The following is a 57,671-nucleotide window of genomic DNA, read 5'->3' as shown; positions in this document are numbered from 1 at the left end:
TGGGCCAGCAACTGGTGCTGCCGATCAACGGCGTGCGGATCCCGGTGATCGCCGACGACTACACCGACAAGGACTTCGGCAGCGGTGCGGTGAAGATCACGCCGGCGCACGACCCGAACGACTTCGAGGTGGGCAAGCGCCACCACCTGGACGCGCCGGTGATCATGGATGCCGAGTCGCGGATGCTGGGACTGGGCGATGCAGCGGATCGCGTGCCTCCGGACCTGCGCGGCGTGGATCGCTTCGAGGCACGCGAGCGCATCGTGAACATGCTGCGCGACAGCGGCGCCCTGGTGAAGGTGGAGCCGCATGCACACGCCGTGCGCCACTGCTACCGCTGTGACACGGTGGTGGAGCCGCGCCTCAGCGACCAGTGGTTCGTGAAGATGGCGCCGCTGGCGAAGCCGGCCCTCGAGGCGGTGCGCACGGGACGCATCCGCATCCTGCCCGACCGCTGGGAGGCCGTGTACATCAACTGGCTCGAGGGCATCCGCGACTGGAACATCTCGCGGCAGCTCTGGTGGGGCCATCGCGTGCCGGTGTACTACTGCGATCACTGCGGCGCCGAGCCGCGGGCCTCGCGCACGCCGATCACGACCTGTGCGGGGTGTGGTGGTGCCGTGCGTCAGGACGAGGACGTGCTCGACACCTGGTTCTCGAGCTGGCTCTGGCCGATCTCCACGCTCGGCTGGCCCGACGCGGCGTCGGAGGACCTGAAGGCCTTCTACCCCGGCGACGTGCTGGTGACGGCCCCGGAGATCCTGTTCTTCTGGGTGTCACGAATGATCATGTCGGGCCTCCACTTCATGGGGGATGCGCCGTACCACACGGTGTACCTGCACGGCACCGTGCGCGACATGCAGCATCGCAAGATGTCGAAGTCGCTGGGCAACGGCATCGACCCGATGGACGTGGTGCGCCTCTACGGTGCCGATTCGCTGCGCTGGACGATGGTGGCCGGCATGGGACTGGGTGTGGACGTCCTGCTGGACCCGACGGACCTCGAGAAGAGCTTCGCGCCGGGCCGCAACTTCCTCACCAAGCTCTGGAACATCGGCCGCTTCCTGCTCACGAAGGTGGGCACCGCGCCGGTGCAGCCGGTGGAGGACATCGACCCGGCGGCGCTGACCATCGCCGACCGCTGGATCCTCGACCGCCTCGACATCGCGATCCGCGAGTGCGACGCGGCGCTTGGCCCGCCGCGCCCGGGGCCGACGGGGCGCTGGACGGAGGCCGAACGCACCACCGGCATGCGCCTCGATGCGTACGCCGACACGGCGCGCCGCTTCGTGTGGAACGAGCTGGCGGATTGGTACCTCGAGACCGTGAAGCCCCGCCTCGGTGCCGGTGGCGCCGATGCGGAGGTGGCGCGCGCGGTGCTGGTGCACGCGTTCGACCATGCGTTGCGCCTGCTGCAACCGATCATCCCGTTCATCACCGAGACACTGTGGGCGAAGCTGCCGCCGATCGCGGGTGGCGCGCAGCGTGGTGGCGACTTCCTGGCCACCACCGCCTGGCCGGTGGCCGGCGGCGCTCCGCGTGGCGGCGAGGCGTTCGACCTGGTGCTGAACGCCGTGGTGGCGATCCGGCAGCTGCGGAACGAGTACAAGGTGAAGCCGGCCAGCCGCATCGAGGTGACGCTGGTGCCGGCGGGCGCCGATGCCACCACGGCGGGCGCGCTGGTGGAGACGATCGGGGCGCTCACGCGCAGCACGGTGACGACCGGCACCAGCGCTGGTGCGAACGCCGCGCATGCGGTGCTGGCTGGCGGCACCGAGGTCGTGATCGCGATGGCGCAGCTGGCCGGCAGCGAGTCGGCCGAGGACACGGCGAAGGAGTGCGCACGCCTCTCGGCGGAACTGGAGCAGGTGCGGAAACTGCTGGCCGGCGTCACCGCGAAGCTGGCGAACGAGTCGTTCACGTCGCGCGCGAAGCCCGAGGTGGTGGAAGGTGCGCGGGCGCAGGAGCGTGACCTGTCGCAGAAGGTCGAGGCACTCACGCGGAAGGTCGAGGCGCTGTGCGGCACGCGCTGACTGCGCTTGCCGTGGCGGCCATCGTGGCGGCATGTGCGTCACCCGGCATGCCGCCGGGCGGGCCGACAGTGTCCGCCTTCCCGCGCGTGATCGCCACCCTGCCGGACACCAACGCGCGCAACGTCACCCCGGGCAAGGTGATGCTCCGCTACGACGACGTGATCGGCGAGCAGTTCGGCGGGGGGCCGCTCTCGCGCGGCGTGCTGATCTCGCCGTGGGACGGCGAGCCGCGCGTGGAGTGGAAGCGGACCGGCATGACCATCCGTCCCCGCGGGGGCTGGCGGCCGAACACGGCATACACCATCACCGTGCTGCCCGGCGTGAGTGACCTGAAGGGCCAGCCGTCGAAGAACGGCTACGTGTACCGCTTCAGCACGGGCCCCGACTTCCCGCGCACCGCGATCCGCGGCGCGGTGTTCGACCTCGTGCTGGCGAAGCCGCTGCCGAACGCCACGGTGCAGGCCATCGACCCGGGCGACACCACCCGCGTGTGGCTCACCGTCACCGACTCGACCGGCCGCTTCGAGCTGACCGGCGTGCCGCCCGGCACCTACGTCATGCGCGCCATCGAGGAGAAGACGGCCAACCGCCTGCTCGAACCCCGCGAGCCCTGGGACGTGGCGCGTGTGTCGCTCGCCGATTCGGCGCGGGTGGAGCTGTACACCTTCGTGCACGACACCATGCCGGTGCGGATCAGCGAGATCAAGGTCGCCGACAGCGTGACGATCGCGATGGTGATGGACAAGCCGATGCTGGCCGGCGCAGCCATCACGGTGACCGACGTCCACGTGGTGGCCCCCGACTCCTCGGAGCTGGCCGTGACGCTGGTGGCGACCGCGCTCGAGCAGCGCCGGCTGCGCGAGCGCGCCGACAGCATCGCCCGCGCGACCGACACCACCGAGCGCGGTGGCGTGGCGCCACCACGCCGCACCATCGATCCCACCGCCCGTCGCGACACGACGGCGAAGGTCGCTCCCCTCGTGTCGTCGCGGCCGCAGCCGTCCACCGAGCTGTTCGTCACGGTGGGCACCCGCCTCGTGCCGGGCGCGACCTATCGCGTCACGATCGCGGGGCTGCGCAACCTGCTCGGCGTCACCGGCACGGCCACACGCACGCTGGTGGTGCCGCGACCACCGGCCGCGGACAGCACCCGCGCGCCCGCCCGTCGCGACAGCACCCGCCCTGCCCGTCCGCCCACACCGGCACCGGCACCGGCAGTGCGACCGCCGGGCCGGCCCCCCCGCCGATGATCTCCACCGCCGTCCGGAGCCCTGCGTGAGCCCACGCGCCGCCGTCTTCCTCGATCGTGACGGCACCATCGTCCACGACGTGCACTACCTCGCGCGGCCGGAGCAGCTGGCGCTGATCAGCGGCGTGCCCGATGCGCTGCGGCGGCTGCAGGAGGCCGGCCTGCCACTGATCGTGGTGACGAACCAGTCCGGGATCGGGCGCGGGCTGCTCACCGAGGCGGACTTCACCGTGATCACCGCGCGACTGGACGAGATGCTCGCGGCGCACGGTATCACACTCACGGCCACCTACCACTGCCCCGACGCGCCGACGGTCCCCGACGAGCTCTCCTGTCGCAAGCCCGGCGACCGCATGCACCGCCGCGCCGCGGAAGCGCATGACATCGACCTCACGCTGAGCTTCTACATCGGCGACAAGTGGCGCGACGTGGCGCCGGCGGTGCAGCACGACGCTGTCGGCATCCTGGTCCCCACCCCCGACACGCCGTACGGCGACCTCTCGCGCGCGAAGGAGGATGCCGCGGTGGCGACCACGCTCGGTGCGGCCGTGGACCGCGTGCTGCGGCGCCACGCGCAGCGGGGCTGAATGTCCGCTCCTGCCCTCTCGCAGCCACGCACGCGGATCGCCGCGTTCGTCTCCGGTGGCGGCTCGAACATGCTCGCCGTGCACGATTTCCAGCAGGCGCGCGGGGCCCAGGCCGCGGGCGAGATCGTGCTGGTGGTGTCCAACCGGCCGACCTGCGCGGCACTGGGGCGGGCGACGGCGCGCGGCCTCACGACCGCAGTGCTCGCCGACCCGCGCGACGGCGCCGCGGTGCTGGCGCTGCTCGCGGCGCACCGGATCGAGGTCCTGGTGCTGGCCGGCTACCTGGCGTTCGTGCCGGATGCCGTGACGCGCGCGTTCCGCGGCCGGATCGTGAACGTGCACCCCTCGCTGCTGCCCGCGTTCGGCGGGCACGGGATGTACGGCCGCCACGTGCACGCGGCGGTGCTCGCCGCCGGCGCGCGGATCAGCGGCGCCACGGTGCACTTCGTGGACGAGATCTACGATCGCGGCGCGATCATCGCGCAGTGGCCGGTGCCGGTGTTCGAGGAGGACAGCCCCGAGTCGCTGGCAGAGCGCGTGCTGCGCGTGGAACACGCCCTGCTGCCGCGCGTGGTGGAACTGCTCTGCGCCGAGTCGCTGGCGCTGGACGACGATGGCACCGTGCACGGCGTGTTCCTCACCGGCACGCAGGCCGACGTCTTCTCGCTGCAGGCGGCCGCACCGCTGGACGCGGACCTCGACCGTGCCCTGAACAAATGATGCCCCACCCTACACCCAACTGACCGCCCCATGCCGCGCGCATTGCTGAGCGTTTCCGACAAGTCCGGCCTCGTGGATCTCGCGAAGGAACTCATCGCCCGCCACTGGGAGCTCGTCTCCACCGGCGGCACCGCGAAGGCGCTGCGCGACGCCGGCCTCGCGGTGCGTGACATCAGCGAGATCACCGACTTCCCCGAGATGCTCGACGGGCGCGTGAAGACGCTGCACCCGATGGTGCACGGCGGCCTGCTGTACCGCCGCGACCTGCCGGAGCACGTGGAGGCGGTGCGCGAGTTCGGGATCGGTGCCATCGACCTGGTGGTGGTGAACCTCTACCCGTTCCGCGCCACGGCCGCGAAGCCGGGCGTGCTCCCGCACGACGTGATCGAGCAGATCGACATCGGCGGCCCCAGCATGCTGCGCTCGGCCGCGAAGAACTTCAGCGCGGTGACGGTGGTCTGTGACCCGGCCGACTACCCGCGCGTGATCGCGTCGCTGGACGCACGCGATGATGAAGGTGCGATGATCATGCGCCGCGACCTGGCGGCGAAGGTGTTCGCGCACACCGCCAGCTACGACAGCGCGATTGCCGGCTGGCTGCAGCACCAGGTGGCGCCGGACGACCCGTTCCCGGCCACGCTGCCGCTGGCGTTCGAGAAGGCGCAGGGGCTCCGCTACGGCGAGAACCCCGAGCAGCGCGCCGCCTTCTACGTGGAGCGCGCCGGTGCCGGCCTCGCCTCGCTGAAGCAGCTCGGCGGCAAGGAGCTGAGCTTCAACAACCTGCTGGACGTGGATGGCGCGCTGATGGCGATCGAGCCGTTCGCGGAACAGGTGGCGTGTGCGATCATCAAGCACACCACGCCCTGCGGCCTGGCGATCGGCGCGACACCGCTGGAGGCGTGGCAGAAGGCGCTGGCCTGCGACCCGACGAGTGCGTTCGGTGGTGTGGTCGCCTTCAGCGTCGCCATCGACGATGCGACGGCCGAGGCGATGGGCACCATGTTCCTGGAGTGCATCGTGGCGCCGGCGATTGCCGAGAGTGCGGCGGAGCTGCTGGGGAAGAAGAAGAACCTTCGGGTGCTGATCGGCACGCTGCCGGCGCAGGATGCGGGGGGCATGGACATCAAGCGGGTGCGCGGCGGGGTGCTGCTGCAGGACCGGATGCGGGTGCCGACCGGCTCGATCCCGTGGACGGTGGTGAGCACCCGCCAGCCGACGGCGGCGGAGCTGGTGGACCTGGCGTTCGCCTGGCGGGCGTCGGCGGCGGTGAAGTCGAACGCGATCGTGCTGGCCCGCGACGGCGCGACGATCGGCATCGGTGCCGGCCAGATGAGCCGGGTGGACGCGAGTTTCCTGGCGGGCCACAAGGCGAAGGCGGCGGGCCACGACACCGCGGGCTCGGCGCTGGCCTCCGACGCCTTCTTCCCCTTCCGCGACGGCATCGACGCCGCGGCAACGGCCGGGGTGCGGGCGATTGTCCAGCCCGGCGGGTCGGTCCGGGACGCCGAGGTGATCGCCGCTGCGGATGAGCACGGTATTGCAATGGTGTTCACGGGCGCCCGCCTGTTCCGGCATTGATCCCGGGCCACAGCCGGGACCGTAAGGGCAACGGCATGACGCAAGGCGCAACGAGCGCGAAGTACGCAAAGAGGTCGCTGGGTCTGGCCACCATCAGTGCCGTTCGAGGATCACACACTGAGGGGAACTGCAACTGCCACAAGCAGTTACCAGGAAGGCTTCCATTCGAATGTGAGCGGAGGCCGCAGCGTTCGTCGATCCCCTTTGCGTCCTTCGCGCCCTCTGCGCCTTTGCGTCATGCAGTTGCTGTTCGGCTGAGCGCGCACGGGCAAGAGCGAGAGGCACTAGCCCCGACGGTGGGGGTAGAGCGATTTTTACGGGTTAATCCCCGCACCATCCGTCCTTGACCAGCTCCTGATGGCCACCTCAGTGCCCCCGATGCCGCCGGCTGCGCGTCCGACGCCCGGCCCGACGTCCGTCGTGCATACCGACCTCGACTACCGGCCGTCGTATCTCGCGGCGGGACTCGCGACGCTCGCCGTGTTCGTGCTCTACCTCATCACGCTGGCGCCGAGTACGGCGATGTGGGATGCGAGCGAGTACATCGCGGCGGCGTATGTGCTGGGGCTGCCGCACCCGCCGGGCAACCCGTTTTTCATCCTGATCGGCAACGTCTTCGCCCACCTGCCGCTGCCCGGGGTGAGTGTGGCGGTGAAGCTGAACATGCTGGCGGCGCTCTCGAGCGCGGTGGCGGCGGGGTCGTGGTTCCTGATCACGGAGCGGGTGCTGGTGAGCTGGCTGCCGGCGAAGTGGATGCGGATGGCCGGGGCGAGCGTGGCCACGCTGATCGGCGCCACCGCCTTCACGGTGTGGAACCAGAGCGTGGTGAACGAGAAGGTGTACACCGTGTCGCTGGCGATCTTCGCGATCGTGGCCTGGCTCACGGTGCTCTGGTGCGACGAGCCGGAAGGGCGGCGTGCCGACAAGCTGCTGATCCTGATCGCCTTCCTGCTCGGCCTGGGCTACGCGAACCACCCGGCCGGCATGCTGCCCGGGCCGGCGGTGGGGCTCGCGGTGCTGTTCCGCGCCCCGAAGACATTGCTCAACTGGAAGCTGCTGCTGGCCTGCATCGCGGCGGTGATCCTTGGCCTGTCGCCGTTCGCCACGCAGCCCATCCGCGCGGCGCACTTCCCCGCCATCAACGAAGGCGAGCCGACGGCGTGCAGCACCGAGATCGGCATGAGCTGCACCTTCAGCGCCGTCACCTGGGACCGATTCAAGTACAACTTCGACCGCGGCCAGTACGGCAAGCCCAAGCTCACCGAGCGCCAGGCCCCGTTCACCGCGCAGGTCGGCATGTGGTGGCTGTACTTCAAGTGGCAGTGGCTGCGTGATGCCCACAACGAGAACACCGGCCTGCAGAACGCGCTGGCGGTGGTGTTCCTGGGGCTGGGCCTGATCGGCGGCTACGTGCACTACAAACGGGACCAACGGAGTTTCCTGTTCTTCGGGCCGCTGATCGGCACGCTCACCGTCGGGCTGATCATCTACCTGAACTTCAAGTACGGCTATTCGCAGGACCCCGACCTCGGGGACAGCGTCGCGCGCGAGGTGCGCGACCGCGATTACTTCTACCTGTGGAGCTTCAGCGCCTGGAGCGTGTGGGCGGGGCTCGGGCTGATCTTCCTCTGGGAAACGGTGGCCGGCTTCATGGGCACGGAGACGATCGAGCTCGGGAAGCAGCGGTTCTCGTCGCCGAAGCCGCGGGCGTGGATGATGAGCGCCCCGGTGCTCGGGCTGGCGCTGATCCCGATGGTGACCAACTGGACGCAGGCCAGCCGTGCCGGCCAGCGCGACACGCGTGACTTCGCCTACGACCTGCTGAACAGCGTGGAGCCGTACGGCGTGCTGATCACCGTCGGCGACAACGACACCTTCCCGCTCTGGTATGCGCAGGAGGTGGAGGGGATCCGCAAGGACGTGCTGGTGGCGAACACGAGCCTGATGAACACGGACTGGTACACGCGGCAGATGATCCGTCGGCCGATCTACGAGTACGACGCAGCGGCGGGCCCGGCGATCTACCGTGGTGGCACCTGGAAGAAGCCCACCACCAAGCCGCTCAGCCTGACGCTCGCGCAGGCCGACAGCGTGCCGCTGTACGTGCCGCTCGACTCAGCGATGGTGTTCACGCACCAGAGCATCCAGGCCGTGATCGACCCCAAGAACCTTGCGCAGGGCGTGCTGGAGCGGGCCGACATCCTGACGCTCTACATGATCCGCGACAACTGGAACTCGCGCCCGATCTACTTCTCGCGCACCAGCGGCAACTACGGCAACTCGCTGGGGCTGGGCCAGTACCTGCTGACGCAGGGGCTGGCGCGCCGGCTGCTGCCGACGCCGCCGGGAGTGAGTGCGGACACGATCGCGATCCCGGGTGAGGGTTTCGTGGACGTGAAGCGCAGCCTGGCGCTGTGGAACACGGTGTTCGTGGGCCAGAAGAGCATCATCAGCCGCGGCGACTGGGTGGACAAGCCGTCGGCCGGCATCCCGGCGCTGTACGTGAGCGCGGGGGTGGTGCTGGCGGATGCACTGCGGGCCACGGGGCGCGAGGCCGACGCGAAGAGCATCGTCGAGACGGCGAAAAACATCGCGGTGGCGAGCCGCACGATCAACTGGTTCGGTGGCGAGGCGGCGATCCTCGGGGTGCCGCCGGCGGAGAGTGCGCCCGGGCCGACGGCGTTGCCGCTGGGGACGCCGGCGAAGCCGTAGGATTCGCGGTGCCACGTGGTGTGCGACCGCCCGCCGGCAGAGTGATGCCGGCGGGCGGTTCGTGCGCTCGGGGCACTCGGCCCGCACTACGCGCGCGCTCGCCCGGTCCGCACCTGATCGAAGAACGACGCGAGGGGGATGTGCAGCGGTGACGCCGCGAATGCCGGCGACCAGGTGAGCACCTCGCGCACGATGCGCGGCACCGCTGACGCAGCGGTCCAGACCTCGACGAGTTCGGCGTCGATGTCGACGATCCAGTACTTGCCGACACCTTCGGCGAGGTAAAGATCGCGCTTCACAGCGCGGTCACGAGACGCGGTGCCTTCCGAGAGCACCTCGACCGCGAGCGACACGCTGCGCATCCGCACCCAGCGTGCCCCGCCTTCGTGATCGAGTTCACGCGGCGCGACGACGACGTCCGGCTCGACCTGGGTGTTGAACGCGGCACGGACGGCGAGCGGTGATGCCAGCGCTTCGTGTCCCGACGGCGCGACGTACGGCAGCAGGCGCTCGAGCAGCGCCACGACGGCGCGCTGGTGGAAGCGCGACGGGGCCGGCATCACGAACACGTCGCCCCGGATGATCTCGTACCGCCTGCCGTCGTCGGGCATGTGAAAGAGATCGTCCGCCGTTCGCGGCGACGTGGGCAGCGGCATGGCCATAGGCTACGCTCGTGACGAAGGGGGCGGCAAGACACCATGCCGCGACGATGGAGTGGCCAGCCCCACGATAGCGACCCAGACGCGTGCACGCGTCACTGAAATCGTGCACCGCTCAGGACCGCCCTGCGGAGGCCGCCGATCCCGTTACGTTACGACCATGCCCGCCGCCGACCAGCTCACCGCCGACGCGGACGTTCCCGCGCCGTCCGCCGCCGACGCCGCCGCCCGAAAGCGCATCCTCACGGTGCTCTTCACGGGCGTCTTCATGGCCGCCATGGACGCCGCCATCATCGCCCCCGCCATCCCCGCCCTCCGCGCCGCGTTCGGCGTGGACAACCGGCAGATCGGCCTCGTCACCATCGTCTTCAGCCTCTGCTCCCTGACGGCCACGGCCCTCATGGCGAACCTCAGCGACAGGTTCGGACGGCGCGCGATTTACCTGCTCGACATCGCCCTCTTCGCCGCCGGCTCCCTGCTCATCGCACGCTCCACCGCGTTCGGCACCGTCCTCCTCGGACGCGCCATCCAGGGCCTGGGCGCCGGCGGCATCACCCCGACCGCCAGCGCCGTCGTGGGCGACATGTTCCCCCCCGCCCAGCGTGGCAGGATCCTCGGCCTCATCGGCGCCACCTTCGGCATGGCGTTCCTCATCGGCCCGGTGCTGGCCTCGGTGCTCCTCGTCGCCGCCACCTGGCAGTGGATCTTCCTGATCAACCTGCCCATCGCCGCCATCGTCTTCGCGATGAGCGCCCGCGCCCTCCCCTCCCGCACCGACGCACGCCCACTGCCGGCCTTCGACTACGCCGGCATGACCACGCTGGCCGTGCTGCTCACGAGCCTGGTCCTGGGCATCAACCGCGCAGCCGACCAGGCCACGGGCCTCACCCTCTGGCCAGCCCTGCTCGCCATCGCGGCACTCGGCATTCCCCTCCTGGTCTACCTCGAGAAGCGCGCCGAACAACCGATCGTGCCGATGGCACTTTTCATGAAGTCCCAGCTCCGCACCACCTGGATCCTCTGCATCGGCGCCGGGTTCGGCATGGGCAGCGTGATCTTCATCACCTCCGTCGCCGTCGCCGCCTTCGACACGGAACCGAAGAAGGCCGGCCTCATGCTCCTCCCCCTCGTCCTCTGCTCGGCGGTGGCCTCGGCAGGATTCGGACGGGTGCTCAACCGGCTCGGCGCACGCACGGTCATGCTCTCAGGATTCGGCGCGCTCGCACTCGGCTCGGGCCTGATCGGACTCGGCGCCGCACACTTCTGGCTCTTCATGCTCGCCAGCATCTTCATCGGCACCGGCGTGGGCATCGTCGTGGGCGGCACACTCCGCACCGTCGTGCTGGACGAGGTCGGGGCCGAACAGCGCAGCGCCGCGCAGGCGCTCGTGAACATCATGATCGCCATCGGGAACCTGCTGGTCGTCGCCACCCTCAGCGCACTGGCCGACCACGCCGGCGGCGGATTGGCCGGACTGAGCGTGGCCTACCTCGCCGCCACCGGCGTGCTGCTCGCCATGATGGCCCTCAGCACGCAACTCCACCCGAAACCCGGCACCGCCCCCGCAGCCTGAGCGGCCGAACCACAGGACACCAGGTCAGTCCTCGTCGTGCACCTTCCGGAAGAGGGCGACGAGGTCGATGACGAGAGGATCACGCGCCGGAACGGCATGCCAGGTGACGCACTCCCGCTCGACCCGGGCCTGAACCGCCCCCGGCGTCCAGACCTCGATCACGCGTGACTCCGTGTCCACGATCCAGTACTCCGGAACCTCCTGCGCCTGATAGAGCTGCCGCTTCCTCACCCGGTCGAGCAAGGCCGTCGAGGGCGACAGCACCTCCACGCACAACAGCACCTTCGCCATCGGCTCCCATCGCTCGGCATCGCGACCCTCGAACCGATGGGGGAGCACGAACAGGTCCGGCTCGACCTGCGTGTCGAACGCGGCACGCACGTCGGCCGGCGCGTACATGAGCTCCAGCCCGAGCGCCTCCGAATACAGATCCAGGGCGCGTGTGAGCAGTCGCGACGCGCGCTGATGGCGGCGCGACGGCGGCGGGCTCACGTACAGCACGCCCTCGATGATCTCGTACCGCTGCCCATCGTCGGGCATGTCGTCGAGATCGTCGGCCGTGCGAGGGACCTTCGGAAGTGCCACGCCCATCGGTGCGCCTCCAGGAGCACGTCGCGGAAGGAGTTCATGCGACGACAGTGCGCTACGCCGGCACAACATAGCCAGCCGGAATCCGGCGAGCGTCATCATTCCTCTGCACACGGGACTGCACCCGCCAGCGTGGAGCGGCCATCTGGAGAAAGGCGGCGCGGAACGAGTGTTCCGCGCCGCCACCAGTGCATCGTGCCTGCCCGCCGTCCGATCAGTGCCCGACGAGCTGCACCGCGTCCACGACCTTGTAGCCCCGCTGCACGTTGTTGGCGATCGTGAGCTTCACCGCCTTCACCTGGTAGGGCGTCTTCTCGAACGTCCGGACGAACCAGGTGCGCTGGCCGCGCCGGTCGGCCTTGTCCTCGCTCACGCCGGACCACACGGCGTGCCAGGCCCCATCGATGGCCTGCAGCTCCACCTTGCTCACCGCCTCGACACCCTCGCCATTCTCGAACACCACCCGCACGGCGGTGGCGTTCACCGGCCGCGCGAACGTGGCTTCCAGCCAGTCCATGCCAAGGTCCTGGTGGTTGTTGGTCCAGGACTTCTCGTCCACCGGACCGGCCGCGTTGGCGGGCAGGTTGCTCGATGCCGGCTCCTTGCCGTCGTCATCACCGAACGTGGAGCTGGCGGTGGCGGCAGCGGCCCACTGCGCACCGGCATCGTTCATGTAGCGGTCTTCCATGGCGGCGTAGTCCAGCAACGCCTGCTTCTTCGCCGTCTCCCGCTGCTCGTCGGTGGAGTCTGCCGGGCTGGCCGGTGCGGCGCTGGCGGCCGACGCGGCTGGCGGCGCGGCATCGGCGGCGGCGGCGGCGGGTGCGGCATCCTGGGCCTTCTTCCCGCAGGCGGTGAGCAGTGCGATGGTGACGGCCGTGATGGCGAGGCTGGGCTTCATGTACGCGATGATCCTGGGTGACGGAGGAGGAGGGTGAGGCGCCACGAGTCGTGGCGCCACGGGACGGACTCCCTCGGGACAGACGGGCGCCGGATCCGCATGTTAATGGGGGCAGGGACCGTGCCCGTGCGGCCTCCAACCCGTCCGGCCGGCGGCGCGTAAGTTGGCAGCTGGACGTCGTCGCCCGAATCCGTCACCCTGCCCCACCCTCCCGATGCCCCGAAGCGCTTCGATACTCCCGCGGCCCCGTCACCGGGCCGTCCGGCTGACCCTTGGCCCCATGCTCGCGCTGGCGGCACTGGTCGTGTCACCGATGCCCCTGACGGCACAACACGGCTTCACCGAGGCCGGCGGCACACCCGCACGCACCTACGATCCGCGCGTGCCCACGCCGCGCGCGATCCTCGGCTACGACAACGGTGACCGCTTCACGCCGCAGCGCGCGATGCTGCGCTACATCGAGCGGATCGCCGCCACGTCGCGGCGGGTGAAGGTGGACACCGTCTCGCGCACGTTCGAGGGCCGGGAGATGCTCGTCATCACGGTGACGAGCGAGGCGAACATGGGGCGGCTGGCCGAGATCCAGCGGGATGCGCGGCGGATCGCCGATCCGCGCGGTGCCGCTCCCGGCGACGTCGAGGCCGCGATCAAGCGCACGCCCGCGATCGTCTGGCTGGCGCATTCGGTGCACGGCGGCGAGGCGTCGGGGGCCGAGGCCGGGCTGGCACTGCTGTACCAGCTGGCCGCCGGCTCTGATGCCGAGACGCTGATGGCGCTGGACAGCACCGTGGTGCTGATCGATCCCAACGAGAACCCCGACGGGCGCGAGCGCTTCACGCACGACCTGGAGCGGATGACGAGCAGTGCCGGCATCGCCAGCGATCCGCAGGCGCTGAACAACGCCGGCACCTGGCCGGGCCCGCGCACCTCGCACTACTACTTCGACCTGAACCGCGACTGGTTCACGCAGTCCCACCCCGAGTCGAAGGGCCGGGTGCGGACCTTCCTGCAGTGGATGCCGCAGGTGGCCATCGACCTGCACGAGCAGGGCTCGAGCGCCACGTTCTACTTCGCACCGCCGCGCGAGCCGGACAACGCGAACAACCCGAAGCACCTGCCGAAGTGGTTCGACATCTTCGCGGCAGCCCACGGGGCGGCGTTCGACACGCACGGCTGGTCGTACTTCCGCCGTGAGGGCTACGACTCGTTCTACCCCGGCTACGGCGAAGGGTGGCCGATGCTGACGGGGAGCATCGGCATGCTCTTCGAAAGTGCCTCGAGCGCGGGTGGCGCCGTGATGCGCAACGACGGCACGCTGCGCACGTTGCGGCAGGCAGCGTGGGAGCACTACACGGCCGAGTGGACCACCGTGCGGACGTCCGCGCGCCGGCGCACGGAACTGCTGCGCGACTACGCGCAGTCGCGCCAGGAGGCCATCACGAGCCACGCCCGCGAGGCGGGCCGCGGGGTGGTGTTCGTGCGCGACGACCAGGGCCGCGCCGACTCGCTGGCGATGTCGCTGCGCGCGAACGGCATCGACGTGGGGCGGCTGGGTGCCGATGCTGACCTGGCCGGTGCGACGCCGTACGGCAGCACCACCGCCGCCGTCACCACGCGCGTGCGGGCCGGCGCCTACGTGGTGGACTACGCGCAGCCGCAGGGCCACCTGGCGAAGGCGCTGCTCGAGCCCGATGCCGCACTGGACTCCGCGTTCCTGAAGTTCGAGCTCGAGCTGCGCCGCACCGGCAGCCGCAACCGCTTCTACGACGTCACCGCCTGGTCGCTGCCGATGGCGTGGCGCGTGCAGGCGTACACGGTCCGCACCATCCCCGCCGGTCTCACGCCCGTCACGGACCTGCCGCGCGCTGCAGCGGTGGCCCTGCCGGCAGCACAGTATGCGTACGCCTTCGAGCCCGGCAGCGAGTCGTCGATCCGCCTGCTCGCGTCGCTGCTGCGCGAGTCGATCCGCGTGTGGCACGCACCGATGCCGTTCACGTCCGGTGGCGCGAAGTTCCCGCACGGTGCATTCGTGGTGCGGGTGGCGCAGAACGACGCCACCGTGCACGCCCGTGTGTCGGCGCTGGCGCTGGCCGCGGGTGCGCAGGTGCACGCCATCGGCTCGGCCGGTGTGAGTGACGGCACGGACCTGGGCAGCAACTCCGTCGTGCCGGTGCGTGCGCCACGCGTGGCCGTGCTGGGCGGCGCACCGGTGAGTGGCACGCCATTCGGCTTCATCTGGTACGCGCTCGACCAGCGCCTGGGCTATCCGTCCACGTTCATCGACGCGTCGTACCTGGCCGGTGGTGACCTGAGCCGCTACTCGGTGCTGATCGTGCCATCCGTCCAGGGCGGCGCGCTGGACCGCGTGCTGGGAGACGGCGGCAAGGCGCGCCTGGCCGAGTGGGTGCGCAGCGGTGGTGTGCTGATCACGACCGAGGCGGCCACCGTGTGGGCGGCGCAGCCCAACTTCCTGCTGCGCCTGCGCGTGCGGCGCGACTCCGCACGCGCCGATTCCGCTGGCGGCGCCCCGCTGCCCGGTGGCCTGCCGGGCGTGCTCGCGCGGGCCACCATCGACACCCTCTCGCCATTGCTCGCAGGCGTGAAGACGCGCGAGATCCCGGTGTTCGCCAACGGTGACCGCGTCTTCACCGTGCCGAAGGACCTGGCGGCGGGTGAGGCCGTGATCCGGTTCGCGCCGGCGGCGCGGGTGCGGCTCTCCGGCTACTTCTGGCCCGAGTCGGCGGACCGGATCGGGCTCACGCCGTACCTGTGGACCGAGCGTGTGGGGCGTGGGCGCGTGATCGCTTTCGCGCACGATCCCGTCTACCGGGACATGTTCCGCGGTCAGCTCCCCATCTTCGCCAACGCGATCTTCCTCGGCTCGACCTTCTGATTCGCGGCGGGTGACCGTCAGGTGCGCAGGCCTGTGTCACGGCGTGCGCGCCTTGGCGGCCGGATATTGCGGAGGACGCTGCAGCATGGCAGACTGAGCCACGACCGGTGGCGCTGCGACACGGCAGCCCGTCCGCGAATCTCGGAACCTGACGGGGGGCCTCGCACGTGGTCGACGGCAATGCGGAGGCGGGTGGGGCGAGCGAGGTGACCCGGTTGCTCGCCGAGCTGGGTTCGGGCACGAGTGACGCCACCGAGCGACTCGCCTCGCTCGTGTACGAGGAGCTCCATGTGATCGCCGTGGCCGCCATGCGTCGCGAGGTGGACGGCCACACGTGGCAACCGACGGAGCTGGTGCACGAGGCGTACGACCGGCTCGTCGGCGGCCAGCGCGCGAGCTGGCAGAACCGGCATCACTTCTTCGGCATCGCGGCCCAGGTGATGCGCCGGCTGCTGGTGGACCATGCCCGTGCGCGACGCCAGCTGAAGCGTGACGGCGGCCAGCAGGTCACGCTCTCGCATGCGGTGGCAGAGGCCACGCCGGGTGACGTGGACATCCTCGCGCTCAACGATGCGTTGGACCGGCTTGCTGCGCTGGAGCCGCGGCAGGCCCGCGTCGTGGAGTTGCGCTACTTCGCCGGGCTGAGCATCGAGGAGACGGCCGAGTCGCTCGACGTGTCGATCGTGACCGTGAAGCGCGACTGGGCCGTGGCGCGAGCCTTCCTGCGGCGCGCGCTGCAGGATGAGCCGGACACCACGGCACCAGGCTGACCCTCCCGCGTGGTGCGCGCGGTCCACTGCGCGCACCATTGATCCACGCCTCGGCACTGGCGGTCAGCGCACCCCGCCGTCGCGCTCCACGCTGCATCCCGATGTGTGCCAGCCCTCGCCATCGCGGCTGGCGCTGGCGACGAGCATGGCGGTGCCCGACTTGTTCCCGCCGAACGCGGTGCGCCACGAGAGGCGGACCGACACGCGTGCCGTCACGCGATCGGGGGACTGGTCCACGTCGGCCGCGCCTGCCGATGCGGCGGTGATGCGGCCATCCCGGATCGCGGTGCGCAGGCCGTCGCTCGCGCCGCGCAGGAGGCGTGCCGCATCACCGGCGTCGTTTCCCTCGATGGCCGCGACACAGCGGTGCGCCGCGTCGCGGGCGCGGCGGGCGCCGGCATCCGCGCCGTCGTCCGCGGCCACGCGTGGGCGTGCGGCGGGGGGCGGCGCATCGGCCGGCGGTGTCGCACGCGTGGTTCGCGGTGCGGCTGGCGGCGTGGCAGCGGGTGGAGTCGTCGCGCTGCGGACGGGTTTCGCGGTGCGGGTCGGTGGGGGTGTCGCCGCGGGTCGCACCGGCGCGTCGGTTTCCACCGGCGCCGGACCGGTGCCGGTGCCCACTCCGACACTGCTGCCAACCGTCGATGGCGGCAGTCCAGCCGCCATCGCGACCGGTGTGGCCGAGGCGATGGGTGCGGCAGCAATCACGGCGCCGGGCGTCACCGGGAGCGCGCTCGCCGTATCCACGAGCACGATGTCACGCATCGCGGGGGCGGGCTTCGGGCGCATAGCAGCGGCACCGAATCCCGCGACGATCAGCAGGCAGGCGCCGATCGCATAGATGCGCCAGTCGCGCGGTGCGCGCGCCGCCACGGTGGCGGCCACGGCACGCACCGGCTCCACGGTGAACGCGGCTGCCCCCTGCTCCGCGGCGTCGAGTGCCGCCATGAAGCCGCTGGCCGACTCGTAGCGCTGTGCCGGCCGCTTGGCCATCGCCCGCGCCACCACGGCGTCAACGCTGCGCGGCACGGAGCGCTGCACGCTGCTCGGTGCCGGCGGAGGCTCGTGCAGCTGCTGCATCATGAGGGCGTAGTCGCTGTCGGCCTGGAACGCGACGCGACCGGTGAGCAGCTCGAACAGCAGCGCACCGGCCGCGTAGAGATCGGTGCGGCCGTCCACGTCCTCGCCGCGCAACTGCTCCGGGGCCATGTACGACGGCGTGCCGACGGCCACGCCCGCACGCGTCTGGCGGTTCTCGCCGATCAGGCGCGCGATGCCGAAGTCCATGACCTTCACGGTGCCGTCGGCATCGATCATGACGTTGGCGGGCTTGATGTCGCGGTGCACCACCCCGCGGGCGTGTGCGTGCCCCAGCGCCGCCAGCACGCCGCGCAGCACCGGGCGGGCCTCATCCCAGGCCATGGCGCCGGCGCGATGCAGGCGGGCCTCGAGCGTCTCACCGCTCACGTATTCCATCACCATCACCAGCTCGTCGCCCTGCCGGTCCAGACCGTACAGTGCCGCGATGTTCTCGTGGCGGAGTCGCGCGAGCGCCACCGCCTCGGCACGGAACCGGTCCACCAGCGCAGCCTGCCGCGCCAGCTCCGGCCGCAGCACCTTCAGCGCCACGTCGCGATCGAGCATGGTGTCCACGGCGCGGTAGACGGTGCCCATGCCCCCTTCACCCAGCCGCGACGTGACGCGGTAGTTGCCGAACTCGGTGCCGATCATGCCGTGACCCCGGTGGGCGCGCTGGCACCGGCCGGCGTGCCGCCGACGTGCACGTCGACGATGCAGACCGACACGTTGTCGGGGGCGCCCCGGCCGCGCGCGAAGGCGACCAGCGCCTCGCACGCCGCGTCGGGCGACGCGAGCGACAGTGCGGGCAGGAACTCGTCGTCGTCCGCGAGGTCATGCAGCCCGTCGGAGGAGAGCAGGAACCGGTCCCCGTCGCGGAGCGCCAGCGGTGCGGCCCAGGTGGTGGCGCTGACGTGTTCCGCCGGGCCGAGCGCGCGCAGGATCACGTTCTTGTCCGGGTGGTGGCGCGCCTCCTGGTCCGCGATGGTGCCGTCGCGCACCAGGGCACGCACGTGCGAGTGATCCTCCGTCAGCCGATAGATGCCGCCATCGCGCAGCAGGTACGCGCGGCTGTCGCCCACGTGGGCGCAGAGCGCGGCCTGCCCGTGCAGCCGCAGCACGACGCAGGTGGTGCCCATGCCGGCCAGGGCACTGTCACGCCGGATCGCCTGCCGGATCTGCGCATTGGCGACGTCGATGGCGGCGACGAGGGCGGCGCCGGTGTCGAGCGTGCCGGCGGCGCGCTCGATGGCGCGCACGGCGAGGTCGGCCGCCACCTCGCCGGCCGCGTGCCCGCCCATGCCGTCGCAGAGCGCGGCAACCAGCGCGCCGTCGGCGAGCGAGACGATGCGCACCGCATCCTCGTTCCCCGTGCGCACACATCCCACGTCGGACCGGGATGCTGCCGTGAAGTGGAGTGCCGGTGGTGCGAGTGTCCGCTCGCCGGTGACCGGGACGGCGATGGTGGCGGCGGCGCTGCGCGGCGCGGCGAGTGGCGGCCGGCGGCGGCGCCACCAGCCGAGGAGGCCGAGGAAGGCGGGCGCAACGGGCGCGGTCGGGTCACGCTGCAGCACGAGGGTGTACTCCCGTTGGTTGTCGCTGACGATGAAGGTGACCACCTCGTCGTGGAAGCCGCCGCGCCGCAGGGTGAGCGTGACGCTGGTGCCGACGGGGGCATAGTGTTCGTACGGGGTGCTGCCGACGCGCCGGTCATCGATGAAGACCTCCGCGCGCCCTTCCACGACGCTGATGCGCGTGAGCAGTGCGCCGGGCGGGCGTCGCATCGAGTCGGACGCGAGCACCAGCGACCCGTGCCGGGCGCTGTCCGGTGGCAGCGGGGCGGACGGTCCGCCGTCGCCACCCGGGCGCGCCGCCAGCACGGCGACGCCGGTGACCACCGGCACGGCGATCGTGAGCAGGAGCGCGACGGGTCGGCTGGTGATCGTTCCCGGCAACCGCCGCGACAGCGGCCCCGCCGCGCGGGGCTGGCCGTGCAGTGTGCGCAGGGCGGCGCGGAGGTCCTCCGCCGACTGGAAGCGGCGCGTGCGGTCCCGCTCCAGGCACCGCGCCACCAGCGCATCCACCGCGACGGGCAGTGATGGGACGCGCTGGCTTGGCACCACCCGCGGCCCATGCATGATGGCACTGGCGAGGGCGGCGACGGTGGCACCGGTGAACGGTGGCTCGCCCGTGACCATCTCGTGGAACAGCACGCCGAGCGCCCAGAGATCGGCGCGGGCGTCGACCGGCAGTCCCTCGAACTGTTCCGGCGCGATGGCATGCGGCGAGCCGATGATCATGCCGGTGCGCGTCAGCCGCGGATCGCCGTCGGCGCGCGCGATGCCGAAGTCGAGCAGGACCGGCGTTCGGTCGGGGCGGAGCTTCACGTTCGATGGCTTGATGTCACGGTGGAGCACGCCGCGACGGTGCAGGTAGCCGACGGCGTCGGTGATGCGGGCGAGCAGCGTGATCGCGGCATCGAGCGGCAGGGGGCCGCGTCGGAGTTCGTCCTCGAGCGTGGGCCCGTCGACGAACTCCATCACGATGCACGGCGAGCCGTCGTCCTCGATGAAGTCGTAGAGCTGTGCGATCTGCGGGTGGTTCAGCGTGGCGTGGAGCCGGGCCTCGTTGCGGAAGCGCTCCAGCGGCACGCCGTCGCAGGCGGCATCGGAGAGGCGCTTGATCGCCACGTCGCGACCGAGCACCCGGTGCTGCGCACGCCAGACCATGCCCATGCCACCGGCGCCGAGGAAGCCGGTGATGCGGTACGGGCCGATGGTGGCCCGGGCGGGGGAACCGGTGGCCATGGGATGGCGTCCGTCAGCGCGCGCTGGGCCCGACGTTCATGAGCTCAAGCGCGTACTTGATCGGCACCGCGAACGACACCGAGACGTCGGCCTGGCGGCCGGCGAAGAAGATGCCGATCACGCGGCCCTGCGCGTCGAACATCGGGCCGCCGCTGTTGCCGGAGCCGGTCGTGTTGATGTTGAGCTGGAAGCGGTCGCCTGACGGGGTGTAGAAGTCGGTGTTGCCGCCGCCGTTGTCGCTCGACTTGGTCACCTTGGCGATGGTGCCGGTGGTGAGGGTGACCTCGGGCACGACCTTGGACTGCGACTCCTGGTTGAACGTGTCCTTCGACTTCACCACGGCGTAGGTCACGTCGGACACGCCGGGATAACCCATCACCGTCACCTCCTCACCCTGCCGGACCGACGCGTAGTTGTCGTTGAGCGACAGCGCCGTCAGCGGCCGCGGCACCTTCACCGAGAGCATCGCGACGTCGGCGCGCGGGGAGGTGGCCACTGACTGGGCGTCGATGTAGTTCACGTTGCCCTGGAAGCCGACCTTCAGGTACTCATGGCGTCCCGAGAACCCACCGACGATCCCCTTCGGGCCGGCCTGCCGCGACTCCGACGGGATCCAGTTACCCGGTGGGTCGGTGACGACAGGTGAGCCGTCATCGCGCATCATCATCTCGCCGTTGTTCAGCACGACCCCGACATCACCCTGCTGGAAGTGGTACGGTGCCATCCAGTTGGCCCCGACGTGCCGGTTGGTGATCAGGAAGCCATCGGTGGTGACGACGAAGCCCGTGCCGCTGCCGGCCACGCCGATCGGCCGTCCCTGCCCCTGCGACAGTGTCAGCGCCGGCTCGATCTGGCGCTCACCCACCACCACGTAGGCCGGCACGAACTGCGGCCCGCCGGGCACGATCTGCGCCATTTCGCCGGTCTTCGTCTTGTAGGCGTTCTGCATGTAGCGGTGGAACACGGGCTGCCCGTCGTACTCGAGCTTCCAGCTGAAGTAGACCTGCACGACGGCGGCCCCGAACCGGGCCCCGATGTCGACGGCAGAGACAGGCGCGTTGCGTCCGTCAGCGGCGCGGCGCACGCTGTCGTCGCGCGCGGCAGCCAGCTGCGCGGCCTTCACGGCATCGGTGACGACGGCAGCCTGGTCCACCGGCTTCGGCCGGCTCACGGCCCACACGACACCGGCGCAGACCGCGAGGCCAAGCGCGCCAGCCAGCATGTAGTTCATCGTGCGCGACTTCTGATGCGTGTCGGTGATCATGCGCTCCACCGTCGCCTTGCCGATGCCGCCGGGCGCCGGTGCGGACAGTGGCGCAGTGGTCACCGACATCGCGGGCACGGCGGCGATGCGCGTGGCATCGGCCGACGGACTGGCCGCCATGCCGAGGCGGGTGGCCTTGAGCGTGGGCGCCGGACGCGGCTCGACATCGAACTCGAATTCCGGGCCACCGGCACCGAGCTGCACGACGTCGCCGGGCTGGATGGCGACGCTGCCGCTCACGCGCTGCTTGTTGAGGAAGGTGCCGTTGCGGCTGTCGAGATCCGACAGGGTGAAGGTCGTGGCATCCGCCCCGTCACGCGCGATCCGCGCATGCTGGCGTCCGACGAGATCGTCCTGCGCGGGATCGAAGCGGACGGCCGCAGCAGGGTCACGGCCGATGAGCAGCTCGGAGTACGCGCTCAGGGCAAACGTCTCGGTCTCACCGGCCTTGGAGCCCTTCAGGTGCTTCAGGTGCAGTTTTTCCATCGCGATGGTCCTCGGAGGGGCGCGTGATTGCGGGAGGAGCGAGCAGGTGGAGTGTCCTGCTCACACCACACGCGCAGGACCCTGCGGAATCGGCTCATCACCGCCGGAGGTGTGCGTCGCCCCGCGTCGGTGGACCGACGCATGAGCCGAAGCGCGCCCATCCTGCGCGTGGGGAAGTGCGAGGCCCTGCGCCGCGCATCACACCCGGTCGTTCCCTCCCGCTTCGAGGTCGCACCCCATGTTCCATCGCTCGCTCCCGACGGCGCTGCTCGCCGTCGCCGTCCTTGCCGCGCAGCCGGCAGCCGCCCAGTCCGCGCAGCGCTGGTCGATTCAGGCCTCGGGCATCGCCGTCGGGGCATTCGGCTCCGCATACGAGGGGCTCGCCACGGGCTACGGCGGCGAGCTGCAGGCGCGCCTCACCCCCAGCCTGTGGTCGTACGGCGCCGGCATCCAGTACTCGTCCCACGGGCTCAAGACACTCGACGGGCAGAGCATTGCGCTGCAGGGCGTGTTCTTCGAGCCCCGCCGCGTCTTCGACACCGGCAGCGGGAAGTACGCGCCCTACCTCTCCGGCCGCATCGCCTGGCTGCAGCAGTCAGCAGACATCGATGTCGCTTTTGCCGGCGGGCGCCGCACGGCCCAGGCGCCATCCCTCTCGGTGGCCGCACAGACAGCGTCCGCCACCGGCACCGAGATCACGGCCAGCGGATTCCAGGGCAACATCGGCGGCGGCATCCTCACCCGCCTCTCGCCGCGCGTGAACCTCGACCTGGGCGTGACCCTCGGCGTGATCCGGTTCGGTGATGCGAAGCTCACCGTGAACGGCACCGACGTCGGCACGTTCGGCGGCACCTCCGGCACGGGACAGAACGTGGTGGTGCGCGCCGGCCTCGCGATCGGGCTCGGCAAGGGCAAGTCGGCCCCCCCTGCACCGGCGCCGCGACCGGCGCCCCGCCCGCGGCGCTGAGCCGGCGTCAGTGCCGCCCGCTCGAGGGTGACCGGAGCGCCGTACGGGCCCTGCGGCGCGGGTACTGGAACCCGACGCCGTCGCTCCCGTATTGCCGGTGGTCGCGCCGCGGCGTACTGTGCCCGCGCGGCCCCGATCCCGACCGTCCCCACCCTTCCGCAGCGAGCGTCCACCCATGCGCCGTCTCTCCCGCCTCACGATCCTCACCGCCATCGCGGCGCTCGGCGCCTGTGCGAAGCCGGGCGACCCCGCAGCGGCGGCCAGCGCCACACCCACCGCCACCGCCGCAGCTCCGGCCGCCAGCGCGACCGTGATGGCCGACCTGCTCACCGACGTGGGTGAGGTCGAGAAGAAGATGGTGTCGCTGGCGAAGGCCATCCCGGCGGCCTCGTACGGCTACCGGCCGGCCGCCGGCGTGCGCTCGGTGAACGACGTCGTGATGCACGTCGCGAGCGACAACTACTTCATGCCGGCCTCCGTCGGCACCGCCGCACCGGCGTCCACGGGCATCGTGGCCGGCAATTTCGACGCCGTCACGGCGTTCGAGAAGCGCGCCCTGTCGCCCGATTCCGCCGTGGCGCAGCTCACCGCGTCGTTCACCTTCCTGAAGGATGCGATGAAGGCCCAGACCGCCGCCTCGCTGACGGAGAAGAAGGAGATGTTCGGCGCCGAGTACACCGGCCAGCAGGTGTGGATCATGGCCACCACGCACCTGCACGAGCACCTCGGGCAGCTCATTGCCTACGCGCGGGCGAACAACGTCACCCCGCCGTGGAGCAAGTGACCAACTCGCACCATCGTCGGATGCGGGGTGCGGTGCCGTGACGCCGCGCCCCTGGATGATCGCCGAGACGAACTGGAAGCAGGTGGCGGCGTGCCGGTACGAGGTGGCGGTGCTGCCGTGGGGCGCCACCGAGGCGCACAACTTCCACCTGCCTTACGGCACCGACAACTACCAGAACGAGCACATCGTCGCCGAGGCTGGCCGGCTGGCGTGGGACAGTGGTGCGAAGGTGGGCGTGTTGCCGTCGATCCCGTTCGGCGTGCAGACGGGCCAGCACGACATCCCCTTCTGCATCAACCTCAACCCGAGCACGCAGCACATCATCCTCGGCGACATCATCGCCTCGCTCGCGCGGGCGGGGGTGCCGAAGTTCGTGCTGCTGAACGGCCATGGCGGCAACGAGTTCCGGCAGATGCTGCGCGAGCTGCAGCTGGCACATCCCACCGTGTTCCTGAGCACCGTGTCCTGGTGGCACATCGACGGTGGTGCCGGCACGTTCGACATCGTCGGTGACCACGCCGACGAGCGGGAAACGAGCATGATGCTCCACCTCCACCCGGACCTCGTGCTGCCGCGTGCGGAGTGGGGAGACGGTCGCACGTATCCGTCCCGGCTGCGCGCGATCCGTGAGAAGTGGGCATGGGCGCAGCGAGACTGGCGCCAGGCCACAGCCGACACCGGCGTCGGCGATCCGCAGCACAGCACCGCGTCGAAGGGCGCGGCGTACCTCGAGCGCCTGACGCGGGAGTTCGCCGCCTACCTGGTGGAGCTGGCGGCCGCCGATCCGACGGACCTGTACCAGCGCCCCGCCGACGCCTAGGCGTGCCGCGGCCCGCGCGCCGTGGCGTGTGGGGCGTCGGCTGGCGATATTCCGGCCGCCGCGGATCAGGCCGGCTGGTGGCAACACGTGCCAAACCCGGAACGGCCTGACCTGCCCCACCCCATTCAGCACAGTCATGGCCAACGGATCCGGATTCAGCCTGGGCGGCATCGGCGGACGCATCGTCGCCGCGCTTGCCCTCGTCTTCCTGACGTACAATCCCGAAGGGAAGTCGTTCTACCACTGGGCGCTCGCGCCACTCATCGACGGGCGCAGTTCGTCGGGCCCGCTGTCGGTGAAGTTCCTCGCCGGCCTCGCGCTGGCCGCCGCCTGGGTGGTGTTCCTGAGCGCCACGCGGCGCTCGCTCGGCATCGGCGGCGCGCTGCTCGTCCTGGCCATCTCCGGGGGCCTGGTCTGGATGCTGATGGATTTCGGCATCGTCAGCGCCAATTCCGCACGCAGCGTGACCTACGTGGTCGAGATCTGCACCGCGCTGATGCTCGCGGTGGGCATGAGCTGGTCGCTGATGTCGAAGAAGATCACCGGCCAGGTGGATGTGGACCGCACGGACTGACGTGTCATTCCGCGTCGCGGCGCTGCTGCTGGCGGGCGCACTCACGGGGTGCGTCGGCGCGCGGCCGGTGGTGGTGGCCCCGGCCACCGCGCCGATCGCGACGCTCCCCCGCGGCGTCGCCGACTCGGTCTCGTCCATGCGGCTGCAGGAGGGGCTGGTGCTGCACCACCTGGTGCGCAACGCCGGTCCGCTGCGCATCGACGTGCTGGATGTGGACCTGACCGGCTGCGTCACGCTGCAGGCGCTCAAGGGCGGCAGCACGGCCATCGGTCGCAGGACGACCAGCGCCATGCTCGAGTCTGCGCTGATGCACGACCGGTCTGTCGCCGCCGCCGTCAACGCCGACTTCTTCCTCTTCGCACCACCCGGCGTACCGGTCGGCGCACTGGTCGAGGACTGGCGCATCATCACCGGTCCGATAGAACGCCCGGTGCTCGCGTTCGACGCGCGCAACCTGCCGTTCATCGGGCCGATGGCGGTCGCGACCACCGTGCGGAGCACTCGCGACTCGGTCGTGGCAACGACGTGGAACCGGCCGCGGGCGCAGGCCGTGGGCATCGTGGATGCAGCGTGGGCACAGGCGCTGGACAGCGTCATCCGTCCGACGGCGCGCGTGTTGGTGCCGCTCGGCACCGGTCGCGGCACCAACGCGCGTTACCTCGTGTGGCCACTCCCCGCGGCACATCCCGGCATCGCGCTGGGGGACACGCTCATGCTGACCGGGCGCGGGACGACGGGCCTTGCCGATGGCGACACGGTCACTCTGCAGACCACCTGGTCACCCGTGCGTCCCTGGCAGGCGGTCGGCGGCTTCCCGCTGCTGCTGCGCGACAGCCTGTGGTCGCCCACCCTCGACACCGACGGCGCCGAGGGCTTCCGCGGGCGCAATCCGCGCACGGCGGCCGGCTACACGCGCGACAAGGGTCGGCTCTTCCTGGTGGTGATCGATGGGCGGCAGCCCGGCTACAGCATCGGCACCACCACACGCGAGACCGCCGACGTGCTGCGCTCGCTCGGTGCCGTGGATGCGATCAACCTCGACGGCGGTGGTTCCTCGGTGCTGGTGGTGCGCGACGACCCGGCATCGCCGCGCGCGCGCGTGGTGAGCCGACCGTCGGACGCGGCGGGGGAACGTCCCGTCGGTGATGCGCTGTCGGTGCGGGCGTCGTGCGGTCATGGCGTGCCACCGCGCCGCGCGCCGGCCGGAACCGTGGTGCCGTAAACCTTCGTCGTGGGTGCGGGGTCAGAAGAAGGTCCGCGCATGACCTTCCAGACCAGGAGTCTCCATGAAGTTGCCTCGTCCGACGCTCGCGCTCGCCACGATGGCCGCGCTGTCGATCCTGCCCACGCTGGCCGGCGCCCAGCGCCGCGATGACCGCCGCGAGGAACGACCGGCGCGCAGCCTCCGCATCAGCCTCGAACGGTACGACCGTCGGCCGGACCGCGAGATCTCGATGTCCGTGGGTGCGCTGCGCAGTGACGACGACGACCTGCAGCTGCCGATGGCCGCGCTGCGCACCGACTGGCGCGTGCGACGCTGGCTGCGCTCGGAGCTGGGCGTGTCGTACGCGATCGGCAACACCGAGGCGCAGGCCGGCGGGCTGGTGTCGGCGGCCGCGCGGTCACTGCAGCTCGGCACCGCCACGGTCGGGCTGCGGGCCGAGTGGCCGATGCAGGTCGTGCGTCCCTACGTGGGTATCGCCACCGGCGTCGCGTTTCGTCGCGAGGAGGGGGCCGCCGACTACGTGCGCACGACCACCGCATTCCCGGCCGGCCTGCGCCTGGTGCTCGGCGACCGCGTCTCGCTGCGCGGCGAGGCGCGGTTCCGCTTCGACCAGCGACGGACCGGCGGGCAGAACGTGCTGGTCGAGCAGACGGGTGGGCTGAGCGTCGCGTTCTAGTGGCGTGTAATCGAAGTTCCGGAAGCAGTCGCCGGTCGGGGCATCCCGGCTGGCGGCGTTGAGAATCCTCGCAATACCGCGGGTATTGCTGCGGTGTTCGCCTGGCCATCCAGGCGCCCCATCCGGCTTCGTGCTATCCGAACTTCGATTACACGCCACTAGCGTGGGAACGCGACCAGGCTCTCCTGACCGTTGCGGCCGACGGCGGCCACCCCGAAGAAGTAGTTGTCGATGATCACGTTCTCGAGTGTGTGCCTCGTGACGTTCCCCACGAAGCGGGAGCGCGTCCAGTTCACCTCACTCGGCTTCCGCCAGTAGATCCGGTAGCCGAGCACCTCGGGTGACGGCGAGGCCACCCACGCGAGCGTGGCGGACGGCTGCACGGCGCCGGTGATGCGGACGGAGTCGGGCACCGCCGGCGCCCACGCGAGCGAGATCAGCGTGGCGGCGTCCAGCGCCGTGATCTTCGCGGCGTAGCCGAAGTTCACCCCCTCGATCACGTCACCGTACCGGATGCCGTTCTCGGTGCGCAGGTCCTGGTGCTGGCGCGTGTAGTCCTCGTGTGACTCCATCAGGCGCACGGCGGGCGCGCCTTCGTTGAAGAACGGCGTGTGGTGCCCGCCGCGGCCGTAGCGGTCCAGGCGGTAGATGATCTCGACATCGAGGTTCGGGAAGTAGCGGTCGGCGACGGCGTCGATGTAGCGCGCCAGCTGGCGCGACGGGGTGTCGAGCTCGCCGCCATTGGTGAGGATGCGGCGCAGTTCCGCCGGCGTGGTGCTGGCCGGCATCCCGGGCGCGAAGACGCGTGCCTTCGTGTTCTCCGTCACGCCGTCGATCCCGCTGATGTTGCCGACCATGTCGTTGTTGATGACCGCATCGATGCGCCACCCTTCCTGCTTCGCGATGCGTGCCACGATCTCGCCGCCGAACAGCCCCTGTTCCTCGGCCGAGAGCCCGGCGAAGACCACCGAGGCATTCGGCCGGTGCGCGGAGAGCACACGCGCCGCCTCCAGCACGGCGGCCATGCCGCTGGCGTTGTCGTTGGCGCCCGGAGAATCCGAGGTGGCGTTCATCACGTCACTGACTCGGCTGTCGATGTCGCCGCTGAGCAGCACGAAGCGATTCGGTTCCGTCCGCCCGCGCAGGATCGCGACCACGTTCACGATGTTGACGTCGGTGCGGATGCGTCCCGTCGGCGTGCCCTTCTGGATGTCCGACATGTAGCGGACCTCGAGGCAGTTGCCGCACTGCCGCGAGATCTCCTGGAACTGCGCGAAGATCCAGCGGCGAGCGGCGCCGATGCCGCGGGTGGCCGAGACGGTGTCGGAGAGGGTGTTGCGCGTGCCGAAGCCGACGAGGGTGCGGACGTCGCGTTCGATGCGGGCGGCCGACGTGGCGGCCACGATGGCGTGGATCCGCAGGTCCTCCTGCGAGGGCAGCACCGCGGGCTGCTGTGCGTGCAGGTGGGCGGGGCTGAGCGCTGCGGCGAGGCAGACGAGGCGGAAGAGGCGGAAGCGGCGGACGCGGCGGGGGGGAACGGGCATTGGCGGGGCGGTCGGCGTGAGGGCGGCGATGGCTGGCAACCGGCGTCAAGTTGGCGCATCGCCACACGCCGCGCGACGGCCGTCCCCCACCGTCCCTCGCCAGGGTGCCCAGGTGCCCCGCGCGCGCGGCCGGCACCACTGATATCGTTTCCCGCCACCCCCGCTGGCCCCACCCGCACACGGAGCAGACCATGGCACGCCCCATCGTGTTCTTCGACATCGCCGGACCAGCCGACACCGGACTCCGGGAGTTCTACGCGTCGCTCTTCGAGTGGACCGCCGACGCCGGCGGACGCATCGCGGTGCCGGCCGCCGCCACGCTGTCGGGCGCGTTCCGTGCCGACCCGGCGGAGAAGCGCCTCTACATCGGCGTCGACGACGTGACGGCAACGCTCAACGCGATCGTCGCGGCCGGCGGCAAGGTGCACGTGCCGCGCTTCGAGGTGCCGGGCGTGGTGGTGCTGGGGCTGTTCGCCGACCCGGCGGGCAATCCGATGGGACTGGTGGAGATGGATGGCGACGCACCGAAGATTCCGTAGGGCGTGTGCGTGGCCGCTCTCGTATGACGCGCGTCGAGGGTGCCCACGCGGACGCGGACACCCTCGACGATCGACGCCGGCGCGCGCTGCGGGCCCGACTCAGCCCGCGCGGCGCAACTGCTCGTTCCGGATCTCCTCGTGCACAGCCGGCACGAGCCCCTTGCCGAACTTCGCGAGGCGGTCCAGCTCCTCGCGCGTGATGCCGCCGACCTCACCGCGATGCGCCGCCTTGATGGCGTTCATGCGGTGCTGTGAGGCCAGCATCTCCTGGTGCGTCCCCACGACCAGTGGCGTGACGCCGGGGCGCTCGGCGAGGTGCGCCCTGAGCCGCGCGACGTGCTCCTGGTGCACCTCGTGCACCGACGTGCCGGCGGCGAGGTAGCGGGCCGAGATCAGGGCCGGCAGGTCGATGGCCGCCGCGCTCGCGGCGTTGCTGGTGACCACGAAGGTACCGTCGCTGCACTCCGTCTCCATGTCCACCACGGGCTTCGGCAGCGTGCGCATCACCCAGAGCAGGATGCGCAGCACCAGCTTGCCGATACGCGGATGGTAGAGGGCGGACATGATCGTGCCGTCCTTCGACACGAGCGCGCGGATCAGCACCGGCATCAGCACCGTCCCGGGCGCGTTGGTGATGGTGCGATCCTCGAGGTCGGCGAGGTGGCGGAAGCCCTTTGCCGAGAGCAGGCGCGCCGTGCGTTCGTAGAACTGCAGGTCCAGGTGGCGGAACTTCTGCGGATCCGCGGCCACGTAGTCGTGCACCGGCTTGTAGGTCGCCTCGATGTTGGCGAGGATGGCGAGGGCAGCCTTCTGCGTGGGTTCCATGCGCGGTGTCCGGAGTGTGGATGCCCGTCGCGCCGCTGCGGCGCCGGGCCTCCGGAATGACGTCTGAGGGGAACAGCTGTCACACGCTGGCACGCGGGCGCCGGCGGGGTGCCACCGCGCGGGCACTGGCGGAGGCCGCCGGGTGCCCGCGGAGGGGTGTGGCAGGGCGTGAGCGGCGCTCAGGGAGTCAGCGAGTAAGCGCGGTCTGCCGGATAGGTCGTGAACGCCCCCGTGAACAGCTGGACCGAAAGGCTGTTGTCGGTGGTGCCGTTGCGCCAGCCCCAGTACACGTCGTAGGACGGCGTGGTGGCCTGCACGCTCATCCAGTACTTCACGCCGGCCGCCGCCACGAAAGGCGTCGCGAGCGTGGCGCTGTAGCTGTAGAACGCATAGGTCACGTTCGTGGCACTGCCGCAGCTCAGGTTGGACACATTGCGATCGAAGACCTGGTTCGCCTGGGCCAGGGTCAGTGTGGTCACCTGGATCGGGGCGGCGATGTTCGGGCGACCGCTCGCATCGGGGTAGAACGCCACCGTGAAGGCTGATGCCGTCGGGGCAGGTGCGGCCGCATTGGCCGCCTGCACGCAGTAAATGCCCTGCCACCCCACGGTCCGGATGGTCGAACCGCCCGTGAAGCTGAAATCGTCGAAAAGCTGCGCCGGCGGGGCGCCGTTGGTCACGATCTGCGAGGTCCGGGCCTCGATGTTCGTGCCGCTGCCCACCGGATTCAGGGTCGTGAAGCTCGTCTTCTGGTTGCCCACCGGCGCGGTGGGTCCGCCGGACTTCTTGCTGCAGGCGACGAGGGAGAGCAGGAGGACGGGCAGCATCGGCAACGACAGTCTGGACATGGCAGCCTCACTTGGTGGAATCCGGCGGCGGACAGAAGAGGTGTGGCACCGCTCTTCCCCACACGCGCCGGATCCGGCCGGTGAGGCTCATTCCGACGATCCGGCTCCGATCGCGGCGCGCCCCGCCCTGAAACGGTGCGACGGCGAGGCGCGTACGACGGGGAGGCGCGTGACGGCGCCTCGCCGGCGGCGGGCGCGAGCCGCGGCGCGACCCGAGCCAGCGGAGTTCCGACGCGTGGGCACACTCATCCTCTGGGCCGTCCTGACCAGCGGGATCACCGGTGGCGTCTGGGTTGCCATCGTCCTGCTCGGCAATCACGCCCGGCTGCGGAAGGAGCATGCCGATATCGGGCAGCAGCTCGAGGCGCGGCGCGCCGAACTGGCCCGGATCGAGGCGCGCCTGTCGCAGCTCGAGCAACGACTGCCGAGCGGGCCGGAGTGAGGCCGGCCCGTCGCGGATGCCGGGCTGGCCCCACCCGGTGATCGACACGGAACCGGTCCTGCGCGTATGCTGGCATGGCCACCCACGTCCCTGCCTTCCCCCGCACCGCGCGCCGCCACCGGCCCTTGACGCCGCGCTCGCGCCCCCGGAACGTGCAGGCGCGCCGCCGCACCGTCTCACTGCCCCGCCCTCGCCCTGTGGACCGGACTGACACCGATGTGACCCGGTTGCTCGCCGCCGTCGCGAATGGCGAGTCGCAGGCGATGGCGCAGCTGATGCCGGTGATCTACGACGAATTGAAGCGGCTCGCCGCGGCGCAGCTCCGCCGGGAACGCGGTGAACACACCCTGGGGGCCACGGCACTGGTGCACGAGGCGTGGTTGCGCCTCGCCGACCAGCGCGCCGCGAACTGGCGTGATCGCTCGCACTTCTTCGCCATCGCCGCGCAGGCCATGCGGCGCATCCTCGTCGATCACGCACGACGCCGCGGCGCCGTGAAGCGGTCACGGGACCAGCAGGTCACGCTCGACACCGCCGTGCCGGTGGCCGCCGATGCCGACAGCGACGAGGTCCTCGCCGTGCACGAGGCGCTCGACCGGCTCGCACTCCTCGACGCCCGCCAGGCCCGCCTCGTCGAGCTGCGGTACTTCGCCGGCTTCACACTCGAGGAGAGCGCCGGCCTGCTCGACATCTCACCGGCAACGGCGAATCGCGACTGGGCCGTGGCGCGCGCCTGGCTCCAGCGTGAGCTGAGCCGCGGCGACTGAACCACGGCCTCGGCCCGCAGATGCCCATCGATGCCGCACGCTGGCCGCAGGTCACGGCGCTGTTCGCCGATCTCCTGCCACTCCACGCCGGGGAGCGCGAGGCGGCGCTGCGCCGCGTGGCCGACGCCGAGGTGCAGGCGGAGGTGCGCTCCCTGCTGGCCGCCAGCGACACCGCCGGATCGCGCTTCGAGCGCGCACCGGTGCTCACCGACGGTGCGGAAGCGCCGACCCACGCGCCCCTGCGGCACCGGCACGACCGCGGCGACCGCATCGGCCGCTGGCGGCTGGTGCGACTGCTGGGCGAGGGGGGCATGGGCGCGGTGTACGAGGCCATCAACGACGACGCCGGCTTCACCAAGCGCGCCGCGCTGAAGATGGTCTCGCGCAGCCCCGCCGACGGCACGCTGGTGCCCCGGTTCGAGGCCGAGCGCCGCATCCTCGCGCGCCTCGAGCATCGCAACATCGCGGCCCTGCTCGATGGTGGCGTGGACGATGACGGGCGGCCCTGGTTCGCGCTCGAGTACGTGGACGGCGCGCGCATCGACCAGTGGTGCGACACGCACCGCCTCGACCAGCGCGCCCGCGTGCAGCTCTTCCGGCAGGCCTGCAACGCAGTCCAGTATGCGCACGAGCGGCTCGTCGTGCACCGAGACATCAAGCCCGCGAACATGCTGGTCGCCGCCGACGGCACCGTCAAGCTGCTCGATTTCGGCATCGCCAAGCTCACCGACGACACCGAGCATGCACTGACGGAGTTCGGGGTGTCTCCGATGACCGCTGCCTACGCCAGCCCTGAGCAGCGCGCCGGCACGGCCGTCACCACGGCCACCGACATCTACTCGCTGGGCGTGGTGCTGCACGAGCTGCTGACCGGCCTGCGTCCTGATCGCACCGGCGGATTCGACGCGACACCGGACGTGGCCGCCCGACCGATGGACGCGGAGCTTGATGCGATCGTCCGCATGGCGATGCGACCGGAGCCGGATCGCCGCTACGCCAGCGCGCAGGAGCTTGGCGACGACCTGCAGCGCTGGCTCGACGGACGCGCGGTGCGCGCGCAGCCCGACACACTCGGCTACCGCACGGTGACGTTCGTGCGGCGCAACCGCGTCGCCGTGGCCGGTGCGGCGCTGGCGGTGGCGGCGCTGGTCGCGGCCACGGTGGTGAGTGTGCGCCAGGCGGGCATTGCCCGTGCCGAGCGCGATCGCGCACAGCGCGAGCAGGCTCGCACGGCACGCGTGTCATCGTTCATGCAGGAGGTGCTCGGCCAGGCACGGCCACGCGAGGGCGGACGCGCGCTCACCGTGACCGAGGCCCTGGACCGCGCCATTCCCGCGCTCGACACGGCGTTCGCGCGCGAGCCGGACATCAAGGCTGCGGTGCAGCTCTCGCTGGGCAGCACGCTGCAGGAGCTGCAGCAGTACGCACGGGCACGCGCGCTGCTGGAGGCCGCCTACGGCTACTACCGGACCCACGATGGCCCGACGCCATCACGGCAGCAGACCGACGCGCTCTGGGACCTCGCCTCACTGGCGCAGCAGGACGGCAACGTCACGGAGGCCGAGTCGCTGTACGTGCGGCTGGCCGGTGCGTACCGGAGGCTCCCCGGCTACGATGCCGCCGACCCGACGCGCGCCCTGATCCGCATCGCGGGGTTGCGCCTCGACGCCGGCGACCTGCGCGGCGCGGTGGCGGCGTACGACTCCCTGCTGCCCGGCATGCGACTCGCCACCCGCACCGATTCGCTGGACCGCGCCGCCAACCTCGGCTCGCGCGGCGTGGCGCTTGCCACGCTCGGCAACTTCACGCGGGCCGCTGCCGACTTCGCGGTGGCGCTCGCGATCGATGAGAAGGTGCTGGGCCCGGACAACTTCGCCACCGGGCAGGTGCTGCAGCCCTACGCCGGTGCGATGATGTTCACGGGCCGCCTGGCCGTCGCGGAATCACTGGCCCGGCGGTCGCTTGCGATCGCGACCCGCGCGTTCGGCGCCGAGGCGAGCGGCACCCTCGCGGCGGCACGGATGCTTGGCACGGTGCTGGTTGCCGCCGACCGGTGCACGGACGCCATCCCGGTCTTCACGTCGATCCTGTCGCACCGCGGCCCATCCCTGCCCGACTCCGACCCCAGCGTGGGCTACTCGCTCGCACATCGTGGCTACTGCCGGGCGCGGCGCGGCGACACCGCCGGCGGGATCGCGGACGCGCGCGAGGGGCTGGCCATCAGCCGGCGCGTCCTCGGTGCGCGGCACTACGCGACCCACCTGGCGGAAAGCCTGACGGGTGCGGCGCTCGGCCACGGTCCGCGTGCGCTCCACGCCGAGGCGGGGGCGCTGCTGCGCGCCGGCGCGGAGGGGCTGCGACGCACGCTCGACCCGGCGCATCCCCGCGTGCAGGACGCCGACGCGCGTCTCGCCGCCTTCCTCGGCTCGGAGGCCGATCCGTCGCGCCGGTGAGTCGGCGTCGCGGGGCCGGCGCTCGCGCCGCGCGGCCGGCTCGTCTATGCTGACGCAGCGCCGCACGGCTCGCGTGCCGGCATGCCACCCGCGTCACCGGTGTCCGTCATGATCCGTCGCCTCATCGCCGCTGCGGTGCTCTGCACCGCGACGGCTGCCTGCACCACCCGCACCGCCACGCCGGTCACCACACCGGCCCCCTCCGGCGCCGGCGCGGTGGACGCGGGGTACACCGCCTACTTCTCGGGGAGCGCCGTGGACGCCGTGACCGTGCCGGCCGGCGGCGCGCTCCTCGCCGGCGGTGGCACCGACAGCGACGCGGCGATGACCTGGCTGCTGGCCCAGGGCGGTGCGCGGGCGCCGAAGCGGTACGGTGACGTGGTGGTCCTGCGCACGAGCGGGAGCAACGGCTACAACAAGTACCTCATGTCGCTGGGCGCGAACTCGGTGACGTCGATCGTGATCCGGTCGCCCGACGGCGCCAACAGCGCATACGTGCGGGATGCCATTGCGAAGGCCGAGGTGGTGTTCCTGGCAGGTGGTGACCAGTCCACGTACGTGCAGCGGTGGAGCGGCACGGGGCTGCAGGCCGGCGTCAATGCACGCGTCGCGGCCGGCTTCCCCATCGGCGGCACCAGCGCCGGCCTCGCCGCGATGAGCGAGTACGTCTACTCGGCGCTCAACGTCTCCTCGGTCAGTGCGACGGTGCTGCAGAACCCCTACGACAGCAGCATGACGTTCAGCCGGTCGCTGTTCAGCGTGCCGCTGCTGCGCAACACGATCACCGACACCCACTTCGCCCCGCGCGACCGATTCGGGCGCAGCGTGGCGTTCCTCGCACGCCTCCAGCAGGACGGCCTCGCCACCGCCCCGCGCGGCATCGCGGTGGACGAGGGCTCGTCGGTGGGCGTTGCGGCCAGTGGCGACGGCGTGGTGTTCGGCTCCGCCGGCAGCGGCGGGGCGTGGTTCATGCAGAGCAGCGCCACCGCGACACGCATCTGCGCGCCGTCCACGCCGCTGAGCTTCGCACCCGTCACCGTGTGGCACGTGCCGGTGGGGGGCCGCTTCGACCTCGCAGGCTGGTCCACCCATGACGCCACACCCTACACCGTCACGGCCGTCAAGGGCGTGCTCACCTCGTCCACCGGCAGCATCTACTGAGTGGGCCGCGCGACGCGTCGGTGGCGCGGCCGGGTCACCCCTCGCCGGTCTCGCGGAGCTGTTCCTCCATCACCGCGATCTCCGTGCGCTCAGCCTTGATGGACACACGCAGCCGTCCGTGGATGCCGATGTACTGGTTGGCGACCCAGACGAGCGCGAACCACGCCAGCAGGTAGCCGCGCCAGCCGTCCACCAGCAGGCGGAACTGCGTGAGCCAGAGTGCCGCGAGCGCAACGTAATGGCTGAAGCAGTATTCGCAGGTGAACAGGTAGAAGAACTTCCGCTGCACGAGTGACTGCGCGGACTTGCTGCGTGCGTCGCAGAACTCACGCGGTTCGCGGAACACCTCCTCGTGCGTGACGGTCCAGGCCACGCAGGCCACCGGGATGGCGAGTGTGAAGAGCCAGCCGAGCTGCGTGAGGAGCGGGACCGTGAGCGGTGTCATGCCCCTGAACCGGGCGGCAAGTTCGGGGCCAACCCTCCACCCTGCCGGCGCGGGTGATGTGTCAGGGTGCCTCGCGCACGGATGAGGCAGGGGCGACATTCCCACCCGTCGCCAGGCGCCACTCTCTTCCGCCCCAGAGCCATGCACTTCCGTACCGCGCTGTGCCTCACCTGTCTCGTGCCCAGTCTCCTCGTGGCCCAGCGCACCGTGCCGGCACCGGTGCCCCCGCGCGGCACCGGCCTCGACACCGCGTTCGTGAAGGTGCCGTCGTGGCGCTTCGTCGGGCCCGATGGCAACCGCGTGATCGCGGTGGCCGGCGTGCCGGGTGAGTACCGCACCTACTACGCCGGTGCCGCCAGCGGCGGCCTGTTCAAGAGCACCAACGGTGGCATCCGGTGGGTGCCGGTCACGGACTCGCTGCGGGTTTCGTCGGTGAGTGCGATCGCCGTCGCCGCAAGCGACCCGAATATCGTCTGGTTCGGCACCGGCGAGACCTTCCTGCGCAGCAACATCTCCGTCGGCGACGGCATCTACCGCTCCACCGACGCCGGCCGGCACTGGGAGCGGATGGGGCTGGAGCACACCGGCCGCATCGGCCGCGTGGTGATCCATCCCGCCAACCCCGACATCGTGTACGCGGCGGCGCAGGGCCACGGCTACGGACCGCAGCCGGAACGCGGGCTCTGGCGCACGCTGGATGGTGGCCGCAGCTGGAAGAAGGTGCTGTTCGTGAACGACAGCACCGGCGTGATCGACGTGGCGATGGACCCGTCGAACCCCCGGGTGCTGTTCGCGGCCTCATGGCAGCAGTACATCGTGCCGTGGGACAAGCACTCGGGCGGCAACGGCAGCGGCATCCACATGTCGCGCGACGGCGGCGACACCTGGATCCGGCTGGACGGCCAGGCCGACGGCAACGGCTGGGGCCGGGGACTGCCGAAGGCCGGCACGATGGGCAAGATCGCCGTCGGCGTGGCACGCAGCGACCGCAACCGGCTCTATGCCCTGATCGAGATGAAGGAGCCGGCACTCTACCGCTCCGATGACGGCGGCCGGTCCTGGCGTGTCGTCAACCGCGACCACGACATCCTCGAACGGCCGCAGTACTACACCCGCTTCGGCATCAGCCCCACCGAGGCGGACCGGCTCTACATCGTCGGCGTGCGCTTCGTGGGCAGCAGCGACGGCGGCGTGACCAAGATGCCGAACGCCCCGCGCGCCGGCGGAGACCTGCACGACATCTGGTGGGACCCGTCCGATGCCGACCGGTTCGTGGTGGGTGACGACGGCGGCGTCGGCATCACGATCGACGGCGGCAGGTCGTTCAACCGCATCGCGCTGCCGAACGCGCAGATGTACCACGTCGCCACCGACACGAAGATCCCGTACAACCTCTACGGCAACCGGCAGGACGGCTACTCGTATGGCGGGCCGAGCAACTCGCGCGGGTCGCGGAACATCGGCGTCTGGAGTGCCGTCGGCGGGTGCGAGAGCGGCTGGGCCATCCCCGACACCGTGGACAACCGCACCGTCTGGAGCGGCTGCTACGATGCCGGCCTCGAGCGCTTCGACCTGCAGACGCGGATGGCGCGGGCCGTGGAACCGTGGCCGGAGGCGGGCTACGGCGTGCCACCGAAAGACCTGAAGTACCGCTTCCAGTGGACGTTCCCGATCCACATGTCGCCGCACGACCACAACACGGTGTACGTGGGCAGCCAGTTCGTGCACCGCACCACCAACGGCGGCCAGAGCTGGACGATCATCTCCCCCGACCTCTCCACCAACGACGTCACGAAGCAGGGTTCGTCGGGCGGACTCGTCACCGACAACCTGTTCGTCGAGAACGTGACGGTGCTGTTCGCGATCGCCGAGTCACCACTGCAAAAAGGAGTGATCTGGGCGGGGACGATGGACGGCCTGGTGCACATCACGCGCGACGGCGGCACCACCTGGACCAACCTCACCGCCAACGTCCCCGGGCTGCCGAAGTGGAGCACCATCTCGGCCATCGAGCCGAGCAAGTACGACGCCGGCACCGCATACATGGCGGTGGACGCGCACCTGATCAACGACCGCGACCCGTACATCTACCGCACCACCGACTACGGCCGGACCTGGGTGCGCATCAGCAGCGACATCCCGCGCAGCGTCTTCGCCTACGTGCACGTCGTGCGCGAGGACCCGGTGCGGAAGGGCATGCTCTACGCCGGCACCGAGAACGCGCTGTACGTCTCGCTCAACGACGGTGCCAACTGGATCGAGATCAACGGTGCCCTGCCCCACGCCCCGGTGAGCTGGCTGCAGGTGCAGGGCCACTTCCACGACCTGGTGGTGAGCACGTACGGCCGCGGCTTCTGGATCGCCGACGACATCTCGTACCTGCGCACCCTGGCCGACTCGATCGCCACCAAGCCGGCCGTCCTGCTCCCGCTGCGCGCGGCCTACCGCTTCCGCCGCATCTCCACGCCGACCGGGTCACCCAACTCGCTCGTGAACGGCGAGGACCCGCCGCTGGCCGCGACGATCAACTACACCGTCGCGGCACTGCCGACGGACTCCACCGCGCGGGACGCGGTGCAGTTCCGCGTCTACGATGCCAGCGGCGCGCTGATCCGGCGCTTCCGGGGCGCGCCGGCGAAGCGCGGCCTCAACCGCGCGCTCTGGGACCTGCGCCACGAAGGTCCGCGCAAGGCGAAGCTGCGCGTGGCGCCGCCCGGGAACACCACGCTCAAGGTGGCCGACTCCCGCCCGCTGGTGCCGTGGGACCTGGACCTCGTCGGCGGCCAGGTCGGGCCGCTGGTGGCACCGGGCACCTACACCGTGGCGATGGTCTGGAAGGGCGACACGCTGCGCCGGCAACTCGAGGTGCGCCGTGACCCGAACAGCGAGGGGACCGACGCCGACATCACCGCGCAGGTGGCCCTCGCCCTCCGGATCCGCGAGGCGCTGAACGAGACGGTGGCGCTCATCGACGAGTCGGAGTGGAGCCGGCGCGGCTTCGAGCAGCTGCGCAGCAACGTGCGCGAGCGGCTCCGAGACCTGCGCGAGTACGGCCCGTCGCCGGCCCGCAACCTCTCGATCGCCGATGCCGAGGCGTTCCTGAAGGACATCGACGAGGTCGAGAAGAAGGTGCTCGACATCGAGGCGAAGCTGTACGACGTGGCGCTGACCGGCGCGCGCGAGGATGCGTTCCGCACCCCGAACCAGCTCTACGAGAAGCTGGCATCGGTGGGCAGCGACGTGGCCGCGTCCAGCGCCGACTTCCGGCCCACCGACCAGCACGTCGCGGTCTATGGCATGCTGCGCACGCAGCTCGACGGGCTGAAGCAGCGGTTCGGCGGACTGGTGTCCGGCGACCTCGCCGCTTTCACCGCGAAGGCGGCGAAGCTCGGTGTGACGATGCCGGTGATCTTCTGAGCGCAGCCACGCCCCGCCACCACCCGCACCCACCCCGCACCCGTCCAGCTCCCCGATCCCGTGGCCACTCCTCGCGGCACGCTCGACATCCCGCGCCTGCGCCAGTTCGCCCTGCGCCGCCAGCTCCCCGCGCCCACGACGCTCGGGCGCGCGCTGCGGCGGCTGGGTTTCGTGCAGGCCGATCCCATCCGCGCCCCCGCACGCGCGCAGGACCTCACGCTGCGCCACCGCGTGGTGGACTACCGCGCCGGTGACCTCGAGCGGCGATACCCGAGGCTGGCGGTCGAGGAGGACTTCTTCGTCAACTACGGGTTCGTCACCCGCGACCTGCACGCGCTGATGCATCCCCGCGCCGAGCGCCGGACGTTCACGGCGTCGGAGCGCAAGCGGGCGGCGGCCATCCTCGAGTTCGTGCGCGAGCGCGGCGTGGTGCACCCACGCGAGGTGGACCTCCACTTCGCGCACGGCAAGGCGACCAACTGGTTCGGCGGCACCTCGAACGTGACCACGCAGCTCATGGACGGCATGCATCACCGCGGCATCCTGCGCGTCGCACGCCGCGAGGGAGGCACGCGCCTCTACGCGGCACGCGAGCAGACACCGCCTGCCGCGGACCCGGCCGCAGCCATGGATGCGTTCGTGGACGTGCTGGTGGCGAAGTACGCGCCACTCACCGCCTCGATGCTGACGTCGCTGGTCTCGCGGCTCTGGTACGCCGCGCCGCAGTGGGCGGAGACACGGAAGGATGCCGGTGCCCGCGCGCGGAAACGGCTGCACCACATGCACGTGGATGGTGTGGCGTGGTACTGGCCCGAGGGTGAGTCGCCGGCCACCCGGCGCGTCGTGCCACCCGACACGGTGCGGCTGCTGGCGCCGTTCGATCCGTTCGTCTGGGACCGCCGACGATTCGAGCTGTTCAACGGCTGGGCCTACCGCTTCGAGGCCTACACCCCCGCCCCGAAGCGGGTGCGCGGCTACTACGCCCTGCCGCTCGCCTGGCGCGACACGGTGATCGGCTGGGCGAACCTGGCGGTTCGCGACGGCCAGCTCGTGCCCGACATCGGCTACGTGAGCGGCCGCGCGCCGCGCGACGCAGGATTCCGGCAGGCGCTGGACGAGGAGCTGGACCGGTGCCGCGTCTTCCTGTCACTCTGACCCCGCATTCATCCATGTTCCCGATGCATCACCGCGCACGCGCCATCACGCTGGTTGCCGGCGCCCTGGCGTGCGGCCTGCCTTCCCTGCCGGCGCAGGCGCCGGCACCGCGCCTCACGGCCGGCATTCTCGAGGCGCGCCAGGTCGTGGCGCCCGACACGTCCGTGGTGCTGACGGTGGACGGCCGCGACCTCGTCGCCGAGCTGCGCGTGCCCGCCGGACGCGGCCCGCATCCGGTGGCGATCGTGATCCACGGCGGCTGCTGGGTCACGGAGTTCGCCGACCGGCGCTACATGCGGCCGCTGGCCGAGGCGCTGCGGCAGGACGGCATCGCCACCTGGACCATCTCGTATCGCCGGGCCGATGAAGCGGGGGGTGGGTGGCCCGGCACCTTCCTCGACGTGGCCGCCGAATCAGCGCTGCTGCGCGACCTGGCGCCGCGCTGGCAGCTCGACCTCACGCGACTGCTGGTCACCGGTCACTCGGCCGGCGCGCACCTCGCGCTCTGGCTCGCGGCGCAACCGCGGCTCCCCGCGTCGAGCGGCGTGCGTGCGACAGGGAACGCGCTGCCGGTCGGCGCGGTGGTGGCGCTCGACGGGCCCGGCGACCTCGCCGCCGCGAACGCCGGCGTCACGAGCATCTGCGGCGGTGCCGTTCTGGAGCAGCTGCTGGGCGGCGTGCCATCGTCCAACCCGGAACGCTGGCGACTGGCCTCTCCGTCGGAGTGGCTGCCGCTCGGTGTACCGCAGGCCATGGTGCGCGGTGGACTCGACTGGCGCCTCCCGGCGCTCGGCTCCGGGGCCGGTGCGATGCCCGCCTACGCGGCGCGGGCGCGGGCGGCCGGGGACAGCACCTGGGTGGTCGTGGCCGATTCGACCAACCACTTCACGATGCTCGACCCCGAGCGACCGGCCTTCGCAGTGACGCGGCAGGCCATGCGTGATGCGCTGGCGGCAATGACGTCGCGGCGATGACGTCGCGGCGCGGAGCGCGCCCCGCCCTCACGCCGAGGCGGTGTGTGCATCCGGCTCGACCACGCGCAGTGGCACCGGGCGCCATCCTTCCACGAACGCTGTGACATCCCCCGCCGGCAGCGGACGGCTCACCAGGAACCCCTGGAATGCCGCGCAGCCGCGCTCCCGGAGCATCTCGGCCTCCACCGGGTGCTCCACGCCCTCGGCAATCGTGCGCATGCGCAGGGCGCGCGCCATCGCCAGGATCGTCTCGACGATCACCTGCGCCTCACCATCGCGGGACAGGTCGCGCACGAAGCTGCGGTCGATCTTCAGCGTGTCGAACGGAAAGCGCCGCAGGTAGCCGAGCGCGGAGTAGCCGGTGCCGAAGTCGTCGAGCGCCGTGCGGAAGCCGAGCTGGCGCAGCTTGCGCAACGCGCCCACCGCGCCGTCGGCATCCTCGATCAGCGCCGACTCGGTCACCTCCAGCTCCACGCGCGACGGCTGCAGGTCCCCCGCCGCCGCCGCAACGCGCTCCACGAACCCCTCGCCGGTGAGCTGCGTCGCCGAGACATTGATGCTGACGCTCACCCCGCGCGGCCAGTTCGCCGCCTCGGCGCACGCGGTGCGCAGCACCCAGTCGCCGATCTCGTGCATCATCCCCGTCGCCTCGGCGATCGGCACGAACTCCTCCGGGGACACCGACCCGTGTTCCGCATGCTCCCAGCGCAGCAGCGCCTCGAAGCCGCTGATGTGCTGGTCCTCGGCGTCGATCTGCGGCTGGTAGACGAGCCGGAACTCGTCGCGCTCGATCGCCCCGAGCAGCGCCTGCGACAGTGCCAGGCGACGCCGGCTGGTGTCGGCCAGCGCCGCGTGGAAGAGGCACCAGCGATGGCCGCCCGCGTCCTTCGCCGCGTACAGCGCCAGGTCGGCGTGGTTCAGCAGCGTGTCCACGTCGTGGCCGTCCGCCGGGGCCAGTGCCACGCCGATGCTCACCCGCAGCTGCTCCGGCTGGCCGAGGACGTCGCACGGCTCGTCGAGCGAGGCGAGCAGGCGGTCGAGCAGCGAGCGCACTTCGTCCTCACCAGTCGCACCACGCAGCACCATCGCGAACTCGTCACCGCCCAGTCGCGCCACCGTGTCGCTGCGCCGCGCCGCGGCCAGCAGCCGCTGGCCGAAGATGGCCAGCAGCCGGTCGCCGGCCGCGTGGCCGCGGCTGTCGTTGATGCGCTTGAAGTCGTCGAGGTCGAAGCAGACCACCGCCAGCGGCCCGACCGGGGCGGGCCCCTGCAGCAGCGTCTGGAGCAGCTCGCGGAACTGGTGGCGGTTCACCAGGCCGGTGAGGCTGTCGTTGTTCGCGAGCCAGCTCAGCTTGCGGAAGGCATCGTGCTTGTCGGTGATGTCGGTGGCCACCCCACGCCAGCCGGTGACCTGGCCCAGCTCGTCGAAGAGCGGCCGTGCGCTGAGCGCCCACCAGGTCCGGCGCCCCTCGTGCGTGATCGAGACGTGCAGGTCGCGGAACGCACGGCGGTCCGTCACGTGCGAGCGCAGCGCCGCCCACTGCGTCACACCGGTGTCGTCGTCGGGCATGCGACGGCGCAGCACCGCCCACGCGTGTGCCGTGGCCAGCCGCTCCGCCGTCACGCCGAGCACCTGCGCCAGGCGCACCGAGACGTGCGCGAAGCGTCCCCGCGCATCCAGTTCCCAGAGCAGGTCGCTGGCGTGGTCCTCGAAGTCCTTCAGCAACAGCCCGATCACCTCGTTCTGCCGCTCGGCGTGCGCCTCGGCCACCAGCCGCGCGCCGATCGTCTTCGCCATCGTCCAGACACTGTGGATCACGATGCCGCAGTACGCGAAGAGCAGCAGCGAGAACAGGTGCGCGTACTCGAGCCCCGAGTACCAGAGTGCGATGACGGACCCCACGCCGATGCACACCACGTAGGACGTGGCCGCCACCGGCACGCTGGTGAGCGCGAAGCCGCCGGCGCAGATCATCCCGGTGACCACCAGCCCGACATAGAACTTCGAGTCGATGTCGATCACGGGGAACAGCAGCGCCGGCAGCAGGCCCCACACCGCGCCGAGCAGGCCGGCCTGGATCGCCGCGTGGCGCAGCGCACGCCGCGAGGCCGTGGCCCGTTCCGCCCTGGCACGGCTCTGCACCCAGCCGCGCACGCCCATGTACGCCATGATCAGGATCGTCAGCGACCAGGACGCGATCATCGTCGTCGGCGCCGTGTCCCACACCGAGAAGTCGATCACCACGACGTTGAGCACGTTCACCGCCATCGCCAGCGGCGTGAGGCGCAACAGCGCCTCGAGCTGCCTGGCGCGGAAGCGCCGCGCGTCCGACTCATCGGCCTCGTAGGCGCGGAAGAACCGGCGCACCGTCCCGACGAACCGGGCGGGCAGCAGCGGCAGCGGCAGCGCGGGGCGACGTCGGGACTGGGGCATTGCGGAGGGCGTGCGGTGGAAGAGCCGGTGCGGCGCGGACGACGGCCGGCCTGGGACTGGCCCGCTCCGGCACGGCTCGCGGTGCTCCGGGCATGACGACCCCGCCGCAGCGCGGCAACCCATTCCATGGCACACCGGGCGGCGTTCCGGGGCGCGCCCTTTGACCCCGGCGACACCCGGGACGAGCTTTGCCGGACCCCCCGCCCCGGAGCCCACGCATGACCAGGTGTTTCCCAGCGCCACGCCGCACCATCCTCGCGCTGGCCGCCACACTCGCCTGCCTCGCCACCGCGCCGGGCGCGGCGGCACAGGCGCCTGGCGTGGCCGGCAAGCGGCCGCTGACGATGGAGGACCTCCTCTCGTGGAAGGGGATCCGGTCCCCGGCGCTCTCCAACGACGGGCGATGGATGGCCTACATCCTCGCCCCGAACGAAGGCGATGCCGAGTTCGTGGTCCGGGGCACGGCGGCCGGCGCCACCGAGACGCGCGTGCCCATCGGGGAACCGCCGGCACCGGTGGGGTTCGGCGGCGGGGCGGCGCCGGTCGTCATCTCCGGCAACAACCGGTGGGCGGCGTACACCATCTACGCCAGGGCCGACAGTGCCAAGAAGGCGCGCCGCGACCGCCGCACGCTGCCCACGCGGGTGGGCGTGATCGAGCTGGCCACCGGCGCGAAGCGTGAGTTCGAGCGCGTGCGGAGCTTCCGGTTCGCGGGCGACCGCTCGAACGTGCTTGCCCTGCAACTCGCGCCGCCGGACGCGCCAGCCGGCGCGACACCGACCGCCACGCCCCCAGCCGGGGGCGGCTCGGTGGTGATGCTGGTGGACCTCGCCGGTGGCACGCCGGTCACGCTGGCCGGCGTGGGCGAGTTCAGCTTCGATGAGTCGGGGCAGTTCCTGGCCTGGACCACCGATGCGCGCGACCAGCTCGGCAACGGCGTGCAGGTGCGCGAACTCGCCAGCGGCATCGTGCGTGCGCTGGACGGCGAGAAGGCGCAGTACCGTCGCCTGACGTGGGCCGACAGCGGTGATGCGCTCGCGGTGGTGCGTTCGGTGGCCGACACGGCCGCACGCGACACCATCAGCACGATCCTCGGCTGGACCCACCTCGGCACGCGGGCGCCGGTCAGTGTCACGATCACGGACCGCAGTGCGGGAATGTCGGCGGGGCTGATCGTGAGCGCCGATCGAGCGCCGAAGTGGAATGACCAGCAGACGGTGCTCTACTTCGGGCTCCGCGAACCGCGCCCCGCCCTGCCCCCCACGAACGCGGCGCCGCTGGCAGGTGGCGGGAGCGCGCCCGCGCCGGGTGCCGGGGCCGGCGGGCAGGTGGCGCCGGCGAAGCAGGACGAGGAAACCCCGTCGCTCATCCTCTGGCACTGGAAGGACCCGCGGCTCCAGAGCCAGCAGCAGGTGCAGGAAGCCGCGGACCGCAGCTTCAGCCACCTCGCGGCGTGGCACGTGGCCACCCCGAAGGTCGTGCAACTCAGCGACGCGTCGGTGCGCACGGTGGGCGTGGGCTACGGCGATCGCTGGGCGCTGGGCGCGGACCTCACGCCGTACGAGCGCCAAGCCAGCGTGGACGGACGTCAGCTGCGCGACCTCTATGCCATCGATGTGGTGACCGGCGCCCGCACGGTCGTCGCGAAGGGCATCCAGAACCCCGGCGGCAACCTGGCGCAGCTCATCGCACCGGATGGCCAGCGCGCCGTCTGGTACGACGACGGCAAGTGGAGCGTCCACGAGTTCGCCACGCGCACCTCGCGGGTGGTGACCGCCGCGATCCCCGTGGCCCTCTGGGACGACGAGGATGACCACAACGTCGTGAAGCCTCCGGCGGCCCCGCCGCTCGGCTGGTCCCGCGATGCGCGGTCGGTGTTCCTGCGCGACAACTGGGACGTGTGGCGCGTGCCGGTGAACGGCGGCGCGCCCGTGAACATCACGGGCAATGGCCGGGCCACCGGCACCCGGTATCAGGCCCGCGCGGCCGTGATGCCGCGCGAGCGTGGCATCGACCTGGCGATCCCGCTCTTCCTCGAGACGTATGGTGAACGCACCAAGCAGGAGGGGCTGGTGGCCGTCGATGCCGTGCGCGGCGGCGTGCGGGTGATGTCGCGCGAGGATGCGAAGGTGGACTACCGCCGGGCGCGTGACGCCGACACCTGGGTCTACACGCGCCAGAGCTTCGTGCGCTTCCCCGACTTCTACGCCGCGGACGGCGGGCTGCGCAACGAGCGCCGCCTCACCGATGCCAACCCGCAGCAGGCGGAGGTGGCGTGGAGCGCGGGCGCCCGGCTCGTGAGCTACAAGTGCGACAACGATGGCGACAACCTGCAGGGCGCCCTCTTCCTCCCGGCGGGATACGAGGAGGGCAAGCGCTATCCCACGCTCACCTACATCTACGAGAGGCTGTCGCAGGGCTTCCATGCCTACGCGCAGCCCAACGCCACGCGCTATGCCAACCCCAGCGTGTACACCTCGCGTGGCTACGCGTACTTCATGCCCGACATCACCTACAAGCTGGACGATCCCGGCCGGTCCGCCGTCTGGTGCGTGGTGCCGGCCGTGAAGGCCGCCATCGCCACCGGCATCGTGGACAGCGCGAGCGTCGCGCTGCAGGGGCACAGCTGGGGCGGGTACCAGACCAGCTTCATCGCCACCCAGACCACCCTCTTCAAGACCGCCATCGCCGGCGCGCCGCTGACCGACATGGTCTCGATGTTCAGCTCCGTGTACTGGAACTCCGGCAGCACCAACCAGGGGATCTTCATTTCGAGCCAGGGGCGCTTCCGCTCCAGCTACGCGAAGGACCCCGACGCCTACCTGCGCAACTCACCGAACCGCTTCGCGAACAACCTGAGCATCCCGTTCATGATCCTGCACAACGACCGGGATGGCGCGGTGGACTTCAACCAGGGCATCACCTACTACAACACGCTGCGCGAGCTCGGGAAGGACGTGGTGCTGCTGGAGTACGTGGGCGAGAACCACGGCCTGGCGCGTCCCATCAACCAGAAGGACTACGCCGTGCGCATGCAGGAGTGGTTCGACCACTTCCTGCAGGGCAAGCCGGCACCCGACTGGATGCTGGAGGGCGTGCCGCGCCTGCGCATGGAGGAGCACCTCCGCGCCCGTCGCCCGCTGCTGGACCCGAAGGCGAAGAGCGAGGTGAAGAAGGTCACCATGTGACGGAACGGGGGCGCTGTCTCAGCATCGGGGACACTGTTTTCAGTGTCCCCGATTTGTTTGGGTGCACGACACAACGACGGGGACACCGAATACGGTGTCCCCGTCGTCATGTCCCCGTCGTCATGTCCCCGTCGTCATGTCCCCGTCGTTGTGTCCCCGTCGATGAGTCCCCGTCGTTGTGTCCCTGTTGCTGCAGGCGTCAGAGTGCCGGCCGCTTCGTGTGGACGTCCGTGTGCGACTGGAACTGGTGCGCCACCGAGAGGATCTTGTCGTCGTCGTAGAGCGCACCCACGATCACGGCGCAGATCGGCTGTGGCGCGAGTGCCAGCGGCGCCGGCGCCGCGGCGCCCGCCGGCCGTGCCCCGGCGTTCCCCTGCACCGGCACGCCGATGCGGTACGGCACCACCACGCACGGGTGGCCCGTCTGCGCATTCGCCGCCACGTCGGCGGCCGGCGCCGCGATGAACATGTCGAGGTCCTTCATGAATGCGCCCCACGCACTCACGAGCATGTATCGCCGCCGCTGGTTCTGCAGGAACTCGAAGCCGCGGACCGTGCGCCCGTTCACGAACCGCGGGTTCCAGTCGGCCGGCGCCATCGGGTTCGCCGGTGCCCCTGTTGGCGCAACGGGCGGCGCTGCGACCGGCGCCGTGCCGGGCCGCGGCGGCTCCGGCAGCGCGGTGAGATCGAGGCCGATCTCCGCCGCCTTGCGCTGCACGTACGCATCGAACGCCGCCGCGTACTCCACGTTCAGACCCCCGCCGGCCAGGCCCGCCACCGTCGGCCGCGCACCGATCGGCCGCGGCACCATCCCCAGCGACTTCAGCCGCTCCACGAACTCCACCGGCGCATTCGGGTCGACCCCGATCCGCAGCGAGGCGAGCGCGATGCTGCGGCTGAACTGGAACGGCGTGGTGATCGTCGACGGATCCTTCTCATCCGAGCCGTGGATGGAGTTGAAGACCATCGCGCAGTCCTCCACCGTGCGGCAGATCGGCCCGACACGGTCCTGCGACCACGCCAGCACCATCCCTCCCTGCCGGCTCACCCGGCCGAAGGTGGGACGCAGCGCACTCACACCGCAGCGGATGGCCGGCGAGACGATGGACCCCTGCGTCTCGGTGCCGATGCTGAAGGCGACGCAGCCCGCCGCCGTCGCCGACGCCGGACCCGCCGACGAGCCGCTCGACCCCTGCGCCAGGTTCCACGGATTGTTCGTGCGCCCGCCGAACCACTGGTCGTTCTGCGCGAACAGCCCCGTCGACAGCTTCGCGATCAGCACCGCGCCGGCATTGCGCAGCCGGATCACCACCTCGGCATCCTCGTCGATGATCCGGTCGCGGAAATCCGCCGCCCCCCACGTGGTCGGCGCGCCCCGCGTGCTGAAGAGGTCCTTCACCCCGTACGGCAAGCCGTGCAGCGGACCGCGATACCGGCCGGCACGCAGCTCGGCATCGGCCTGCGCCGCCTCACGCCGTGCCGACTCCTCCATGATCGTCACAGCGCAGCGCAGCGTCGGGTTCAGCCGCTGCAGCCGCGCGAGGTAGTGGTCGGTGAGTGCCACCGACGTGATCCGCCGCTCACGGATCAGCGCCGCGAGGCGATGCGCCGGGAGGAAGCAGATGTCATCGGGAGCGGTGGGCACCGCGCCGGTGAACCGTGGCACCGTGAACAGCGCACGCTCGAAGGCGGCGCGACCACGCTCCCGCACCAGCTTCTCCAGCAGCGCCCCCGTGCCCCCATGGTACGGCTGGAACTGCAGCGCCGGCGCCTCGCCGTTGCCCAGCGCCACGGCCGCCTGCTGCAGACTGAGCGGTGCCATCGCACCCAGCCGCGCGACGCCGCCGGCGGCCAGGGCGCGCTGCGCTTGCACCGCGCTCGCCCCGAAGGTCGACGCCGCAGCCGTCACCAGCGAGTAGAACAGGAACTCGCGCCGGCCGACCCCCGTCCCCTCCTCATCGTGGCCCGCCGCGACGAGGTCGAGGTGCAGCTGGTCGAGCAGTTCTTCCGGTGTCGGCACGGTCGTTCTCCAGGGCGTGGACAGGGACGGCACGCACGCACCCGCACGGATGCGCACACCGCTGACATAACAGGGCCGCCTGCACGCTCGCACCGCGACGACGCGTCCGCCAGACCCTCGTGCCCGTGCCTCGACGGACACCATCGCGCCGGCACCGATCTCCCCGCCGATGCAACCGGCATTCATACCAACGGTCAATATCGCGCGCGCGTCATATGGACCATTCTCAGTCGAGGGTCAGCATCCTGTCCGGGTGCAGCCCGATTCGACAGGTGGTGTCTCGATGCGCGCTGCAGCACGAATGCTGGTCACGGTGGTGCTCCTTGCCGCCACGCCTGCGGTCCCGCTCGCCGCGCAGTCCGCCGTGGCTGTTCGTGCGGGGATGCTGCGTGATCGCTCCACGGTCCCGCTGGCCACACTGGAGGCCACACGATCGGGCACGCGAGACGCGGCGGCTGGTGGCGTGGATCTCGCCACCTCGCTGTCTCGCGCATACGACCGGCGCGGGCATGCGCCGATCTGGCTCCGCCAGGACGCGATCACCGACGAGGCGCGTGCGATGCTGCACGCGATTTCCGGTGTCGCCGCACGCGGCCTCGATCCGGAGCACTACGACAGCGCGTCGCTGGCGACTCTCGTCGCCAGCGGGCTGACCACCGCGGAAGAGCGCGCCGCCTTCGACGCGCTGCTCAGCGCGGCGACACTGCGCCTGCTCCATGAGCTGCGCACCGGGCGCGTGGCGGCGAGTGACGCTCACCTCACGCTGTCGCTCGCCCCGGATTCCACCGACCTCGCTGCCGTCCTCCTCGCGATCGCCGGGTCCACCGCCCCGGAGACGCTCCTCGACGCGCAGGAACCGCCGCACGCGGCCTATCACCTGCTCAAGCAGGCCCTTGCCGGCTACCGCGATCGCGCGAGCCTCGATGCCGCGTCACAGGCGCAGGCCTCGCGCATCGTCCTCGCCATGGAGCGCTGGCGCTGGCTGCCGCGCCGGTTCGCCGCGCCGCCGATCTTCATCAACATCCCCGCGTACCGCCTCGAGGCGTGGCGCACCAGCGAGGACGCCAGCGACGCGCTGGTGATGGATGTGGTGGTCGGTGACGCGCTGCGCCACCGCACGCCTGTGCTCGCCGATTCCGTCAGATTCATCGAGTTCGCACCCTATTGGAACGTGCCGTCGAGCATCGCGAACGAGGAGCTCGTGCCGGTCGGCATGCGCGATCCGTACCTGCTGACGCTGAACCACTACCAGATCCTCGGCGCGCGCGGCCGGTTACTGCCGATGACCCGTGCATCGGTCCAGGCCGTTTCCGCCGGCCGGGCGTCCATCCGTCAGCTCCCCGGCGGCACCAACTCGCTCGGTCGCGTGAAGTTCCTCTTCCCGAACCGCTTCGACGTCTACCTGCACGACACGCCTGTGCAATCCGGCTTCGCACGGATCCGCCGTGACCTCAGCCACGGCTGCATCCGCCTCGCCGATCCGGAAGCACTCGCGCGGCTCGTCCTCCGCGGCGTGGCGGGCTGGGACTCCACCGCCGTGCGCCGCGCCATGGCGGGCCGGACGCCGACGCGCGTCGACCTGGCCGCCCCGGTGCCCGTCTACCTGCTCTACGTCACCGCCGAGGCGCGCGCCGATGGCAGCGTGGCCTTCCACGACGACATCTACGGGTACGACGACGAGCTGCGGGGGCTGATGGTGCGGGGGCGCGCACATGGACCTCCGGCGGTGATCGCGACCGCCCCTGATGGCAGTGGCGCCGAGACGGTCGGCACCGGGCACCCCGCCGGCGGGCTGCCCCCAGGCCACCGCTGAGGCGACGGGGTGGCAGCGGGGTATCTTGTCCCTGACCTGTCACCACGTTCCCCCCGCCGGGAAGAGGGCCCATGCGAGTCGTCAACGTCCTGCTGCTGCTGTCGCTGCTCCCGCCCACGCTGGCCGCCCAGGGCATGGGGGGCATGGGTGGGATGCGCGGCATGCGCGGACCGATCAGCGAGAACACCGGTCGTCGCGGCTTGCCGAAGTTCGCCACCGCCAAGGAACTCGAGCGCTTCAACGCGGCCGATGCCCTGCTGCAGGACGCACGCAAGCTGAAGCTGACCGAGGAGCAGGTGGCACAGCTCACCACGCTCCGCGCCACGCTCTACGAGCGCAATGCCGACCTGCTGGTGCGGTACGACTCAGTCCGTCGCGACTACCACCCGCCGCGCAGCCTCGAGAATCCGAACCAGGGTGGCGGCGGTGAGCCGCCGAGCCAGGAAGAGATGATGCACCTGGGCGACCAGATGCGCGCCATGATGGCTGTCGCCGAGCAGCTCATGCTGCGGCGGCCGGAGCAGATCGCACTGTGCCTGGCACTCGTCGACGAGTCGCAACGTGAGAAGGCGAACAAGGTGCTCGAGGACCAGACCGACGACCTGAAGGACGCCGTGCCGCAGCGTCCCCAGAACGGCCGGCGGCGCTGACCCGCGTCACCGAGGGGGCACAGCGCCGGCCAGGGGCGGATTCAGAGCAGACGGTACTTCTTCCGCTCACCCCACCGGCGCCCGGTGAGTCGCTCGGCCGCGCGGCTCAGCACCATCTTCCAGTCCTTCGCGTTCCAGTCCGATGGCTTGAATACCGGCGTGAACTCCCAGTCCTGCGCGTCCACCAGCGGCCGCATGAGCGCCGGGTGTGAGCCGGTGAACGGGCGCAGGCCGTACATCTGGCGGAACGTGAAGGTGGGATCCTCGGTTTTCTCCTCGGTGGCGCCGTAGTACCAGTAGTGGAAGCGCGCCATCTTGCGCCCCATGCGCTCGGGACGCTTGGCCCAGCCGTAGTGCAGGATCGTGGCACCGCTGCGCACCACGCGCGGCTTGTGGTCCGCCACCATGAAGCTCTGCGCGTCACCGATGCTCCGCGCACCGATGCCGTTGCGGACGATGCGAACCTCGTTGCGGTACCAGTTGTGCGACGTGGCGATCACGCTGAACGACCCGTAGAAGTGCGTGTAGGCGAAGAGCAGCGCCTCCACCCGGGTGTCGTCCTTGAGGCGCTCGCAGGCGGCGCGGATCACCGGCAGGTCGTCCTCGTGCACCACCTCGTCGGCCTGCAGGTAGAAGCACCAGGTGCCGCGGCACATCGCCAGCGCCTCGTTCGTCTTCTCGGCCAGCATGTGGCCGCCGGTGTTCTTCGTGCGGTCCCAGACCGTGTCCACGATGCGGATCTTCGGGTCACCGATCGACGCGATCACCGCCCGCGTGTCGTCCTCGCCCGCGCCCACCGCCACGATGTACTCGTCCACGACCGGCAGGATCGAGCGGATGGCCTCCACCACCGGGTACCCCATCAGCACCGCATTGCGGATGACGGTGAAGCCCGAGACCAGCGGCCGGTCGGTGGTGTCGGGGGCCGTCACAGGTCTCATCGTCAGCTGGCGTTGATGTAGCTGCAGCCCGCTTCCTGCGCGCGCAGCGCCGCGAAGATGCCGTTCGGCTGCAGGATGACTCCCGGCACCAGCAGCGTCCGGGCGCGCTCGCGGGCCGCCGGCATCTCCAGCTTCTCGGCCTTCGCCAGCATCGAGGCCGCGCCGCCGAAGGTCCAGCCGCAGGCGAGCGCGATGCCGCCATCGGCGATGAAGTTCGGGAGCGTGAACCGGGCCTCGGACGGTGTGGCCGCCGCGGCGGCCGCGCCAACGGGGCTGACCTTCGCCCACTTCTTCCCCTGCGCGTCGCGCACCTGCCGTGCCTTCCCCAGGTTCACGACCGACCAGAACTCGTCGTTCATCGCCATGAAGAAGCCGGCGTGCCGCAGCACCACCACCGCAGTCATGTCGCTGCGTGCCACCCCGTAGACCTCCTTGTAGTGCTCGCACCACCAGACCGCGCGGTAGAGTGCCGCCCCGCCACTCAGCTCCGGGGAGTCGAAGACCGCCTTGTAGCGGCCCGTCACGCGTCCGGTCCAGCTCATGTCCCAGGTCTCCGCGACCGGCGGCGCGTGCGGTGTGGCATCCTCAGGCGACGGCGCGCCAGCCGCGAGACGCGACGGCATGCCGGCCAGCAGCGAGGTACCGCCGAGCCAGCTCAGGAAGGTGCGACGGGTGTGCGGCATGGAATGCGCGGCGGGAGTCGTGGATGGAACGCCGGTGACCAGCGCGCAAAATAGCGATGCCTCGGCCACCGGCGACACGGCGGGCTTGGCCGGCCATGCGCGACGCCATGTTCCCGGACGCACAAAAAAAGCGGGGCGCCGCCAAGTGGCGACGCCCCGCTTTCCGTGCGAAGAGACTTAGTGACCCGCGCGGGTCACGTTCTCGGCGGCCGGACCCTTCTGGCCCTGCACCATGTCGAATTCAACCGACTCGCCTTCGGCGAGCGTCTTGAAGCCGTTGCCCTGGATGGCAGAGTGATGCACGAAGCAATCCTTCTGGCCATCGGACGGCGTGATGAAGCCGAAACCCTTCGCATCGTTGAACCACTTGACTGTGCCGGACATGCGCATTGCAATGCTCCTGAAGTTTGTGCGGCTTTCAACCCGGAGCATGGCCTTTACGCCTGTTCCCGACAGATACTCACCACAACTTTCCCGCCAGATCCCTGGCGGATGGGTGCCTCCAACTGGGGGCACGTCCGGAAACATAGTGCAACGCGCGGCGCAATGCTTGGCTTTCCGGAAAATTCCCGGGAATCCCGGAATCCGGGGCGGACCGGCTCGGGGCGCCCCGCACCCGGCACCGTCCGGCCCGCCAGGACTCACCGGCGCCCGGGTTCAGTCCCGCAACGCGCGCAGGGCGTCCGCCAAGGCGGCGCGGACGCGGGCCCGGGCCTGGGCCACAGCATCCGCCGTTTCGGGCGCGGCGCCGCCGACCTCGATGTCCGCAGAAACCTCGAGCGCGCCGTCGTACCAGCCCGCCCAGGTCTCGAGGATGTCGGCCTCCGTGGCCATCGTCGAGCCCGAGGCCAGCGCCGCCCGCCCCTGCAGCGCCTCGGCGGCCAGGCGGGCCGCTGCGGCCTGCCCGACCTCCGCGATGATCCCACGCGCCATCCGGCCATCGGCACTCGTCAGCACCAGCGCACTCACCAGCGCCGACATCCCCACGTTCCGCAGCTCGTCGGCCGAGACCATCCCGATCCGGTCGCCGTCGGTGTGGTAGAACTGGTCGGTGAAGTGCCAGAACAGGAGCCCCGGCTTCTGCGCCTCCAGGAACGGCGTGTGGTCGCTCCCGCCTTCGAAGGGGTTCGCCCGCACCACCCAGCCGTTCGTCGCCGCCTGCTCCAGGCATCGCGCGAGCACGAAGTCGTTGAAGTAGTGCGGCGTGAGCTGCGCCTTCGTGATCGGGCTGCCGCCCCACTCGGTGTGCCGGTCCTCACCACGCGTCCAGATCGCGGAGGGATCGGGCATCTTCTCCACCAGGAAGGTGCCACCCGTCCGCTTCGTGTCCTCGCCGACCATGTCCAGCGAGAGCCCCCAGCGGATGTCACGGGCCCGCACGGAATCCTGCGTGATGTACCGTGCCGTGCTGCGGATCTCCAGGCCCCACAGCATCGTGATGGTGCGTGCGGGATCGATCGCGCCGCGCTGCAGCAACTGCGCGGCGACACGGGCCATCTCCACCTGCGCGCCGACACCGGAGGCGTTGTCGTTCGCCCCGGGCTCCTGCACATGCGCCGAGAACACGAACCGCTCCGCAGGGAGGCGCGCGCCGCGCACCTCCGCCACCACGGCCTGCTCCACGGCATCCGGCGTCCAGGTCACGCGGGTCTTCACGCGCACGCGCACGGCGCCACGCGCGAGGGCACTGCGCAGGCGCTCGTGCGCGGCGTACGAGAGCACGATGCCCCAGCCGCGGGCAACGGTGTCACGCGGCACGCCACCGAACTGGATCGACGTGCGATTCCGCTCCGGCTGCAGGTACGCCGGCAGCGCATACGCCAGCACGCCGACGGCGCCACGCTTCGTCACCGCCTCGGTGAACAGGCGCCCCACCCCGGCACGCGCCAGCACGATCTTCCCGCGGACGTGCAGGGAATCGAGCCGTGCGGCACTGCCGTCGCCCGCATCCACCACCTCCGCCGTCACACCACCGGCGGGTGTGGCCCAGGAGTTCGTTGCCAGCATGTTGCGGTTCGTCTCGAAACGCAGCACCGGCAGGCGCTCGCCGACGATCTCCAGCGAGGCGCCGGTCGGTTCCCAGGCCGGCGCCGCCATCGGGTACCGCTCCACGCGATAGGTGAGCCGGTCACCGGCCGCCGCGCGCGCTTCCGGCACGTATCCCGCGGCCTCGAGTCGCTGGACGATGTGGGCGATGCTGGCATCGAAGCCGCGGTTGCCGGGCCAGCGGACGAAGCGGTCCAGGTAGGCGACCGTCGCGAGCGCGCTCGTGCCGGAATAGGCCTCGCGCACGGCGGGCCAGAATGCCGCCGCCGGTGACACCGATGGGGCCTGGCCCGGCAACGGCAAGGCGCCGGTGAGGAGCGCGACGAGTGGAACGAGGGTGCGGTGTGCGCGCATCCGGTCACCCCTTCCGGGGCGCGCCGGGCCGCGCCGGCACCGTCGCGGCGGGCACCGGCTCCTCACGCTCGATCGGCCCCCAGTCGCGCTTCGCCTCGCCCCGGCGCGGCCCCGCCTTCGCGGGTGTCGGTGTCGCCGGCCTGGACGTGGGCTTCTTCCGGCCTTGGCCTGCCTTGCCACCCTTCATGAAGTGCCCCCCGGAGCGGTGCGTGGTCGTCTGCGCAGCACAGCGCGAAGGATAGCCCGTCGCCGCCCCGCCGGCACGCGCGCCCGCGCGCCACACTCCGTAGTGCTACGTACTGGCATCGCGGCATCCGTAGTCTTCCGAACTTGAGCCACACGCCGGCCATCTGCAGCATTGGCGCACAGGCAATTGCCTGCGAATCCCCTGCCGATCCTGCCGTCGATGACCGTCCTGCGCTCCTCCCTGCTCTGCGCGACCGCCGCGCTCGTCCTCGCCGCCTGTTCCGACTCCGCGGATCCCGTCGCGCCGGGCGCCGTCACGCCACTGGTGCTGAACGAGATCGTCACGGCCGGACCGCTCAACGCCAGTTCCACCGACACGCTCGTCTACTTCAGCTTCGAGTCGCGCACGCTCGTGCCGCGCACGGGTGAATGGGACATCGCCCTCCGCCGATACGAGGTGCGCGTCAACGGCGGCGTCACCGGGACCGGCGGCGTCACGGGCTACGGCCTGGGCAACAACACGACCGCCACTGCCGCCCAGGTGCTGGCCTTCACCAACACCAGCACCCTTGCCGCCTTCGACGCGGTGCGCGACGCGCAGATTCCGGCCGACACCGCCTTCAAGGCCGACCGCCTGATCCCGAACGCCAACGCCTTCCTCAACCTCGGCGCCGGCATTCCCACCGCCAACAGCGCCGCCTACTGGAAGGTGAAGACGGCCGGCGGCGGCTTTGCCCTCGTGCGCGTCACCGGCATCGTGTTCGCGGGCCGCGCGCTCACCTCGGTCAGCGTCGAGGTGCGCCAGCAGGCGGGCGCCACACTCGGCGCGCCGCAGGCGTTCACGATCGCCACCGGCAGCACGCCGGTCGCCATCAACCTGGCCAGCGGCAGCACGGTGACCGCCAACGGCTGCAACTGGGACCTGCAGGTCATCCCGTCGCTGTACGAGATCGTGGTCAACACGGCCTGCGCCGCCGGCACCTATCCCGGCCTCCCGACGCCGGGCTTCGCCGCCACCACCAGCGCCAGCGACGCCCCGCAGTACGCCGCCTACCTCTCCGTGCTCACGGGCCCCGTCCCGAGCTCGATCGAGGACGTGGCCGGGCCGTTCCGCTACGACCTAAATGGCGACCAGCGACTGTCGCCCAGCTTCAACACCTACCTGATCCGCAACGGCACCAGGACGTACAAGATGCAGGTGATCGGCTACTACGGCACGGCCGGCACCGGCGGGTTCCCGACGCTCCGCTACGCACGCATCCGCTGACGGGCGCGGCACATGTCTCAGCCGCGCCACGTCGCGACGCTCACGCTCCTGCTCGCGACGCTCACGGGGGCTCACGCCCTTCGCGCGCAGGTCGTGCGCGGTACGGTGGAAGGACGGGGGGCGCAGGCCACCGCGGTGATCGGCGCCGAGGTGACCGCGATCGCCAGTGGCCTCCGCACGCGCACGGACGAGCGCGGCCGGTTCAGCGTGCTGGCCGGCCCGGGCGACAGCCTCCGGATCCGCGCACTCGGCTTCCGCGAACGGCGCATCGCGGTGACGGGCACCCTGCTGCGCGTCCAGCTCGACGCCGTGCCCGCCATGCTCGACCGCGTCGTCACGACGGTCGGCCAGCGCGAGATCCGCGTCGGTGACTCGCCGGCCAGCGTGGCCGTGCTCACGCGCGCCGACATCGACGTGGCCGCCGCGTCGTCTGCCAACCAGCTGCTCCGCCGCCTGCCGGGACTGCAGGAAATCGCCTCACCGCCGGCGCAGACCTCGATCGCCATCCGCGGGCTCGACCAGTCGCGCGTGCTGGTGCTGGTCGACGGGGAACCGATGGCCGGCGCCATGACCGAGAATCGGG

General features: G+C 71.0%; 44 protein-coding genes (2 of these 44 running past the window's edge). 28 read left to right on the top strand and 16 right to left on the bottom strand.

Going from position 1 to position 57,671, the window contains the following annotated elements; all coding sequences use genetic code 11:
* The 6 genes from IT355_18795 to IT355_18770 form a co-directional block, all read left to right on the top strand.
* Positions 1–2,033: the 3' portion of a valine--tRNA ligase gene (locus IT355_18795; GenBank protein ID MCC7055328.1), read on the top strand. Its footprint begins 781 nt before the window's first position; the window shows 2,033 of its 2,814 coding nt (coding positions 782–2,814); its start codon lies beyond the left edge, outside the window; it ends in the stop codon at positions 2,031–2,033.
* An 86-nt stretch (positions 2,034–2,119) separates the two neighbouring features.
* On the top strand, positions 2,120–3,283 hold the full coding sequence (locus tag IT355_18790; GenBank protein ID MCC7055327.1) for a carboxypeptidase regulatory-like domain-containing protein: 1,164 nt from the start codon (positions 2,120–2,122) through the stop codon (positions 3,281–3,283).
* 25 nt (positions 3,284–3,308) lie between these two features.
* Positions 3,309–3,869, top strand: coding sequence for an HAD family hydrolase (locus IT355_18785; GenBank protein ID MCC7055326.1), 561 nt, complete (start codon positions 3,309–3,311; stop codon positions 3,867–3,869).
* Entirely contained in the window at positions 3,870–4,589 is a 720-nt protein-coding gene (locus IT355_18780; GenBank protein MCC7055325.1) for a phosphoribosylglycinamide formyltransferase, read from the top strand.
* Positions 4,590–4,619: 30 nt separating this feature from the next.
* Positions 4,620–6,167: a bifunctional phosphoribosylaminoimidazolecarboxamide formyltransferase/IMP cyclohydrolase gene (gene purH, locus IT355_18775; protein ID MCC7055324.1), complete on the top strand. Its 1,548-nt coding sequence runs from the start codon at positions 4,620–4,622 to the stop codon at positions 6,165–6,167.
* A 420-nt stretch (positions 6,168–6,587) separates the two neighbouring features.
* Positions 6,588–8,879, top strand: coding sequence for a DUF2723 domain-containing protein (locus IT355_18770; GenBank protein ID MCC7055323.1), 2,292 nt, complete (start codon positions 6,588–6,590; stop codon positions 8,877–8,879).
* Positions 8,880–8,965: 86 nt separating this feature from the next.
* Here IT355_18770 and IT355_18765 read toward each other — a convergent pair whose 3' ends face one another.
* Complete coding sequence (locus tag IT355_18765) at positions 8,966–9,535, bottom strand: Uma2 family endonuclease (GenBank protein ID MCC7055322.1); 570 nt, start codon at positions 9,533–9,535, stop codon at positions 8,966–8,968.
* A 163-nt stretch (positions 9,536–9,698) separates the two neighbouring features.
* Here IT355_18765 and IT355_18760 point away from each other — a divergent pair, with 163 nt between their 5' ends.
* Positions 9,699–11,111: an MFS transporter gene (locus IT355_18760; GenBank protein MCC7055321.1), complete on the top strand. Its 1,413-nt coding sequence runs from the start codon at positions 9,699–9,701 to the stop codon at positions 11,109–11,111.
* 24 nt (positions 11,112–11,135) lie between these two features.
* Here IT355_18760 and IT355_18755 read toward each other — a convergent pair whose 3' ends face one another.
* Positions 11,136–11,696, bottom strand: coding sequence for a Uma2 family endonuclease (locus IT355_18755; protein ID MCC7055320.1), 561 nt, complete (start codon positions 11,694–11,696; stop codon positions 11,136–11,138).
* A 217-nt stretch (positions 11,697–11,913) separates the two neighbouring features.
* Entirely contained in the window at positions 11,914–12,597 is a 684-nt protein-coding gene (locus tag IT355_18750) for a hypothetical protein (GenBank protein MCC7055319.1), read from the bottom strand.
* 280 nt (positions 12,598–12,877) lie between these two features.
* Here IT355_18750 and IT355_18745 point away from each other — a divergent pair, with 280 nt between their 5' ends.
* On the top strand, positions 12,878–15,490 hold the full coding sequence (locus IT355_18745) for a hypothetical protein (protein MCC7055318.1): 2,613 nt from the start codon (positions 12,878–12,880) through the stop codon (positions 15,488–15,490).
* Positions 15,491–15,657: 167 nt separating this feature from the next.
* Positions 15,658–16,260 carry a sigma-70 family RNA polymerase sigma factor gene (locus IT355_18740; GenBank protein MCC7055317.1) on the top strand — a complete coding sequence of 201 codons (603 nt, stop codon included), beginning with the start codon at positions 15,658–15,660 and terminating at the stop codon, positions 16,258–16,260.
* A 63-nt stretch (positions 16,261–16,323) separates the two neighbouring features.
* Here IT355_18740 and IT355_18735 read toward each other — a convergent pair whose 3' ends face one another.
* Genes IT355_18735 through IT355_18725 form a run of 3 tightly spaced genes read right to left on the bottom strand, consistent with a single transcriptional unit; the run spans position 16,324 to position 21,891 of the window.
* The gene (locus IT355_18735; GenBank protein MCC7055316.1) at positions 16,324–17,988 is read right to left on the bottom strand and encodes a protein kinase; all 1,665 of its coding nucleotides are present in this window, start codon (positions 17,986–17,988) and stop codon (positions 16,324–16,326) included.
* Entirely contained in the window at positions 17,985–20,141 is a 2,157-nt protein-coding gene (locus IT355_18730; protein ID MCC7055315.1) for a protein kinase, read from the bottom strand. Before IT355_18730 ends, IT355_18735 begins: the two co-directional genes overlap by 4 nt.
* 13 nt (positions 20,142–20,154) lie before the next feature.
* Positions 20,155–21,891 (bottom strand): trypsin-like peptidase domain-containing protein, encoded by a 1,737-nt coding sequence (locus tag IT355_18725; protein ID MCC7055314.1) that lies wholly within the window; start codon positions 21,889–21,891, stop codon positions 20,155–20,157.
* Positions 21,892–22,129: 238 nt separating this feature from the next.
* Here IT355_18725 and IT355_18720 point away from each other — a divergent pair, with 238 nt between their 5' ends.
* From IT355_18720 to IT355_18695, 6 genes are all read left to right on the top strand, one after another.
* The gene (locus tag IT355_18720; GenBank protein ID MCC7055313.1) at positions 22,130–22,858 is read left to right on the top strand and encodes a hypothetical protein; all 729 of its coding nucleotides are present in this window, start codon (positions 22,130–22,132) and stop codon (positions 22,856–22,858) included.
* A gap of 175 nt (positions 22,859–23,033) precedes the next feature.
* Positions 23,034–23,642, top strand: coding sequence for a DinB family protein (locus tag IT355_18715; GenBank protein MCC7055312.1), 609 nt, complete (start codon positions 23,034–23,036; stop codon positions 23,640–23,642).
* A 37-nt stretch (positions 23,643–23,679) separates the two neighbouring features.
* Entirely contained in the window at positions 23,680–24,462 is a 783-nt protein-coding gene (locus IT355_18710; protein ID MCC7055311.1) for a creatininase family protein, read from the top strand.
* Positions 24,463–24,598: 136 nt separating this feature from the next.
* Entirely contained in the window at positions 24,599–25,036 is a 438-nt protein-coding gene (locus IT355_18705) for a hypothetical protein (protein MCC7055310.1), read from the top strand.
* Between the two features lies 1 nt (position 25,037).
* Positions 25,038–26,258, top strand: coding sequence for a phosphodiester glycosidase family protein (locus IT355_18700; GenBank protein MCC7055309.1), 1,221 nt, complete (start codon positions 25,038–25,040; stop codon positions 26,256–26,258).
* A 64-nt stretch (positions 26,259–26,322) separates the two neighbouring features.
* Positions 26,323–26,937, top strand: coding sequence for a hypothetical protein (locus IT355_18695; protein ID MCC7055308.1), 615 nt, complete (start codon positions 26,323–26,325; stop codon positions 26,935–26,937).
* 158 nt (positions 26,938–27,095) lie between these two features.
* Here IT355_18695 and IT355_18690 read toward each other — a convergent pair whose 3' ends face one another.
* The gene (locus tag IT355_18690) at positions 27,096–28,481 is read right to left on the bottom strand and encodes a M20/M25/M40 family metallo-hydrolase (GenBank protein MCC7055307.1); all 1,386 of its coding nucleotides are present in this window, start codon (positions 28,479–28,481) and stop codon (positions 27,096–27,098) included.
* 191 nt (positions 28,482–28,672) lie between these two features.
* On the opposite strand from IT355_18690, the gene IT355_18685 reads away from it, so the two are divergent.
* The gene (locus IT355_18685) at positions 28,673–29,020 is read left to right on the top strand and encodes a hypothetical protein (protein MCC7055306.1); all 348 of its coding nucleotides are present in this window, start codon (positions 28,673–28,675) and stop codon (positions 29,018–29,020) included.
* Between the two features lie 99 nt (positions 29,021–29,119).
* On the opposite strand, the gene IT355_18680 is transcribed toward IT355_18685, so the two are convergent.
* Positions 29,120–29,845: a hypothetical protein gene (locus IT355_18680; protein ID MCC7055305.1), complete on the bottom strand. Its 726-nt coding sequence runs from the start codon at positions 29,843–29,845 to the stop codon at positions 29,120–29,122.
* A 179-nt stretch (positions 29,846–30,024) separates the two neighbouring features.
* Positions 30,025–30,693: a hypothetical protein gene (locus IT355_18675; protein ID MCC7055304.1), complete on the bottom strand. Its 669-nt coding sequence runs from the start codon at positions 30,691–30,693 to the stop codon at positions 30,025–30,027.
* A 235-nt stretch (positions 30,694–30,928) separates the two neighbouring features.
* Between IT355_18675 and IT355_18670 the strand changes: the two genes are divergently transcribed.
* The 4 genes from IT355_18670 (at position 30,929) to IT355_18655 (ending at position 35,516) form a co-directional block, all read left to right on the top strand.
* A complete protein-coding gene (locus IT355_18670; GenBank protein MCC7055303.1) occupies positions 30,929–31,135 on the top strand; it encodes a hypothetical protein in 207 nt (68 codons plus the stop codon).
* Between the two features lie 74 nt (positions 31,136–31,209).
* Positions 31,210–31,902: a sigma-70 family RNA polymerase sigma factor gene (locus tag IT355_18665; GenBank protein ID MCC7055302.1), complete on the top strand. Its 693-nt coding sequence runs from the start codon at positions 31,210–31,212 to the stop codon at positions 31,900–31,902.
* A gap of 20 nt (positions 31,903–31,922) precedes the next feature.
* The gene (locus IT355_18660) at positions 31,923–34,355 is read left to right on the top strand and encodes a serine/threonine protein kinase (protein MCC7055301.1); all 2,433 of its coding nucleotides are present in this window, start codon (positions 31,923–31,925) and stop codon (positions 34,353–34,355) included.
* A gap of 108 nt (positions 34,356–34,463) precedes the next feature.
* Positions 34,464–35,516, top strand: coding sequence for a cyanophycinase (locus tag IT355_18655; protein ID MCC7055300.1), 1,053 nt, complete (start codon positions 34,464–34,466; stop codon positions 35,514–35,516).
* A 34-nt stretch (positions 35,517–35,550) separates the two neighbouring features.
* Here IT355_18655 and IT355_18650 read toward each other — a convergent pair whose 3' ends face one another.
* On the bottom strand, positions 35,551–35,961 hold the full coding sequence (locus IT355_18650; GenBank protein MCC7055299.1) for a hypothetical protein: 411 nt from the start codon (positions 35,959–35,961) through the stop codon (positions 35,551–35,553).
* 141 nt (positions 35,962–36,102) lie between these two features.
* On the opposite strand from IT355_18650, the gene IT355_18645 reads away from it, so the two are divergent.
* Genes IT355_18645 through IT355_18635 form a run of 3 tightly spaced genes read left to right on the top strand, consistent with a single transcriptional unit; the run spans position 36,103 to position 41,507 of the window.
* Positions 36,103–39,378, top strand: coding sequence for a hypothetical protein (locus IT355_18645; GenBank protein MCC7055298.1), 3,276 nt, complete (start codon positions 36,103–36,105; stop codon positions 39,376–39,378).
* Between the two features lie 60 nt (positions 39,379–39,438).
* Positions 39,439–40,533 carry a YcaQ family DNA glycosylase gene (locus tag IT355_18640; GenBank protein MCC7055297.1) on the top strand — a complete coding sequence of 365 codons (1,095 nt, stop codon included), beginning with the start codon at positions 39,439–39,441 and terminating at the stop codon, positions 40,531–40,533.
* A 14-nt stretch (positions 40,534–40,547) separates the two neighbouring features.
* Positions 40,548–41,507, top strand: coding sequence for an alpha/beta hydrolase (locus IT355_18635; GenBank protein MCC7055296.1), 960 nt, complete (start codon positions 40,548–40,550; stop codon positions 41,505–41,507).
* Between the two features lie 27 nt (positions 41,508–41,534).
* Here the strand turns inward: IT355_18635 and IT355_18630 are convergent, their stop codons facing one another.
* On the bottom strand, positions 41,535–43,940 hold the full coding sequence (locus tag IT355_18630; GenBank protein MCC7055295.1) for an EAL domain-containing protein: 2,406 nt from the start codon (positions 43,938–43,940) through the stop codon (positions 41,535–41,537).
* A gap of 218 nt (positions 43,941–44,158) precedes the next feature.
* On the opposite strand from IT355_18630, the gene IT355_18625 reads away from it, so the two are divergent.
* On the top strand, positions 44,159–47,128 hold the full coding sequence (locus tag IT355_18625; GenBank protein MCC7055294.1) for a S9 family peptidase: 2,970 nt from the start codon (positions 44,159–44,161) through the stop codon (positions 47,126–47,128).
* A gap of 199 nt (positions 47,129–47,327) precedes the next feature.
* Here the strand turns inward: IT355_18625 and IT355_18620 are convergent, their stop codons facing one another.
* The gene (locus tag IT355_18620) at positions 47,328–49,148 is read right to left on the bottom strand and encodes an amidase (protein MCC7055293.1); all 1,821 of its coding nucleotides are present in this window, start codon (positions 49,146–49,148) and stop codon (positions 47,328–47,330) included.
* A gap of 283 nt (positions 49,149–49,431) precedes the next feature.
* Between IT355_18620 and IT355_18615 the strand changes: the two genes are divergently transcribed.
* Positions 49,432–50,961 carry a L,D-transpeptidase family protein gene (locus IT355_18615; protein MCC7055292.1) on the top strand — a complete coding sequence of 510 codons (1,530 nt, stop codon included), beginning with the start codon at positions 49,432–49,434 and terminating at the stop codon, positions 50,959–50,961.
* 71 nt (positions 50,962–51,032) lie between these two features.
* On the top strand, positions 51,033–51,611 hold the full coding sequence (locus tag IT355_18610) for a hypothetical protein (protein MCC7055291.1): 579 nt from the start codon (positions 51,033–51,035) through the stop codon (positions 51,609–51,611).
* A gap of 41 nt (positions 51,612–51,652) precedes the next feature.
* On the opposite strand, the gene IT355_18605 is transcribed toward IT355_18610, so the two are convergent.
* From IT355_18605 to IT355_18590, 4 genes are all read right to left on the bottom strand, one after another.
* On the bottom strand, positions 51,653–52,552 hold the full coding sequence (locus IT355_18605; GenBank protein ID MCC7055290.1) for a hypothetical protein: 900 nt from the start codon (positions 52,550–52,552) through the stop codon (positions 51,653–51,655).
* 2 nt (positions 52,553–52,554) lie between these two features.
* Positions 52,555–53,235 (bottom strand): hypothetical protein, encoded by a 681-nt coding sequence (locus IT355_18600; GenBank protein ID MCC7055289.1) that lies wholly within the window; start codon positions 53,233–53,235, stop codon positions 52,555–52,557.
* Positions 53,236–53,412: 177 nt separating this feature from the next.
* A complete protein-coding gene (locus IT355_18595; protein MCC7055288.1) occupies positions 53,413–53,619 on the bottom strand; it encodes a cold shock domain-containing protein in 207 nt (68 codons plus the stop codon).
* A 273-nt stretch (positions 53,620–53,892) separates the two neighbouring features.
* Positions 53,893–55,635 (bottom strand): M28 family peptidase, encoded by a 1,743-nt coding sequence (locus tag IT355_18590; protein ID MCC7055287.1) that lies wholly within the window; start codon positions 55,633–55,635, stop codon positions 53,893–53,895.
* 406 nt (positions 55,636–56,041) lie between these two features.
* Here IT355_18590 and IT355_18585 point away from each other — a divergent pair, with 406 nt between their 5' ends.
* Together IT355_18585 and IT355_18580 are read left to right on the top strand one after the other, a co-directional pair.
* The gene (locus IT355_18585; protein ID MCC7055286.1) at positions 56,042–57,088 is read left to right on the top strand and encodes a hypothetical protein; all 1,047 of its coding nucleotides are present in this window, start codon (positions 56,042–56,044) and stop codon (positions 57,086–57,088) included.
* Positions 57,089–57,100: 12 nt separating this feature from the next.
* A protein-coding gene (locus tag IT355_18580) for a TonB-dependent receptor (GenBank protein ID MCC7055285.1) crosses the window boundary here: on the top strand, positions 57,101–57,671 show its beginning. It continues 1,535 nt past the right edge of the window; 571 of the gene's 2,106 nt are visible here — the first part of the coding sequence; it begins with the start codon at positions 57,101–57,103; its stop codon lies off the right edge, out of view.

The sequence above is a fragment of the Gemmatimonadaceae bacterium genome, from assembly GCA_020851035.1.
In the GTDB taxonomy this organism is placed as follows: Bacteria; Gemmatimonadota; Gemmatimonadetes; order Gemmatimonadales; family Gemmatimonadaceae; genus JACMLX01.
The sequence above is the reverse complement of the archived record's forward strand: the minus strand, read 5'-3'. Positions and strand labels throughout refer to the sequence as shown.

What these genes read in the sequence shown, in the direction of transcription:
- IT355_18780 (MCC7055325.1), top strand. Translation starts at nt 3,870, where the DNA reads ATGTCCGCTCCTGCCCTCTCGCAGCCACGCACGCGGATCGCCGCGTTC.
- purH (MCC7055324.1), top strand. Translation starts at nt 4,620, where the DNA reads ATGCCGCGCGCATTGCTGAGCGTTTCCGACAAGTCCGGCCTCGTGGAT.
- IT355_18765 (MCC7055322.1), bottom strand. Translation starts at nt 9,535, where the DNA reads ATGCCGCTGCCCACGTCGCCGCGAACGGCGGACGATCTCTTTCACATG.
- IT355_18760 (MCC7055321.1), top strand. Translation starts at nt 9,699, where the DNA reads ATGCCCGCCGCCGACCAGCTCACCGCCGACGCGGACGTTCCCGCGCCG.
- IT355_18750 (MCC7055319.1), bottom strand. Translation starts at nt 12,597, where the DNA reads ATGAAGCCCAGCCTCGCCATCACGGCCGTCACCATCGCACTGCTCACC.
- IT355_18745 (MCC7055318.1), top strand. Translation starts at nt 12,878, where the DNA reads ATGCTCGCGCTGGCGGCACTGGTCGTGTCACCGATGCCCCTGACGGCA.
- IT355_18735 (MCC7055316.1), bottom strand. Translation starts at nt 17,988, where the DNA reads ATGATCGGCACCGAGTTCGGCAACTACCGCGTCACGTCGCGGCTGGGT.
- IT355_18730 (MCC7055315.1), bottom strand. Translation starts at nt 20,141, where the DNA reads ATGGCCACCGGTTCCCCCGCCCGGGCCACCATCGGCCCGTACCGCATC.
- IT355_18725 (MCC7055314.1), bottom strand. Translation starts at nt 21,891, where the DNA reads ATGGAAAAACTGCACCTGAAGCACCTGAAGGGCTCCAAGGCCGGTGAG.
- IT355_18720 (MCC7055313.1), top strand. Translation starts at nt 22,130, where the DNA reads ATGTTCCATCGCTCGCTCCCGACGGCGCTGCTCGCCGTCGCCGTCCTT.
- IT355_18715 (MCC7055312.1), top strand. Translation starts at nt 23,034, where the DNA reads ATGCGCCGTCTCTCCCGCCTCACGATCCTCACCGCCATCGCGGCGCTC.
- IT355_18705 (MCC7055310.1), top strand. Translation starts at nt 24,599, where the DNA reads ATGGCCAACGGATCCGGATTCAGCCTGGGCGGCATCGGCGGACGCATC.
- IT355_18695 (MCC7055308.1), top strand. Translation starts at nt 26,323, where the DNA reads ATGAAGTTGCCTCGTCCGACGCTCGCGCTCGCCACGATGGCCGCGCTG.
- IT355_18690 (MCC7055307.1), bottom strand. Translation starts at nt 28,481, where the DNA reads ATGCCCGTTCCCCCCCGCCGCGTCCGCCGCTTCCGCCTCTTCCGCCTC.
- IT355_18685 (MCC7055306.1), top strand. Translation starts at nt 28,673, where the DNA reads ATGGCACGCCCCATCGTGTTCTTCGACATCGCCGGACCAGCCGACACC.
- IT355_18680 (MCC7055305.1), bottom strand. Translation starts at nt 29,845, where the DNA reads ATGGAACCCACGCAGAAGGCTGCCCTCGCCATCCTCGCCAACATCGAG.
- IT355_18675 (MCC7055304.1), bottom strand. Translation starts at nt 30,693, where the DNA reads ATGTCCAGACTGTCGTTGCCGATGCTGCCCGTCCTCCTGCTCTCCCTC.
- IT355_18665 (MCC7055302.1), top strand. Translation starts at nt 31,210, where the DNA reads ATGGCCACCCACGTCCCTGCCTTCCCCCGCACCGCGCGCCGCCACCGG.
- IT355_18660 (MCC7055301.1), top strand. Translation starts at nt 31,923, where the DNA reads ATGCCCATCGATGCCGCACGCTGGCCGCAGGTCACGGCGCTGTTCGCC.
- IT355_18655 (MCC7055300.1), top strand. Translation starts at nt 34,464, where the DNA reads ATGATCCGTCGCCTCATCGCCGCTGCGGTGCTCTGCACCGCGACGGCT.
- IT355_18650 (MCC7055299.1), bottom strand. Translation starts at nt 35,961, where the DNA reads ATGACACCGCTCACGGTCCCGCTCCTCACGCAGCTCGGCTGGCTCTTC.
- IT355_18645 (MCC7055298.1), top strand. Translation starts at nt 36,103, where the DNA reads ATGCACTTCCGTACCGCGCTGTGCCTCACCTGTCTCGTGCCCAGTCTC.
- IT355_18635 (MCC7055296.1), top strand. Translation starts at nt 40,548, where the DNA reads ATGTTCCCGATGCATCACCGCGCACGCGCCATCACGCTGGTTGCCGGC.
- IT355_18630 (MCC7055295.1), bottom strand. Translation starts at nt 43,940, where the DNA reads ATGCCCCAGTCCCGACGTCGCCCCGCGCTGCCGCTGCCGCTGCTGCCC.
- IT355_18625 (MCC7055294.1), top strand. Translation starts at nt 44,159, where the DNA reads ATGACCAGGTGTTTCCCAGCGCCACGCCGCACCATCCTCGCGCTGGCC.
- IT355_18615 (MCC7055292.1), top strand. Translation starts at nt 49,432, where the DNA reads ATGCGCGCTGCAGCACGAATGCTGGTCACGGTGGTGCTCCTTGCCGCC.
- IT355_18610 (MCC7055291.1), top strand. Translation starts at nt 51,033, where the DNA reads ATGCGAGTCGTCAACGTCCTGCTGCTGCTGTCGCTGCTCCCGCCCACG.
- IT355_18605 (MCC7055290.1), bottom strand. Translation starts at nt 52,552, where the DNA reads ATGAGACCTGTGACGGCCCCCGACACCACCGACCGGCCGCTGGTCTCG.
- IT355_18600 (MCC7055289.1), bottom strand. Translation starts at nt 53,235, where the DNA reads ATGCCGCACACCCGTCGCACCTTCCTGAGCTGGCTCGGCGGTACCTCG.
- IT355_18595 (MCC7055288.1), bottom strand. Translation starts at nt 53,619, where the DNA reads ATGTCCGGCACAGTCAAGTGGTTCAACGATGCGAAGGGTTTCGGCTTC.
- IT355_18590 (MCC7055287.1), bottom strand. Translation starts at nt 55,635, where the DNA reads ATGCGCGCACACCGCACCCTCGTTCCACTCGTCGCGCTCCTCACCGGC.
- IT355_18585 (MCC7055286.1), top strand. Translation starts at nt 56,042, where the DNA reads ATGACCGTCCTGCGCTCCTCCCTGCTCTGCGCGACCGCCGCGCTCGTC.